The organism is Streptomyces sp. NPDC051051 (assembly GCF_040682975.1).
GTDB lineage: Bacteria > Actinomycetota > Actinomycetes > Streptomycetales > Streptomycetaceae > Streptomyces.
The window spans coordinates 1-54270 of record NZ_JBFBCB010000013.1 but is presented as its reverse complement, the minus strand read 5'-3'; the positions used below and the strand labels follow the sequence as shown (position 1 = coordinate 54270).

At 73.1% G+C, this 54270-nt stretch carries 57 protein-coding genes and 1 pseudogene (1 of these 58 only partly in view); 32 read left to right on the top strand and 26 right to left on the bottom strand.

The window, feature by feature from the left end; translation table 11 throughout:
• Positions 1–571 carry the beginning of a nucleobase:cation symporter-2 family protein gene (locus AB0N31_RS12890; protein ID WP_366058397.1) on the bottom strand. The gene continues 830 nt to the left of window position 1, outside the view, so 571 of the gene's 1401 nt are visible here — the first part of the coding sequence; the start codon lies at positions 569–571; its stop codon lies off the left edge, out of view.
• Positions 572–849: 278 nt separating this feature from the next.
• Complete coding sequence (locus AB0N31_RS12885; RefSeq protein ID WP_366058396.1) at positions 850–1491, bottom strand: DUF305 domain-containing protein; 642 nt, start codon at positions 1489–1491, stop codon at positions 850–852.
• Between the two features lie 199 nt (positions 1492–1690).
• Between AB0N31_RS12885 and AB0N31_RS12880 the strand changes: the two genes are divergently transcribed.
• On the top strand, positions 1691–3193 hold the full coding sequence (locus AB0N31_RS12880; protein WP_366058395.1) for a hypothetical protein: 1503 nt from the start codon (positions 1691–1693) through the stop codon (positions 3191–3193).
• Here the strand turns inward: AB0N31_RS12880 and AB0N31_RS12875 are convergent.
• A complete protein-coding gene (locus AB0N31_RS12875) occupies positions 3181–3927 on the bottom strand; it encodes a helix-turn-helix domain-containing protein (protein WP_366058394.1) in 747 nt (248 codons plus the stop codon). The two genes, AB0N31_RS12880 and AB0N31_RS12875, sit on opposite strands and share 13 nt — an antisense overlap.
• 311 nt (positions 3928–4238) lie before the next feature.
• On the opposite strand from AB0N31_RS12875, the gene AB0N31_RS12870 reads away from it, so the two are divergent.
• On the top strand, positions 4239–4499 hold the full coding sequence (locus AB0N31_RS12870) for a DUF2630 family protein (RefSeq protein WP_366058393.1): 261 nt from the start codon (positions 4239–4241) through the stop codon (positions 4497–4499).
• On the opposite strand, the pseudogene AB0N31_RS12865 reads toward AB0N31_RS12870, so the two are convergent.
• The 3 genes and pseudogenes from AB0N31_RS12865 to AB0N31_RS12855 all read right to left on the bottom strand — a co-directional run.
• Positions 4498–4710: pseudogene (locus AB0N31_RS12865) on the bottom strand (hydrolase); the annotation flags it as partial. The gene AB0N31_RS12870 and the pseudogene AB0N31_RS12865 sit on opposite strands and share 2 nt — an antisense overlap.
• A 143-nt stretch (positions 4711–4853) precedes the next feature.
• Positions 4854–5525, bottom strand: a complete 672-nt coding sequence (locus tag AB0N31_RS12860) for a phosphatase PAP2 family protein (protein ID WP_366058392.1) — start codon at positions 5523–5525, stop codon at positions 4854–4856.
• Positions 5526–5791: 266 nt separating this feature from the next.
• Positions 5792–6370, bottom strand: a complete 579-nt coding sequence (locus AB0N31_RS12855; RefSeq protein WP_366058391.1) for a DUF5134 domain-containing protein — start codon at positions 6368–6370, stop codon at positions 5792–5794.
• A 272-nt stretch (positions 6371–6642) separates the two neighbouring features.
• Between AB0N31_RS12855 and AB0N31_RS12850 the strand changes: the two genes are divergently transcribed.
• Positions 6643–8265, top strand: coding sequence for an FUSC family protein (locus AB0N31_RS12850; protein WP_366058390.1), 1623 nt, complete (start codon positions 6643–6645; stop codon positions 8263–8265).
• A gap of 311 nt (positions 8266–8576) precedes the next feature.
• Complete coding sequence (locus AB0N31_RS12845; RefSeq protein ID WP_366058389.1) at positions 8577–9059, top strand: MarR family transcriptional regulator; 483 nt, start codon at positions 8577–8579, stop codon at positions 9057–9059.
• 78 nt (positions 9060–9137) lie between these two features.
• On the opposite strand, the gene AB0N31_RS12840 is transcribed toward AB0N31_RS12845, so the two are convergent.
• Positions 9138–9902: a VOC family protein gene (locus AB0N31_RS12840; protein ID WP_366058388.1), complete on the bottom strand. Its 765-nt coding sequence runs from the start codon at positions 9900–9902 to the stop codon at positions 9138–9140.
• Positions 9903–9975: 73 nt separating this feature from the next.
• On the bottom strand, positions 9976–10368 hold the full coding sequence (locus tag AB0N31_RS12835) for a VOC family protein (protein WP_366058387.1): 393 nt from the start codon (positions 10366–10368) through the stop codon (positions 9976–9978).
• 69 nt (positions 10369–10437) lie between these two features.
• Here AB0N31_RS12835 and AB0N31_RS12830 point away from each other — a divergent pair, with 69 nt between their 5' ends.
• Entirely contained in the window at positions 10438–10977 is a 540-nt protein-coding gene (locus AB0N31_RS12830) for a GNAT family N-acetyltransferase (RefSeq protein ID WP_366058386.1), read from the top strand.
• 42 nt (positions 10978–11019) lie between these two features.
• On the opposite strand, the gene AB0N31_RS12825 is transcribed toward AB0N31_RS12830, so the two are convergent.
• Positions 11020–11757: a glycerophosphodiester phosphodiesterase family protein gene (locus AB0N31_RS12825; protein WP_366058385.1), complete on the bottom strand. Its 738-nt coding sequence runs from the start codon at positions 11755–11757 to the stop codon at positions 11020–11022.
• 220 nt (positions 11758–11977) lie between these two features.
• On the opposite strand from AB0N31_RS12825, the gene AB0N31_RS12820 reads away from it, so the two are divergent.
• From AB0N31_RS12820 to AB0N31_RS12805, 4 genes are all read left to right on the top strand, one after another.
• The gene (locus AB0N31_RS12820; protein ID WP_366058384.1) at positions 11978–13375 is read left to right on the top strand and encodes a DUF6421 family protein; all 1398 of its coding nucleotides are present in this window, start codon (positions 11978–11980) and stop codon (positions 13373–13375) included.
• Between the two features lie 41 nt (positions 13376–13416).
• Entirely contained in the window at positions 13417–14163 is a 747-nt protein-coding gene (locus AB0N31_RS12815; protein WP_366058458.1) for an SDR family NAD(P)-dependent oxidoreductase, read from the top strand.
• On the top strand, positions 14160–15230 hold the full coding sequence (locus AB0N31_RS12810; RefSeq protein ID WP_366058383.1) for a low specificity L-threonine aldolase: 1071 nt from the start codon (positions 14160–14162) through the stop codon (positions 15228–15230). The genes AB0N31_RS12815 and AB0N31_RS12810 overlap by 4 nt, the downstream gene beginning before the upstream one ends.
• A 96-nt stretch (positions 15231–15326) precedes the next feature.
• Positions 15327–15899 carry a transglutaminase domain-containing protein gene (locus tag AB0N31_RS12805; protein WP_366058382.1) on the top strand — a complete coding sequence of 191 codons (573 nt, stop codon included), beginning with the start codon at positions 15327–15329 and terminating at the stop codon, positions 15897–15899.
• A gap of 132 nt (positions 15900–16031) precedes the next feature.
• On the opposite strand, the gene AB0N31_RS12800 is transcribed toward AB0N31_RS12805, so the two are convergent.
• Entirely contained in the window at positions 16032–16760 is a 729-nt protein-coding gene (locus tag AB0N31_RS12800; RefSeq protein WP_366058381.1) for a lysophospholipid acyltransferase family protein, read from the bottom strand.
• Between the two features lie 191 nt (positions 16761–16951).
• Positions 16952–17368, bottom strand: a complete 417-nt coding sequence (locus AB0N31_RS12795; protein WP_366058379.1) for a DUF4395 domain-containing protein — start codon at positions 17366–17368, stop codon at positions 16952–16954.
• Positions 17369–17445: 77 nt separating this feature from the next.
• On the opposite strand from AB0N31_RS12795, the gene AB0N31_RS12790 reads away from it, so the two are divergent.
• The 4 genes from AB0N31_RS12790 to AB0N31_RS12775 all read left to right on the top strand — a co-directional run bounded on the left by AB0N31_RS12790 (position 17446) and on the right by AB0N31_RS12775 (position 20602).
• Positions 17446–17859: a thioredoxin family protein gene (locus tag AB0N31_RS12790; RefSeq protein WP_366058457.1), complete on the top strand. Its 414-nt coding sequence runs from the start codon at positions 17446–17448 to the stop codon at positions 17857–17859.
• A 213-nt stretch (positions 17860–18072) separates the two neighbouring features.
• The gene (locus AB0N31_RS12785; protein ID WP_366058378.1) at positions 18073–18582 is read left to right on the top strand and encodes a flavin reductase family protein; all 510 of its coding nucleotides are present in this window, start codon (positions 18073–18075) and stop codon (positions 18580–18582) included.
• Positions 18583–18800: 218 nt separating this feature from the next.
• Positions 18801–19589 (top strand): electron transfer flavoprotein subunit beta/FixA family protein, encoded by a 789-nt coding sequence (locus AB0N31_RS12780; protein WP_366058377.1) that lies wholly within the window; start codon positions 18801–18803, stop codon positions 19587–19589.
• 50 nt (positions 19590–19639) lie between these two features.
• Complete coding sequence (locus AB0N31_RS12775; RefSeq protein ID WP_366058376.1) at positions 19640–20602, top strand: electron transfer flavoprotein subunit alpha/FixB family protein; 963 nt, start codon at positions 19640–19642, stop codon at positions 20600–20602.
• Between the two features lie 57 nt (positions 20603–20659).
• Here AB0N31_RS12775 and AB0N31_RS12770 read toward each other — a convergent pair whose 3' ends face one another.
• A complete protein-coding gene (locus AB0N31_RS12770; RefSeq protein ID WP_366058375.1) occupies positions 20660–21589 on the bottom strand; it encodes an endonuclease/exonuclease/phosphatase family protein in 930 nt (309 codons plus the stop codon).
• A gap of 184 nt (positions 21590–21773) precedes the next feature.
• On the opposite strand from AB0N31_RS12770, the gene AB0N31_RS12765 reads away from it, so the two are divergent.
• Positions 21774–23078, top strand: a complete 1305-nt coding sequence (locus AB0N31_RS12765; RefSeq protein ID WP_366058374.1) for an aldolase/citrate lyase family protein — start codon at positions 21774–21776, stop codon at positions 23076–23078.
• 79 nt (positions 23079–23157) lie between these two features.
• On the opposite strand, the gene AB0N31_RS12760 is transcribed toward AB0N31_RS12765, so the two are convergent.
• Positions 23158–23565: a VOC family protein gene (locus tag AB0N31_RS12760; RefSeq protein ID WP_366058373.1), complete on the bottom strand. Its 408-nt coding sequence runs from the start codon at positions 23563–23565 to the stop codon at positions 23158–23160.
• Between the two features lie 360 nt (positions 23566–23925).
• Positions 23926–24975 (bottom strand): LacI family DNA-binding transcriptional regulator, encoded by a 1050-nt coding sequence (locus tag AB0N31_RS12755; RefSeq protein ID WP_366058372.1) that lies wholly within the window; start codon positions 24973–24975, stop codon positions 23926–23928.
• A gap of 201 nt (positions 24976–25176) precedes the next feature.
• Between AB0N31_RS12755 and AB0N31_RS12750 the strand changes: the two genes are divergently transcribed.
• From AB0N31_RS12750 to AB0N31_RS12740, 3 genes are all read left to right on the top strand, one after another.
• Entirely contained in the window at positions 25177–26130 is a 954-nt protein-coding gene (locus tag AB0N31_RS12750) for an ROK family protein (RefSeq protein ID WP_366058371.1), read from the top strand.
• A gap of 114 nt (positions 26131–26244) precedes the next feature.
• Positions 26245–26439: a hypothetical protein gene (locus AB0N31_RS12745; RefSeq protein WP_366058369.1), complete on the top strand. Its 195-nt coding sequence runs from the start codon at positions 26245–26247 to the stop codon at positions 26437–26439.
• Positions 26440–26580: 141 nt separating this feature from the next.
• Complete coding sequence (locus AB0N31_RS12740) at positions 26581–27624, top strand: NUDIX domain-containing protein (protein ID WP_366058368.1); 1044 nt, start codon at positions 26581–26583, stop codon at positions 27622–27624.
• 86 nt (positions 27625–27710) lie between these two features.
• Here the strand turns inward: AB0N31_RS12740 and AB0N31_RS12735 are convergent, their stop codons facing one another.
• The 3 genes from AB0N31_RS12735 to AB0N31_RS12725 all read right to left on the bottom strand — a co-directional run bounded on the left by AB0N31_RS12735 (position 27711) and on the right by AB0N31_RS12725 (position 30142).
• Positions 27711–27995: a hypothetical protein gene (locus AB0N31_RS12735; RefSeq protein ID WP_366058367.1), complete on the bottom strand. Its 285-nt coding sequence runs from the start codon at positions 27993–27995 to the stop codon at positions 27711–27713.
• Positions 27996–28006: 11 nt separating this feature from the next.
• Positions 28007–28696: an MBL fold metallo-hydrolase gene (locus tag AB0N31_RS12730; protein WP_366058456.1), complete on the bottom strand. Its 690-nt coding sequence runs from the start codon at positions 28694–28696 to the stop codon at positions 28007–28009.
• A gap of 90 nt (positions 28697–28786) precedes the next feature.
• Complete coding sequence (locus AB0N31_RS12725; RefSeq protein ID WP_366058366.1) at positions 28787–30142, bottom strand: dipeptidase; 1356 nt, start codon at positions 30140–30142, stop codon at positions 28787–28789.
• Between the two features lie 134 nt (positions 30143–30276).
• On the opposite strand from AB0N31_RS12725, the gene AB0N31_RS12720 reads away from it, so the two are divergent.
• Positions 30277–31536: a geranylgeranyl reductase family protein gene (locus AB0N31_RS12720; RefSeq protein ID WP_366058365.1), complete on the top strand. Its 1260-nt coding sequence runs from the start codon at positions 30277–30279 to the stop codon at positions 31534–31536.
• Between the two features lie 92 nt (positions 31537–31628).
• Here AB0N31_RS12720 and AB0N31_RS12715 read toward each other — a convergent pair whose 3' ends face one another.
• Complete coding sequence (locus tag AB0N31_RS12715; protein WP_366058364.1) at positions 31629–32087, bottom strand: nitroreductase family deazaflavin-dependent oxidoreductase; 459 nt, start codon at positions 32085–32087, stop codon at positions 31629–31631.
• Positions 32088–32259: 172 nt separating this feature from the next.
• On the opposite strand from AB0N31_RS12715, the gene AB0N31_RS12710 reads away from it, so the two are divergent.
• The 3 genes from AB0N31_RS12710 to AB0N31_RS12700 all read left to right on the top strand — a co-directional run bounded on the left by AB0N31_RS12710 (position 32260) and on the right by AB0N31_RS12700 (position 35049).
• Positions 32260–32949: a TetR/AcrR family transcriptional regulator gene (locus tag AB0N31_RS12710; RefSeq protein ID WP_366058363.1), complete on the top strand. Its 690-nt coding sequence runs from the start codon at positions 32260–32262 to the stop codon at positions 32947–32949.
• 171 nt (positions 32950–33120) lie between these two features.
• Complete coding sequence (locus tag AB0N31_RS12705) at positions 33121–34350, top strand: sensor histidine kinase (protein WP_366058362.1); 1230 nt, start codon at positions 33121–33123, stop codon at positions 34348–34350.
• A gap of 33 nt (positions 34351–34383) precedes the next feature.
• Positions 34384–35049 (top strand): response regulator transcription factor, encoded by a 666-nt coding sequence (locus AB0N31_RS12700; protein ID WP_366058361.1) that lies wholly within the window; start codon positions 34384–34386, stop codon positions 35047–35049.
• Here the strand turns inward: AB0N31_RS12700 and AB0N31_RS12695 are convergent.
• Positions 35010–35357 (bottom strand): DUF6332 family protein, encoded by a 348-nt coding sequence (locus tag AB0N31_RS12695; protein ID WP_366058360.1) that lies wholly within the window; start codon positions 35355–35357, stop codon positions 35010–35012. The two genes, AB0N31_RS12700 and AB0N31_RS12695, sit on opposite strands and share 40 nt — an antisense overlap.
• A 399-nt stretch (positions 35358–35756) precedes the next feature.
• On the bottom strand, positions 35757–37256 hold the full coding sequence (locus AB0N31_RS12690) for an MFS transporter (RefSeq protein WP_366058359.1): 1500 nt from the start codon (positions 37254–37256) through the stop codon (positions 35757–35759).
• Positions 37257–37341: 85 nt separating this feature from the next.
• Between AB0N31_RS12690 and AB0N31_RS12685 the strand changes: the two genes are divergently transcribed.
• Positions 37342–37731, top strand: a complete 390-nt coding sequence (locus tag AB0N31_RS12685; protein ID WP_366058358.1) for a MarR family transcriptional regulator — start codon at positions 37342–37344, stop codon at positions 37729–37731.
• A gap of 279 nt (positions 37732–38010) precedes the next feature.
• On the opposite strand, the gene AB0N31_RS12680 is transcribed toward AB0N31_RS12685, so the two are convergent.
• On the bottom strand, positions 38011–39483 hold the full coding sequence (locus AB0N31_RS12680; RefSeq protein WP_366058357.1) for an FAD-binding protein: 1473 nt from the start codon (positions 39481–39483) through the stop codon (positions 38011–38013).
• 155 nt (positions 39484–39638) lie between these two features.
• Complete coding sequence (locus AB0N31_RS12675; RefSeq protein ID WP_366058356.1) at positions 39639–40418, bottom strand: DeoR/GlpR family DNA-binding transcription regulator; 780 nt, start codon at positions 40416–40418, stop codon at positions 39639–39641.
• 81 nt (positions 40419–40499) lie between these two features.
• Here AB0N31_RS12675 and AB0N31_RS12670 point away from each other — a divergent pair, with 81 nt between their 5' ends.
• Together AB0N31_RS12670 and AB0N31_RS12665 are read left to right on the top strand one after the other, a co-directional pair.
• Entirely contained in the window at positions 40500–41381 is an 882-nt protein-coding gene (locus tag AB0N31_RS12670) for an SIS domain-containing protein (RefSeq protein ID WP_366058455.1), read from the top strand.
• Positions 41382–41402: 21 nt separating this feature from the next.
• The gene (locus tag AB0N31_RS12665) at positions 41403–42257 is read left to right on the top strand and encodes a class II fructose-bisphosphate aldolase (RefSeq protein WP_366058355.1); all 855 of its coding nucleotides are present in this window, start codon (positions 41403–41405) and stop codon (positions 42255–42257) included.
• Here the strand turns inward: AB0N31_RS12665 and AB0N31_RS12660 are convergent.
• A complete protein-coding gene (locus AB0N31_RS12660; protein ID WP_366058454.1) occupies positions 42244–43380 on the bottom strand; it encodes a methyltransferase in 1137 nt (378 codons plus the stop codon). The genes AB0N31_RS12665 and AB0N31_RS12660 overlap by 14 nt on opposite strands.
• Before the next feature lie 67 nt (positions 43381–43447).
• Here AB0N31_RS12660 and AB0N31_RS12655 point away from each other — a divergent pair, with 67 nt between their 5' ends.
• The 6 genes from AB0N31_RS12655 to AB0N31_RS12630 all read left to right on the top strand — a co-directional run bounded on the left by AB0N31_RS12655 (position 43448) and on the right by AB0N31_RS12630 (position 47833).
• Complete coding sequence (locus AB0N31_RS12655; protein WP_366058354.1) at positions 43448–44110, top strand: alpha-ketoglutarate-dependent dioxygenase AlkB; 663 nt, start codon at positions 43448–43450, stop codon at positions 44108–44110.
• Between the two features lie 62 nt (positions 44111–44172).
• On the top strand, positions 44173–45417 hold the full coding sequence (locus AB0N31_RS12650; RefSeq protein WP_366058353.1) for an ROK family protein: 1245 nt from the start codon (positions 44173–44175) through the stop codon (positions 45415–45417).
• A 116-nt stretch (positions 45418–45533) separates the two neighbouring features.
• Positions 45534–45662 (top strand): hypothetical protein, encoded by a 129-nt coding sequence (locus AB0N31_RS12645; RefSeq protein WP_366058352.1) that lies wholly within the window; start codon positions 45534–45536, stop codon positions 45660–45662.
• Between the two features lie 59 nt (positions 45663–45721).
• The gene (locus AB0N31_RS12640) at positions 45722–46612 is read left to right on the top strand and encodes an NAD(P)-dependent oxidoreductase (protein ID WP_366058351.1); all 891 of its coding nucleotides are present in this window, start codon (positions 45722–45724) and stop codon (positions 46610–46612) included.
• Between the two features lie 250 nt (positions 46613–46862).
• On the top strand, positions 46863–47285 hold the full coding sequence (locus AB0N31_RS12635) for a PPOX class F420-dependent oxidoreductase (protein ID WP_366058350.1): 423 nt from the start codon (positions 46863–46865) through the stop codon (positions 47283–47285).
• A gap of 272 nt (positions 47286–47557) precedes the next feature.
• On the top strand, positions 47558–47833 hold the full coding sequence (locus AB0N31_RS12630; protein ID WP_366058349.1) for an SHOCT domain-containing protein: 276 nt from the start codon (positions 47558–47560) through the stop codon (positions 47831–47833).
• A gap of 258 nt (positions 47834–48091) precedes the next feature.
• Here AB0N31_RS12630 and AB0N31_RS12625 read toward each other — a convergent pair whose 3' ends face one another.
• Positions 48092–48622 carry an ATP-binding protein gene (locus AB0N31_RS12625; RefSeq protein ID WP_366058348.1) on the bottom strand — a complete coding sequence of 177 codons (531 nt, stop codon included), beginning with the start codon at positions 48620–48622 and terminating at the stop codon, positions 48092–48094.
• Positions 48623–48855: 233 nt separating this feature from the next.
• Positions 48856–49179 carry a hypothetical protein gene (locus tag AB0N31_RS12620; protein ID WP_363090211.1) on the bottom strand — a complete coding sequence of 108 codons (324 nt, stop codon included), beginning with the start codon at positions 49177–49179 and terminating at the stop codon, positions 48856–48858.
• A gap of 340 nt (positions 49180–49519) precedes the next feature.
• On the opposite strand from AB0N31_RS12620, the gene AB0N31_RS12615 reads away from it, so the two are divergent.
• Positions 49520–50644, top strand: a complete 1125-nt coding sequence (locus tag AB0N31_RS12615; protein WP_366058347.1) for a PLP-dependent cysteine synthase family protein — start codon at positions 49520–49522, stop codon at positions 50642–50644.
• Between the two features lie 39 nt (positions 50645–50683).
• Here AB0N31_RS12615 and AB0N31_RS12610 read toward each other — a convergent pair whose 3' ends face one another.
• Complete coding sequence (locus tag AB0N31_RS12610) at positions 50684–51514, bottom strand: DeoR/GlpR family DNA-binding transcription regulator (RefSeq protein ID WP_366058346.1); 831 nt, start codon at positions 51512–51514, stop codon at positions 50684–50686.
• A 302-nt stretch (positions 51515–51816) separates the two neighbouring features.
• On the opposite strand from AB0N31_RS12610, the gene AB0N31_RS12605 reads away from it, so the two are divergent.
• A complete protein-coding gene (locus AB0N31_RS12605; RefSeq protein WP_366058345.1) occupies positions 51817–54144 on the top strand; it encodes a hypothetical protein in 2328 nt (775 codons plus the stop codon).
• The last annotated feature ends 126 nt before the right edge of the window (positions 54145–54270 follow it).

Below are 54270 nucleotides of genomic sequence, written 5' to 3'. Positions count from 1 at the left end.
CCGGCGCGAACCGCTGCACGCCCAGCACCACCGCCAGCACGAAAGCGGCGAGCGCGATGTTCTCCGGCTCCCCGAAGTCCGCCGAACCGGCCCCGCCCGCCGCCCAGTTGCCCGCGACCGGCAGCAGGGAGACGCCGATGACCAGGATGACCGTGCCGGTGACGAGCGGCGGGAAGAACCTCAGCAGCCTGCCGAACACGGGCGCCAGCAGTACGATCGCCAGCCCGGCCACGATCACCGAGCCGTAGATCGCGGGCAGCCCGCCACCCGTCGTTCCGATCAGCACCATCGGCGACACCGCCGCGAAGGTGCAGCCCTGCATGATCGGCAGCCGTACGCCGAAGCGCCAGATGCCCACGCACTGGACGAGCGTGGCCATGCCGCACACCAGCAGATCGGCGGTGATCAGATACGCCAGGTCGGCGGGTGACAACTTCATCGCGCCGCCCACGATCAGCGGCACGGCGACCGCGCCCGCGTACATCGCGAGCACGTGCTGGAGGCCGAAGGCGGCCAACTGCCGTGCGGGTGGCACCTCGTCGACGGGATGAACGGGCGTGGTCGTGGCCATGGGCACTCCAGGGCGGCGGGAGACGGGAGAGGGGTGGGTGCGGGGGAGTGGGGGCGACATCCGGACAGCACGAGACCGTACGAGGCTTGAACAGTTTGTTGATTTCACGGACGTTGCCGCTGTGTGTCCCCTGCACCGATCCATGCCGGCCCCGTCGCGCAGCGCAGCGCAGCGCGGCCCGGTCCGGGGGCTTCGCCGCGTCCCGCCCCGGTCAGGCGCCCCGTGCCGCCTCGGCCCGCCCGGAACGCCGTGCGGCCGGAGTTCCGGAGGAGTGGGCGTCAGAGCATCGCGCGCATCCGCGTGATCTCCGTCGTCTGCTCCGCGACGACGTCGTCGGCCATCTCCTCGATCCGTACGTTGTTCCCCTGCGCCTTGACGTCCGCGGCCATGGTGATGGCCCCCTCGTGGTGAGTGATCATCAAGGTCAGGAAGAGCTGGTCGAAGGCCTTGCCGCTCGCCGCCCGCAGCTTCTTCAACTGCGCCTCGGTCGCCATCCCGGGCATCGCGGCGTGCCCGTGTCCGCCGCCCGCGCCGCTGCCGTCCTTGTCGTAGGTCGCCAGCCAGCTCTCCATGGCCTCGATCTCCGGCCCCTGCGCGGCGGTGATCCGGGAGGCGAGCGCCTTGACCTTCGCCGACTCGCCCCGTTCCGCGGCGAGTCCGGTCATCTCCAGGGCCTGGCGGTGGTGCTCGATCATCGTCCGGGCGAAGTCGATGTCCGCACTGTTGGGGGTGTCGTCGTCGACGCGCTGCTCCGCCGCGTCCTGGGCGGAGAGTGTCCGGTTGGCCTCTCCCGGCTTCCCCGGCACGATCACCGACGGCCCGGCGGCCGCGCCCGACCCGGAGTCCGACCCGGAGTCGCAGCCCGTCAGGGCCAGGGCGAACAGCGCGGCGGCGGCAAGGGACGCACGGCGGACGGGCACAACGACCTCCAGGTGCTGGCGAGTTCAGAACCGGCCATGAGTGGGCGGACGATCCTGGACCGTCCTGGTACGAGTCTGCGCCTCACTGATCGAAAACATTCATGACAAGTGCGTTGCCGACTATTGATCTGTGCATGATGAAGACGATACTTCGGGGACCGTGAACCGTTCCCTGTGGACGGCGACTAGGGAGGACGCAGTGACCCTGTTGAAAGAATCCCGAACGCGGCACAGACGGCTGGGAATTGTCGCGGCCTGTGCCGGACTCCTGGCCACGCTGCTCTCGGCGGTGCCGGCCGCCGCGACCCCCGACCCGGGGGACGGCCCGGCCGTGGAGCGCGAGGTGTCCCAGAAGGCGCAGGCCGACGTGGCCGAGGCGATCGCCGACGGCGAGATACCGGGCCAGGACGAGATCGTCCACTCCGCCAACATCGAGCATCTCGCCAACATCCCCAAGGACCTGCTGCCCGGCACCAACACGGACCTGGCCTTCCAGGGCAAGTACGCCTTCTCCGGCAACTACGACGGCTTCCGCGTCTTCGACATCAGCGATCCGAAGGCCCCGAAGACGGTCTCCCAGGTGCTGTGCCCCGGCTCGCAGAACGACGTCTCCGTCTCCGGCGACCTGCTGTTCCTGTCCACCGACTCCTCGCGCAGCGACAGCAGTTGCAACAGCACCACGCAGCCCGCGACCGAGAAGTCCTCGTGGGAGGGCATGAAGGTCTTCGACATCAGCGACAAGGCGAACCCGAAGTACGTCGCCGCCGTCGAGACCGCCTGCGGTTCGCACACCCACACGCTGGTGCCCGAGCGCAAGAACGTCTACGTCTACGTCTCGTCGTACTCGCCCAACGCGGCCTACCCCGACTGCCAGCCCCCGCACGACGGCATCTCGATCATCAAGGTGCCGCGCAAGGCGCCGGAGAAGGCCGCGATCGTGAACTTCCCGGTGCTGTTCCCGGGGGAGGGGCCGGACGGCGGCGGCAACCCGGGCGGACCCACCAACCCCGGTGTCTCCAAGACGACCGGATGCCACGACATCACCGTGCTGCCGGAGAAGGACCTGGCGGCGGGCGCCTGCATGGGTGACGGCATCCTGTTCTCGATCAAGGACCCGGAGAACCCGAAGGTCATCGACCAGGTCCAGGACAACGTGAACTTCGCGTTCTGGCACTCGGCGACCTTCAACCAGAAGGCGAACAAGGTCGTCTTCACCGACGAGCTGGGCGGCGGCGGCGCGGCCACCTGCACCGCGGAGATCGGCCCGGACAAGGGTGCCGACGGCATCTACGACATCGTCGGCAAGGGCGACAGGCGCAAGCTCGTCTTCCGCAGCTACTTCAAGATCGACCGCCCCCAGGCCCCCACCGAGGTCTGCGTCGCGCACAACGGCTCGCTGATCCCGGTCAAGGGCAAGGACATCATGGTCCAGGCCTGGTACCAGGGCGGCGTCTCCGTGTGGGACTTCACCGACTCCGCCCACCCGAAGGAGATCGCCTACTTCGAGCGCGGCCCGGTCAACACCGAGCGGCTGACGACCGCCGGCCCCTGGTCGGCGTACTACTACAACGGCTACATCTACTCGAACGACATCGCCAAGGGCTTCGACGTGCTGAAGATCGACGACCGGCGCACGGACCCGGCGAAGCACGTGCGACTGCGTGAGCTGAACGTCCAGACGCAGCCGGACTACTTCGACTGATCGACGGCTTTCGGCCCGCCCGCGGGCCCCGTCCGGTCCGCAGGCCCCGTTCGATCAGCGGGCCCCGGATCGGACGCGGTCGGCCGGCCCGTCGCGAAGAAGCGTGAGAAATCGGTGTCGCACGTCCCGCCGGGCGCCTCGGTGTCCGGCGGGACCCCCTGGGCCCAGTCCAGCCGGTACCGCGTGAACAGTTCGGCCCGCAGCGGCGTCAGGGGCATGCCCACGTTCGGCAGCACCATCGCGTAGACGGCGCCCATGAGCAGGGAGCGCAGCATCGGGTAATCGGTGTCGACGTCCGGCGAGCCGTGCCGGGCCACCGTGTCCCGCAGCAGTTCGGCCAGCCGCCGCTGCTCGGGGCACTGCACGAACCCCTCCGCCTGGAGCAGTCCCGCCATGTGCTGGCGCATCAGTACCGTCCGGTCCCGGGCCAGCCCCAGGATCGCGTCGACGGCCCGCGCCATCCGCTCCCGGCCGTCCTCGACGCGCGGCTCGCGCTCCAGCGCCTCCTCCAGTGTGCGGTGCATCAGCCGGTGCACGGCCGACTGCACCAACTGACGCTTGCCCGGGAAGTAGTACGACACCAGACCGCGGGCCGATCCCGCCCGGTCCGCGATGGCGCCGAGCGTCGTCGCCTCGTACCCGCGCTCGCTGACCAGCTCGACGGCCGCCTGGAGGAGCCGTTCCCGGGAACGCCGACGCAATTCTTCATTGACCGAGGCGCTGCGCGGGGACATCCTGTAACTCCTGCGTTGACTGGCTGCCAGCCAACTATACTCAACGCAGACCGGTCGGCTCCGTTGCGGAGGCGTGCCGGGAGCCGCCTGCTCTGGGCGACGCGGGGGATCGTCCAGAGTGGGCGCACTTCTCGCCCGATGGTTTTCTGAGGCACCTTTTCGAGGCTCTCGCCCTTCGGTTCCCCCATCTCCCTCCACTTCGCTCCGCGGGTCTGTACTCTCCGCGCACCCCCTTGCTTCATCGGTCGCCTCAGGACCCGGCCGTCCCTACAGTGGGCAGCAGTGCCGAGCCGAGGAGAGGGCGCACCGCCATGGCAGCCGACAGCGGACAGGACCGGGAGATCCTCACCCGGATCACGACGATGGTCGAGGACGAGCGCAGGCTGCGGGAGGACCTGGCGGCCGGCCGGATCGACGACTCCACCGGACACCAGCGGCTCGGCGAACTGGAACGCGCCCTCGACCAGTGCTGGGACCTGCTGCGCCAGCGGCGCGCCAAGGCCGAGTTCGGGGAGAACCCGGACGAGGCGCGGGTGCGGTCCTCGTCGCAGGTGGAGGGCTACCGGGGCTGACCCGCCACAGGCCCGCCGGCTCCTCGGGCATCCGCACCGGAAAGGCTCCGCCGGGCAGCGCACCGGCCGCCTCCAGCGCCCGAGCCGTTTCCGGCAGCTCGCCCTCCGGCAGCATGGCACCGGCCGCGTCGAGCACGGCCCGCAGCCACGACTCGGCGGACTCGATGCCGAAGAGGGTGCCGGAGAAGTCGAACGGCACGGTGGAAGTCATGGAGCCGCTCCCGGAAAGCGGCAGGTCCGGGTGGCGCGCCCCGGAAGGATCCGCGTCGGGGAACACGCGGACGAACACGCCGCCGCGGGCCACGGGACGCGCGCAGGGCCGTCACCGCACGGGGGCCGCGGTCGTCCGGCGGGTCACGGCCGCCACCTCACGTGCGCCGCGATCGCCAGGCACACCAGCATCGCGCCCAGGAGCCAGCCGCCGAGGACGTCCGTGGGCCAGTGGACCCCCAGCCAGACGCGGGTCAGTCCGACGCCCGCCACCGAGACGACGGCCACCGCCACCGCCGTACGCCACAGGACGGGACCCGCGCCGTGGCGGTGCAGGAGCCACAGAAGGAGGCCCAGGACCACGGTGGCCGTGAGGGCGTGGCCGGAGGGGTAGGCCGCGTAGTGGGCGGAGTCGACGGGGTCGGTCCAGACCGGGCGCTCGCGGTCGACCGCGGCCTTGAGCCCCTGCTGCAGAGCGGTGCCGACCGCCGACACCGTGATCAGCCACACCGCCGTCCACCACGCCGAGCGGCGCCACACCAGCCACACGGCCACCGCCGCGCACAGCAGTCGCATCGTCAACGGGTCCCAGACCCAGTCCGTCAGGATGCGGCCGGCGTGGGTGACGTCGGGATCGGCGACCGCCCAGCGGTGGGTCGTGCGCGAGATGTCTCCGTCGGCGGAGACCAGGGGATGCCACTGGGCGGCCACCAGGATCAGCAGCACGAGCGAGCACAGGCCCAGGGCGATCGCCGTGCGGACGGCGGTGCGGTACGGCGACGGGGCGGGCGGGGAGTCGACGGAGTGGTGGTGCATGAAGTGATCCTTGCCGAACTGCGGGGTGCCAAGCCAACCACCCGTCGGCCGGGCCGTCTCGGCCGAGTGCCCGCAGCGCCGGCCCCGGCGTCACCAGCACCGGAAGCACCGGGGCCGGCGAGGCCGCGGACGTCAGTCGCAGCCGACGGGCCGCGGCGAGCCGGCCCCGGGGCCGTCGGCAGCCGGTGCACCCGCTGCGGGACGTGGGCCTGCGGGCCGGGTGCGGGGCCGGACACGCCCCTGCCCTCCCCCACGGGGCCGGCGCCTCAGAAGGCCGGCAGCATGGCCAGCATCCCGATCCCCATCGACAGCCGGCAGGCACGCGCCAGCTCGGGCCGGTCGCCCCACGCCACGGCACGCCCCGCCGTCGCGCCCCCCGCGACCGCACCGGCGCTGCCCGGCACCCCGGCCACCGGCAGCAGCCGTGCTCCGGAGACGAGGACGTACGCCGCGAAGTAGACCAGCAGGCCGCCCGTGAGCGCGGGCACCCCGGAGCCGCCGTGCCCGTGACCTGCCGCGGGGGACGCCGCCATCGCGGCCGCCATGTAGACCATGGCCGCGGCGCCCACCAGGTGGTGCAGGTGGTGCGAGCCCGTCCGGGCCGCCCACAGGGCCCGCAGCGCGACCCCGCCGAAGACCGTCGCGTACACCGGCCAGACCCAAGCCGGCGGGGTGAACGCGGTGCCCGGCACGGCCATCACGGCCATTCCGAAACCCATCAGCGCCTCGTCGCCCGCGGCCCGGCGCTGCGTCTCGTCGCTGCTCCGCATCCGCAGCAGGCAGTAGGCGCCGGTGGCCGCACACACGGCGACCAACAGCCAGCCGGGCGATGCCGGTCCGTGCACGCGTACCTCCCCGCTCGACGGACGGTCCAGGGAGGCGATGCCCGCGGCACGCGGTGCGCACGCGAGCGCAAGGATGTACACGGGGGGCATTCGAGGGAGCACAGCGGGTGAGAGGGACGTCCCGGCGATGCCGCGGCATATCATTTACAGGTAAAACACCTGCTAAATTGATGAGAGTGAGTTCGAGCAGCGCGACCCCCCAGCGACCCGGCGACCACCCCCGTCCCGCCCCCCGTCCCCGCCACCGGGCCGGCTCCCGTGTCCGTCTCCCGTTGGCCGGGGTACTGAGGCTCGGGCGCCCTTCCGACATCTGGTTCAAGCCCGCGGTCAGCGTCGTCGCCGCCGTCGCCCCGCCCAATCTGATCCTGCTGGCCCTCGGCCGCCTCGACCTGGCGATGTACACCATGGCCGGATCCCTGTGCGCGCTGTACGCCCACAACCGCCCCTACGCCGCCCGCGCCCGCGTCCTGGCCCTGGTGGTGCTGGGCATGACGGGCGGGCTCGCCGTCGCGCTGCTCGCGGCGGCCCTCACCACCGACGCCGTCGTCCTCGTCACCGTCGGCGCCCTCCTCGCGGCCGCGCAGAAGACCCTCTGCGACGCCACCCGGATCGGACCGCCCGGCAACGTCATCCTCACCTTCATCAGCTCCGCCGCGCTGTTCGCGCCGCAGACCCTCGGTCAGATCCCCGGCCACCTGGGTCTCGCACTCGTCGCGGGCGCGTGGTCCTGGACCGTCGGCATGGCGCCGGGCCTGCTGCGTCCGCACGGCCCGGAGCGCCGTGCCACCGCGCAGGCGCTGAACGCCGCCGCCGCGTACGCCGCCACGCGCGGCACCGGCGAGGGGCACGCCCGTACCCGCGCCGCCGCGGCCGCCGCCGTGCACACCGCGTGGCAGACACTGCTGTCGGCCCGCGGCGGGGACACCGGACGCGCGCTGGAGCGGCTCGTGGTCCGCGCCGAGGTGGCCCTCGCCGCGCCCGCCGACACCGACCCGGCACGACTGCGCGACTGGGCCCGCGCACTGCGCGGCACGGGGGCCGTCCCGCGCCCCGACGACCTGGTGGACGACGACGAGCTCCTCGGGGTGGACAGCCAACCGGCCGCGCCGCGAACGCCGTTGTGGCGGCGTCTCGGTCCCCTCTCCCCGCTCGCCGTCCGCACCGCCCTCGGCTGCGCCCTGGCCGGCTACGCCTCCCTCGCACTCGGTGTCGGTCGGCCCTACTGGGCCCTGGTCACCGCCGCCTCCCTCTACCAGGCCAACGTCATCCTCACCTGGAGCCGCGGCGTCCAGCGCGTCGTCGGCAACCTCGTCGGCGTCCTCGCCTTCGCCGCGATCGTCCCGCTCGCCCACCTCCACCAGGCCGCCCTGGTCCTCACCTGCCTCGCCCTGAACTTCGGCGCGGAGGCGCTGATCAGCCGCAACTACTGGCTCGGCAGCGTCTGCGTGACCCCGATGGCACTGCTCATCACCGAGTTCGCCCGGTACGAGGACGCGGGCACGCTGATCGCCGAACGGGTCGTGGACACCCTCGTCGGCGCGCTGGTCGGCTTCGTCGCCGCCGTCGCCGTCACCAACCGCCGCTCCGGCGACCGCCTCGAACACGCCCTGACGGCCGCCGAGCGTGCCCGCGACACCGCCGCCCGCCTCCTCGCCCGGCCGGACCCGGCCCCGACGGCACTGGAGTTCGCCCGCCGAGGCCTCGCCGCCGCACTGGTCGATCTGCGCGCCACCGCCGATGCCGCGAGCGGCGAGTGGTGGCAGCGCGCCCTGCCGCAGGAGCGGGTCGTCACGGCCGAACAGAACGGACACCGTACGCTCGCCGCGACGGTCCGGCGCCAGGGACTCCACCTGACCGGGCACAACGAGGCGAGACCGGAGGACGTACGGCCATGACGGCGACGCAGGGACAGCCTGTGGACGGGGACGACGCGGGTGGGCCGACCGGCGGGAACGACGAGACGCCGGGGCGGGAGGCCGGCGGGGTTCGTGCCGGTGCGACCCGGCGGCGTCCCGCCGGTCCCGCCGGGGCCGGTGCCGCCCGGGGGGAACCGGCCGGTGAAGGCGGCGACGTGCGGGAGCCGCCGGCTCGGGCAGCCGCGCGGCGGCCCTCTGCCGGTCCGGGGACCGGGACGCGGCGGCAGCCCGACGCCGGGGACGACGCCGTCCCCCGCGGGGCCGCGGCCCGTGGTGACACCGTCGCCTCCGTGGTGCGGCAGTGGCAGGCCGTGCGGCCCGAGCTGGACACCGGACCCATGGAGATCATCGGGCGGGTCAACCGCTGTGCCGCGCTCCTCCAGCAGGCCGAGGACGCCCCGCTGCGGCGTGCCGGGCTCACCCGTGCGGAGTTCGATCTGCTCGGTGCGCTGCGCCGTACCGACCACGAACTGACCCCCGGTGAACTCGTCCGGGAGACGTTCTCCTCCGGAGCCGCCGTCACCAAACGCGTCAAGCACCTGACCGAACGCGGTCTGGTCGAGCGCCGCGGGGACGCCCGGGACCGCCGCGTCGCCCACCTCCGCCTCACCGAGGCCGGCCGCGCGCTGGTCGACGGCATCATGCCCGAGCAACTCGCCTACGAGAGCGCCGTACTGTCCGCCCTGGACGTCGACCGGCAGGGCGAACTCGCGGTACTGCTGGGGGAGTTGCTCAGCCGACTGGAGGGGCACATGCAGGCGCTGCGCATCTGATCCAAGCCGAGACCGAGACCGAGACCGAGGCCGAGGCCGACGCCCAGACCGAGGCCGCCCCGCTGCGGCGTGCCGGGCTCATCGCTCGTCGCCCGCCCGGTACACGCCGAACAACGCTCCCCGCGGGTCCCGCAGCACCGCGATCCGCGGGCCGTCCGGCACCGAGGTCGGCTCCATCAGCGCCGTGCCGTCCGCCCGCCCGGCCGTCGCGGCCGCGGCGTCCACGTCGGCCACCGCGAAGTACGGCAGCCAGTGCGGCGGCACCTCGGGCGGGAACTTGTCGTCCATCGCGATCATGCCGCCGAAGTCGACGCCGCCGACACCCCACCGCGTGTAGTACTCGGAGGTGGCCACGGTCCACCCGAACACGGTGGTGTAGAACGCCTCCGCCCGCGCGGTGTCGCGGGTCAGCAGTTCCACCCAGCCCAGCGAGCCGGGCGCGTTGAACAGGCCGGCCCCCGGGAAGGCATGCGCCTGCCACAGCTGGAAGGCGGCGCCGCCGGGGTCGAGGGCGACGACGAAACGGCCCATGTCGAACACGTCCATCGGGCCGACCAGCACCTTGCCCCCGGCCTCCTCGATCATCCGCGCGGTGACGTCGGCGTCCGAGACCCCGAAGGACACGTTCCAGGCCACCGGCTGGCTCTTCTGGTACAGAGGGCTGAGCGCGGCGACGTCGGCGTCCCCGAGGTGCGCGACGGTGTAGCCGCCCGCCTCCTCCCTCGGATCGGTCTCGCACCGCCAGCCGAACAATTCCGTGTAGAACCGCTGGGCGGCCGCCAGGTCGTCGGTGCCCAGCTCGGCCCAGCAGGGCCCACCGGGCACGGGCACGTCGAGCTTCATGGCGTTCCTTCCGGCAGAGGGAGCACCCCCTCAGCACGCTAGACCCGGGCCCGCTCCCCGGCATCCGCTGAGGTCAGGTACCCGGCCGGTACCGCAGCGGATGGTCGTCCGGCACCTCCACCAGCACGATCGGTGTCCCGTCCGGGTCGGCGATCCACATCTCGACCAGACCCCACGGCTCCTTCACCGGCGGCCGGACGATCTCCACCCCCGCGTCCGTCAGCTCCTCGTGGGCCGCCGCCGCGTCGGGGACCTGCATCCACAGCCGTACGGCGGGGTCCGGCGGGGTCTGAGCCCGCCCCGAGACCTCCAGGAACCCGCCGCCGAGGAAGTAGACGGTGCCCCGTTCCGGGCCCGTACCGAACTCGCGGTACACGGCGAGGCCCAGCTGTTCCCCGTAGAAGGCGCGGGAGCGCTCGGGATCGGTGGGGCGGAGCAGGATTCGACTGCTGAGTACATGCACCATGCATCCGGAGCGTAGGCGACGGTTAGGCTCGGCGGTGCCCAGCCGCGCCACAGATCCGGAGAACCCCGCATGGACACCACCGCCACCGATGTCAGCTTCCGTGAAGCCGCCGACGCCGACGTGGACGCACTGGTCGCGCTCGTCGAGTCGGCCTACCGCGGGGACTCCAGCCGGGCCGGCTGGACCACGGAGGCGGACATCCTGCAAGGGCCGCGCACCGACCCCGAGGCTGTCCGGGAGATCATCGAGTCGCCCGACGCCCGGGTGCTCACGGTGGAGCGGGACGGCCGGATCATCGCCTGCTGCCAGCTCGAACACCGCGGCGAGTACGCCTACTTCGGCATGTTCGCGGTCAGTCCCACCGTCCAGGGCGGCGGTCTCGGCCGGACGGTGCTGGAGGAGGCCGAGCGCCGGGCCCGCGCCGAATGGGGCGTCACCGAGATGCACATGACGGTGATCTCGGTGCGCGACGACCTCATCGCCTGGTACGAGCGGCGCGGCTACCGCCGTACCGGCCGGATGACGCCGTTCCCCTACGGCGACGAGCGCTTCGGCATCCCGCAGCGCGACGACCTCCGGTTCGAACTGCTGGTGAAGCCCCTCGGATGAGCCCCGTGCCGTGAGACGGCGGGGCGCCCGACGGTGCCGGAGCTACGGCCGGCCGGCGTCCCCGCTCCCGGGCCGGCCGGCGTCCGCGATCTCCGGCCGGTCCGTGGTCACGCCGTCCAGTCCGAAGGCCCGGGCCAGGCGCAGCTGGTCCGGGGTGTTGACCACCCAGCCGATGATCCGCAGGTCGTGCCCGCGGACCTCCTCGACGATCTCCAGGGTCAGCCGCCGCAGCTTCAGGCACACGGTCGCGGCGCCGGCGGCCACCGCGCGTTCCGCGATGCCGGGGCCGTGGGGGGTCCGCCCGCCCGGGTCGGCCCGGACGGGGTGGAGGCTGTCGATGAGCGCCGTGCGCGCGCCGGGAACCAGCCGGGCGATCTCGGCGACGGCCTCGTCGTGGAACGAGGACACCTCCACCCGCTCCACCAGGTCCCGCTCCCGCATCACCTCGGCGAGCGCCCGCGCCGCCTGCACATCCTTGATCTCGGCCTGGAGCGGCAGCGACACCGCCGCCAGGACCTCCTCGAAGACCGGCACCCGTTCGCCGAGCCCGGCGTCCAGGGCGCGCAGCTCCGCGAGGGTGTGGTCGGCGACCGGCCCGCTGCCGTCCGTGGTGCGGTCCACGTCGGCGTCGTGCATCACCACGAGCGCGCCGTCCTTGCTCAGGTGCAGATCCAGCTCGACCGCGTCGAGACCGGCCCGCTCGGCGGCGACGAACGACCTGAGGGTGTTCTCGGGCTCGACGCCCATGACTCCGCGGTGGCCGATGGTGGGGACGTTCACGTCACGACTCGCTTCCCTGGACGGACGGGTGCGGTCGGCGCGCACCGCGGGAACCCCTACCCGGTGGCTCGCGCCGAAAGCCTCCGACCATCCGGTGACGTGCAGGAAAAAACGCGGTGACCATGGGGGTGGGCAGGATAATTTCCCGAAGGTCATCTTGCTGGAAGAACCTCTTATGCATACGGTGTCCATACGCGAGGTTCTTTGTGGAGGATGGGACATGACGGAAATTCTTGTGCAGGTGGGTACGGAGGGGCGGGTTCCTCCCGTGGCCAGGGTGGTGGAGCACCCGGCCTGGCCCGTGCTCAAGGATGCCGTGGAGCGGATCCGGCCCTGGCAGGCGAAGGACGGATCGATCGACTTCGCGGCCGAGGGTGCCCCCGGGCGCGCCGACGCCGAGCAGGCCGTGCGGCGCGTGGTCGCCGCGGTCGAGGAGCTGTCGCCGCTGCTCCCGCACGACGCCGACTACCACCGCGCCCTGGTGGAGGACCTGCGCCGGTGGGCCGAGGGCGGCTTCGAGGTGCCGGACTTCCTGGACTCGCTGCTGGCCTTCCAGCCCGCCGCCAACCGTGCGGACGGCCTCCAGCACCTGGTCGTCTTCCCGATGTACACGCAGAACGGCAACCCGGACCGCAACCTCGAGGCGGTCGTGCTGCGCATGGTGTGGCCGGACTGGCTGGCCGAGCTGGAGCGCACCCGTTACGACAACCCGCTGTTCTGCGGCATCACCTTCGAGGACTTCACGGCCGGCTACGACACCAACTCGGCCGTGCTCTTCCCGGAGACCATCGCCGTCCGTGAAGCGCCGGAACGTTTCTCCTGGGGTGGCATCTTCTGCGACCGCGAGGCCGCCCGCTTCCGTCGTGTCACCGACGCCGCGGTCGGCGTCCTGGGCCTGGAACTGCCCGAGGACATCGCCGCCATGGTCCACGACCAGAAGCGCTGCGAGGAGGCCTTCGTGCTGTGGGACATGGTCCACGACCGCACCCACAGCCACGGCGACCTGCCCTTCGACCCCTTCATGATCAAGCAGCGCCAGCCGTTCTGGATGTACGGCCTGGAGGAGCTGCGCTGCGACCTCACCGCCTTCAAGGAGGCCGTGAAGCTGGAGGCCGACGGCGTCCCGCAGGCCCGTGACGTGCAGTACGCGGTCCTCTTCGACCGCATGTTCCGCTTCCCGGTCACCGGCGAGCGGGTGCGCAACTACGACGGCCTCGGCGGCCAGCTCCTCTTCGCCTACCTGCACAAGCACGACGTCGTCCGCTGGACCGACAACAAGCTGCACATCGACTGGCAGCGCGCCCCGCAGGTCACCAACGAGCTGTGCGCCGAGATCGAGAAGCTCTACCGCGACGGCATCGACCGCCCCAAGCTCGTCCACTGGTTCGCCGGCTACGAGCTGGTCTCCACCTACCTCGCCCCGCACCCCGGCTCCAAGTGGGCCAAGGGTCCGGACGCCCTGGACCTGACCCAGCCGCCCCGCAAGCTCGTCGACGACGTGCTTCCGGACGAGTTTCCGCTGAGCATGTTCTATGAGGCGCTGTCCAAGAAGCTGAAGAACGTGATCGCCTCCACCCGGGGCATCACGGCGGACGCCGCCGAGCGGATCGCCGCGTGAGCGACCTGCGTATCGAGAACACTGCTCAGGAGGCGAAGACCATGGGGAACGGGGCTCTCAGCGGTGCGGTGATCGCGGTGGCCGGCGCGGGCGGACCCGCCGGCCGGGCGGCGCTGATCAGGCTCGCCGAGGCGGGCGCGACCGTGGTGGGCGCGGACAACGACCCGGAGCGGCTCGCGGAGGCCGTCGACGCGGCGAGCTACGCGTCCGGCGGCGCGACCGTCATGGGCGAACCGATCGACCTGCTCGACCTGAAGTCCACCCAGGACTGGGCCGCCCGGATAGAGAAGGACCTCGGCCGGGTGGACGGTCTCGTGCACCTCGTCGGCGGCTGGCGCGGCAGCGAGACCTTCACCAAGACCAGCCTCGACGACTGGGACTTCCTGGAACTGCTGCTGATCCGCACCGTGCAGCACACCTCGCTCGCCTTCCACGAGGCGCTCCAGCGCAGCGACCGCGGCCGGTACGTCCTGATCAGCGCCGCGGGAGCCAGCAACCCCACCGCGGGCAACGCCGCGTACGCCGCCGGCAAGGCCGCCGCCGAGGCGTGGACGCTCTCGATGGCCGACTACTTCCGCAAGGCGGGGGGGCCCGACGGGCCGACCTCCGCGGCTGCGATCCTGGTGGTCAAGGCGCTGGTGCACGACGCGATGCGCGCCGAGCGGCCCAACGCGAAGTTCGCGGGCTTCACCGACGTCAAGGACCTGGCCGAGGCCATCGCCGACGTCTGGGAGAAGCCCGCCGCCGAAGTGAACGGACACCGTCTGTGGCTCACCGAGAAGCCGTGAACCCACCCAGGACCGACGCGCGTCGTCATCACGACCCGGAGGTCCGCGGTTTCGCCAGCGACAACTACGCCGGGGCCCACCCGGAGGTGATGGCCGCCCTGGCCCTGGCCAACGGCGGCCATCAGGTCGCCTACGGCGAGGACGACTACACCGAGAACCTCCAGCGGATCGTCCGCAGCCACTTCGGGCCGACGGCGGAGGCGTTCCCGGTCTTCAACGGCACCGGCGCCAACGTCGTCGCGCTCCAGGCGGTCACCGACCGCTGGGGTGCGGTGATCTGTGCCGAGAGCGCCCACATCAACGTGGACGAGGGCGGCGCACCGGAGCGCATGGGCGGCCTGAAGCTGCTCACCGTCGCGACACCGGACGGCAAGCTCACCCCCGAGCTGATCGACCGGCAGGCGTTCGGCTGGGAGGACGAGCACCGGGCGATGCCGCAGGTCGTCTCGATCACCCAGAGCACGGAGCTGGGAACCCTGTACACGCCCGCCGAGATCCGCGCGATCTGCGAGCACGCTCACGCGCACGGCATGAAGGTGCACCTGGACGGCTCCCGCATCGCCAACGCGGCCGCCTCCCTGGACGTGCCGATGCGCACGTTCACCAACGCGGTCGGCGTCGACATCCTCTCGCTCGGCGGGACGAAGAACGGCGCGCTGTTCGGCGAGGCGGTCGTGGTACTCAACCAGGACGCCGTCTCCCACATGAAGCACCTGCGCAAGCTGTCCATGCAGCTCGCCTCCAAGATGCGGTTCGTGTCGGTGCAGTTGGAGGCCCTGCTGGCCAGGGACCTCTGGCTGCGCAACGCGCGGCACGCCAACGAGATGGCGCAGCGGCTGGCCGAGGGCGTGCGCGCGGTCCACGGGGTGGAGATCCTTTATCCCGTCCAGGCCAACGGCGTCTTCGCCAGGCTGCCGCACGACGTGAGCGAGCGCCTCCAGAAGCGGTTCCGCTTCTATTTCTGGGACGAGCCGGCCGGCGTGGTGCGCTGGATGTGCTCCTTCGACACGACGGAGGAGGACGTCGACGCGTTCCTGGCGGCACTCAAGGAGGAGATGGCTCGCTAGGCCCGAGCGCGGCAGGGATCACACATCATGCATAGGTATGCGGTCACCTGAAAAATCATTGACGTTCAGGTGGCCGCGTTCCTATGCTCTCCAGGTATGCAGCTGATCCAGGAGAATCCCGACCTGTCCGCCTACTTGGCCGCCGATGAGGTCATCGACCACCACCACCCCCTGGTGCGGGGCACCGCCGCGCGGCTGGCCAAGGATGCGGACGACTCGTATACCTATGCGCGGCTGGCCTTCGAATTCGTGCGGGACACCATCCCCCACTCCCAGGACTCCGGTGATCTCCGGGTCACCTGGCGCGCCTCCGACGTGCTGGAGCTGCGCACGGGCATCTGCTACGCCAAGGCCCACGCGCTGGCCGCGCTGCTGCGCGCCGAGGACATCCCGACCGCCCTGTGCTACCAGACGTTCGACGTGGTCCACGGGCTGGTCGCCGTCCGCTTCAACGGCGCCTGGCACCGCCAGGACCCCCGCGGCAACAAACCCGGAGTGGACGCCCGGTTCTCCCTGGACGGCGAACGACTGGCCTTCCGCCCCGACACCGCCGCCGGTGAACGCGACCACCCCGTCCTGTACGCCGCCCCGCCCCCGCCCGTCCTGTGCGTGCTCCAGGCGGCCCCCGACCGCCCTCACCTCTGGAAGACGCTCCCCACCTCGCTGTGACACCCCGCCGCACATCCGGACGGTCGCGGTCGCCGACCTCCCCGGCGCGCGCGACGGGGAGGGGCGGGCGATGACGTCGGGCGGCCGACGGCCCCCGCCGCCGTCGCCCCCGACGGGGCACGGGGGCGGGAGTCAGCGGGTCTCGGCCGCGCGGACCTGCTCCGGGGTCGGCGCCGTACCGCCCAGATGGGCCGGCATCCACCAGGTGTCGCTCGCGTCCTTGGGGCGGACCGGGTAGGCGCGCTGGGCGGCCTCCAGCAGCTCCTGGACCCGCCCGCGCAGCTGCCGGGTGAGGGCGCCCGCGTACTTGTCGCGGGACGCCTCCAGGGCCTCGCCGACCCGCATGGTGATCGGGGTGTGGCTGCGCTTGAAGTTCCGCGGGTGGCCCTTGGTCCACAGCCGCTGCGTCCCCCACACGGCCATCGGCACCAGGGGCACGCCCGCCTCCTGGGCCAGCCGCGCGGCGCCCGACTTGAAGGTCTTGAGCGTGAACGACTCCGAGATGGTGGCCTCGGGGAAGACGCCGACGATCTCGCCGGAGCGCAGCGAGTCCAGGGCGTGCGCGTAGGCCGCCTCGCCCTGCTCGCGGTCCACCGGGATGTGCTTCATGCCGCGCATCAGCGGGCCGGAGACCTTGTGGCGGAAGACGGACTCCTTCGCCATGAAACGAACGAGCCGCTTCTGCGGAAGCGCCGCGAGACCGTTGAAGATGAAGTCGAGGTAGCTGATGTGGTTGCTCACCAGCACGGCTCCACCCGAGCGCGGGATGTTCTCCGACCCCTTGCAGTCGATCTTGAGATCCCAGACCTTGAACAGTGTCTGGGCGAGGCCGACGACGGGACGGTAGACAAGCTCTGCCATGGGCGGCGCGAACCCTTCCTGATCTCTGCCCGGGAGCGGCTCCCCGGCGGCAAAGTTACGCAGCCGTAGGTTTACGGCATCTCGCAGATCGTGCCCGAAGAACGGCCGGGTAGCCAGTCCTGGTGCCCGTCGGCCGCGAGATTCTCGTCACGTCCGCCTCCCGTGATCCACCTCGGGCTTTGAGATCTTCTTTACTCCGCCCGTACCGTGACCCGCCTCACGATCAGGTACATCTCGCAGCCCAGGCAGTACCCGAAAGCGGCATTGAGGAACGCCGCCGCGAGCGCCGCCCCCGTCGCGGCCGGTCCGAGCCACTCCGGACCGAGCGCGAAACCGATCAGACCCAGGCCCGCGAAGACCAGCCCCACGGCCTGCGCGAACCGCGGCGGCTGCGGCGCCTCGAAGGCGGTGGGCGGCCCCAGCTTGGGCCGGACGGCCACCCGGAAGGCCCAGCCGTACGGCGAACGCCCCACCCCGCCGGCCGCGCCGAGCGCGAACGCCAGCGTCTGCCAGGCCAGCAGCCAGGGGCTCCGGGTGATCAGTACGACCGCCAGCACGACGGTCGTGACGGCCGCCCCGAACCGCGGCCCTCTCGCATCGATGTCCATGAATCAAGCATTCCGCAACGATGAGGGGAGGGGGGGAGGCGGGAATCTTTGCAGTCTGATGAATGCTTGTGCGGATGATGACCGGACTCATGGTGTGTGTGGCGGTGCTCGCGGCGGCGAGCGCCTACGGAGTGCTGCACCGGCGGCGGAGCGGGAGGGTGCGCGTGCGCGGGCGCGACGAAGGACAGCGGCTCGGGGCGGACCGGCTGGGCGGCGAACTCGGTGAGCGGGCCACGCTCGTGCAGTTCTCCAGCGCCTTCTGCGCCCCCTGTCGGGCGACCCGCCGGATCCTGGGCGAGGTGGCGGACCTGGTCCCCGGGGTGACCCACATCGAGATCGACGCCGAGGCGCATCTCGACCTCGTCCGGGAACTCGCCGTGCTCAAGACCCCGACCGTGCTGGTGCTGGACGCCGACGGGCACGTCGTGCGCCGTGCCAGCGGACAGCCCCGCAAGGCCGACGTCATCGCGGCCCTGGGCGAGGCGGTGTGAGTGCGTGCGGCCGGCGGTGAGCCCGCTCCCGGATGCCGGGACGTACTTGACTGCACGCGCCACCTATCGTCAGCCTGACCGTATGCCTGAGGAACTCCTTCTCCACGGACGGGCGCACGTCGACCTCGTCCGCACCGCGAGCGCGCGCTGTCCGGGCCGTTGAGCAGCCACGCATCCGCACGTCACATCCGGCAGAAGGACCAGGAAGACTCCATGACGGCCACACCCGATCTCCGCACCACCCAGCTCGCCTCCCCCGACCTGCTGCGCTCCGTCTTCCGCCGCCACGCGGCCGGCGTGGCCGTGATCACGGCGCCCGGCGAGAGCGGACCGGTCGGTTTCACCGCCACCTCGCTCACCTCCGTCTCCGCCGAGCCGCCGATGCTGTCCTTCGGCGTCGGCACCGGAGCCTCCAGCTGGCCGGCGATCTCGGAAGCCCGCCATGTCGGCGTGCACATACTCGGCGAGCACCAGCGCGAACTGGCCGCCACCTTCGCGCGCAGCGGCGCGGACCGGTTCGGCGCGCCGACCTCCTGGTGCGAGGGTCCCGAGGGCGTTCCCGTCCTCGACGGCGTGCTGGCCTGGCTGGTGTGCCGGGTCGTCGCGCGCGTGCCCGCCGGCGATCACCGGATCGTCCTCGCCGAGGTCGTCCTGGGGGATCCCGCGGGCACGGGCCGCCCGTTGCTCTACCACCAGGGACGCTTCACCGCTCTGCGGAATTGATCACCTTCGGGCGCTCCTGCGGAGCCGTCCGGTTCCGATTACGCTGCGTTGCGGAGGTCACAGTTCAAAGCGCTTGCTTAGCGGGCAGGAACTGGGTGTACTGGTGAGTAATATTTCGTTCGGGGGCGCAGGCCGCCCCGATCGGGATCGGCCGCTTGTGGCGCCTATGCTGCCTGAAAGAAGGCAGCCAGAACTGACGATGCAGTAGGAGAGCCGGCGTGAGCTTGAGGATCGTTGTCACTGTGAAGTACGTGCCCGACGCCACTGGCGACCGGCACTTCGCCGATGACCTGACCGTCGACCGGGACGACGTGGACGGTCTGCTCTCCGAGCTCGACGAGTACGCCGTCGAGCAGGCGCTGCAGATCTCCGAGAACTCCGACGACGACGTCGAGGTCACCGTCCTGACGGTGGGCCCCGAGGACGCCAAGGACGCGCTCCGCAAGGCTCTGTCCATGGGTGCCGACAAGGCGATCCACGTCGAGGACGACGACCTGCACGGCACCGACGCCATCGGCACCTCCCTGGTGCTGGCCAAGGCGATCGAGAAGGCCGGCTACGACCTGGTCGTCTCCGGCATGGCCTCCACCGACGGCACCATGGGCGTCGTCCCGGCCCTGGTGGCCGAGCGCCTCGGCGTCCCGCAGGTCACCCTGCTGTCCGAGATCTCCGTCGAGGACGGCACCGTCAAGGGCCGCCGCGACGGCGACACCGCCTCGGAGCAGCTCGAGGCCTCCCTGCCGGCCGTCGTGTCGGTCACCGACCAGTCCGGCGAGGCCCGTTACCCGTCCTTCAAGGGCATCATGGCCGCCAAGAAGAAGCCGGTTCAGTCCTGGGACCTGTCCGACCTCGACATCGAGGCCGAGGAGGTCGGCCTGGAGGGCGCCTGGACCAAGGTCGAGTCCGCGACCGCGCGTCCGGCCCGCACCGCCGGCACGATCGTCAAGGACGAGGGCGAGGGCGGCAAGCAGCTCGCCGAGTTCCTCGCGGGCCAGAAGTTCATCTGAGCCCCGCTCGCCGACCGCCCCTCAACTTCGTTTCGCAGGAGAGCAATCCCATGGCTGAAGTCCTCGTCTACGTCGACCACGTGGACGGTGCCGTCCGCAAGCCCACCCTGGAGCTGCTGACCCTGGCCCGCCGTATCGGCGAGCCGGTCGCCGTGGCCCTGGGCAGCGGCGCCGCCGACACCGCCGCCGTCCTCGCCGAGCACGGCGCGGTCAAGGTCCTGACCCACGACGCGTCCGAGTACGCCGATTACCTGGTCGTGCCGAAGGTGGACGCGCTCCAGGCCGCCGTCGAGGCGGTGTCCCCGGCCGCGGTGCTGCTGTCGTCCTCCGCGGAGGGCAAGGAGATCGCCGCCCGTCTGGCGCTGCGCACCGGTTCCGGCATCATCACCGACGCCGTCGACCTGGAGGCCGGCGAGGAGGGCCCGGTGGCCACCCAGTCGGTGTTCGCCGCGTCCTTCACGTCCAAGTCCCGCGTCGTCAAGGGCACCCCGGTCATCACCGTGAAGCCGAACAGCGCGGCCGTCGAGGCCGCTCCGGCCGCCGGTGCCGTCGAGGCCCTCGCGGTGACCTTCTCCGCCCAGGCGACCGGCACCAAGGTCACCGGCCGCACCCCCCGCGAGTCGACGGGCCGCCCGGAGCTGACCGAGGCCGCGATCGTCGTCTCCGGCGGCCGCGGCGTCAACGGCGCGGAGAACTTCGCGATCATCGAGGCCCTCGCCGACTCCCTCGGCGCGGCCGTCGGCGCCTCGCGCGCCGCGGTCGACGCCGGCTGGTACCCGCACACCAACCAGGTCGGCCAGACCGGCAAGTCCGTGTCGCCGCAGCTGTACATCGCCAACGGCATCTCCGGCGCCATCCAGCACCGTGCCGGCATGCAGACCTCGAAGACCATCGTGGCCGTCAACAAGGACGCCGAGGCCCCGATCTTCGATCTGGTCGACTACGGCGTCGTCGGCGACCTGTTCGACGTCGTCCCGCAGCTCACCGAGGAGATCAAGACCCGCAAGGGCTGATCCCCCGCCGCCGCTGTGCGAGGCCCCCGTGACCGGTCCGGTCACGGGGGCCTCGGCTCATCCCAGGGACACCGAGGCGCACACCGGCAGGTGATCGCTCGGGTACCGGCCGTCGAGCGAGAAGGTGTCCACCCACGTCCGGTGGACCGAGACGTCCGGCGTCGCCAGGATCCAGTCGATGCGGTCCCCGCCCGGCTGCGGACCCCGGTACGCGTGGAACGTCCCGTACGCCGCACCGCGCCACCTCGCCGTGTCCCAGGTGTCGACCAGACCGGCGGCCAGCAGCGTGTCGTGGACCGCGCTGCGCCGGGCGGCGGCGTTGAAGTCGCCGGTGACCAGCACGGGCAGGCCGGGACCGAACGCGGCGAGGCGTTCGGCGATCATCGCGGCGGCACGTTCACGGGCGTACCGACCGGCGTTGTCGAGGTGGGTGTTGACGAGGCGGAACTGGCGCCCGGACGCCTTCAGATCACGGAAACGGACCCAGGTGACCATCCGGGGATGGGCTCCGCCCCAGGTGTTGGAGCCGCGCACCGCCGGGGTGTCGGAGAGCCAGAAGTGGGCGTGCTCGACCGGGGCGAGCCGCCGGGTGTCGTAGAAGACGGCCATCGACTCCTCGTCGCCGCCGCCTCGGCCGGTGCCGATCCAGTCGTAGTGGGGTCCCAGGTCGGCCCCGATGTCGCGCAGTTGGGGCGGTTCGCCCTCCTGGGTGCCGATGACGTGGGGCGCCGCCGCGTGCAGCAGGGCGCGCATCGCCGGACGGCGGGCCGCCCAGCTGTGGGGTTCCTCGATGCTGGGGAACCGGAGATTGAAGGTCATGACCTCCAGACGCGGGACGTCGGCGGCCCTCCTGAGCGACGTCGTGCCGGCCGAGGGGGTCCGGCCGGCCGAGGAGGCCCGGAGCGCCCCGATCAGGGGAACGCCGACGGCGGCGGCCAGCACGGTCCGCAGCCCCGTGCGCCGCGTGAGTCCCTTGTGGTCCGCCAAGTGGCCCCCTTTCCGCTCTCACGCCAGGGTGAGGGCACGGACGGGCGGACGGAAGAGGGCCTCGTGGCGGAAGTGGGCCCGGATGCCAGGGCGCGGACGAGGTGTTGACCCCGGAGAAGCCCCACGGTTAGCTTCCTTCAACGGATTGTTGATTCCGTACAGCGGAAAACAGGAGGATGTGGGAATGGGTCAGGGCCAGCAGGAGACCGTGGCGACGAGCCTCGCGGGTGCCGTCAGCGAGGAGATCAGTGCCTCCCTCGCCCCGGTCGACGCCGAACTCGAACGCCGCTACCCCGGAGACCCCGGCACCCGCCAGCCCGTCCACACCGTCTACGTCCCCGGCGACGCCTTCGCCGCCGACACCGTCAGCTCCTGGGGCGACCGCGCCCTCGCCGCCCTCGACGAGCACGCCCCCGACGCCGCGTCCCTCGCCGCCGTCCTCGGCCTCCCCGACGAACTCGCCGAGCCCGTCCACGCGCGCGTGCGCGCCAAGCTGGAGCGTGAGCCGATCGAGGACCTGCGCGTCGACTTCGAGGACGGGTACGGCCCCCGCCCCGACGCCGAGGAGGACGAGGCGGCCGCCCGTGCCGCCCGGCTGATCGCCGAGACGTACGCCAAGGGCACGGCCGCCCCCTGGACGGGCATCCGCATGAAGTGCATGGAGGCCGCCGTCCGGGACCGGGGCATCCGCACCCTGGACATCTTCCTCACCGGCCTCATGGACGCGGGCGGCCTGCCCGACGGGCTGGTGCTGACCCTGCCGAAGGTGACCTACGCCGAGCAGGTCACCGCGATGGTCAGGCTCCTGGAGGCCTTCGAGAGGGCGCGCGGTCTCACCCCCGGTCGGCTCGGCTTCGAGATCCAGATCGAGACCAGCCAGGCCATCCTCGCCGCCGACGGCACCGCCACGGTCGCCCGGATGATCCAGGCCGCCGAAGGCCGCGCCACCGGACTGCACTACGGCACCTTCGACTACAGCGCCTGCCTCGGCGTGTCCGCCGCCCACCAGGCCGCCGACCATCCCGCCGCCGACCACGCCAAGGCCGTCATGCAGGTCGCCGCCGCCGGCACCGGCGTACGCGTCTGCGACGGCTCCACCAACGTCCTGCCGGTGGGTTCCACCGCCCAGGTCCACGACGCCTGGCGCCTGCACTACGGCCTCACCCGCCGCGCGCTGGCCCGCGCCTACTACCAGGGCTGGGACATGCACCCCGGCCACCTCCCGACCCGCTACGCGGCCGTCTTCGCCTTCTACCGCGAGGGCTTCGCGCAGGCCGCCGAGCGCCTCTCCCGGTACGCCGACCGGGCCGGCGGCGACGTGATGGACGAGCCGGCGACCGCCAAGGCCCTCAGCGGCCACCTCCTGCGCGGCCTGGACTGCGGTGCCCTTGACACGGCCGAGGTCACCGCCGCCACCGGGCTGACACGGACCGTCCTGGAGGGCTTCGCGGCACCGCGGCGGGGCGGTCCGACGGCATCCGGGCAGTAGCCGCGGCGAGCGGACAAGCGGTACGGCCGGCCGGGGCGGGGTGCCCCGGCCGGCCGTGGGCCTTCAGGTCCTGCTCGTGTTACTGCTGCCGCTTCCGCTGCTGCTCGGGGAAGGTGTAGGGCGTGGTGATGATCTCCATGCCGTGTCCGGCGGGGTCCATGAAGTACAGGCCCCGCCCGCCGTGGTGGTGGTTGATCTCACCCGGCCGCTTTCCGTGCGGGTCGGCGAAGTACGTGATCCCGGCTTCCCTGATCCGCCCGAACACGGCGTCGAACTCCTCCTCGGGGACGAGGAACGCGTAGTGCTGCACGGCGATGGACTCCGCCGGGACGGTGGCGAAGTCCAGGGTGACCCCGTTGCTGGTGTCGACCGGGACGAACGGGCCCCACTCGGTGCCGACTTCGAGTCCCAGAACGTGGGCGAGGAACTCGGCGGACTCCCGGTTGTCGCGGGAGTGGACGATCGTGTGGTTCAGCTGTACCGACATGTGTGGAATGCCTCCGTAAGGCAAACTCACGGGCACCTCCATGCCTCACCCGGCCGGTGACCGACACGCGATGCCGTGTGATGATTTTAACCGGCACGCGGGTTGCCGGGCCCGCCGTTCCGGCCTGATCCGAACGACAGGCCCTGCCGACGGTGGCGGGACTGGAGGAACGCCGGGAACGCCTCGGGAGCTCCGCCGATGCCCGGCGGACCGGAAGCGACCGGTGGCCTCGCGGCCGTGCTCGGATCCACGACGGCGTGGGCGTCCCGGCACTCCTGGGTGCGTCCGGCGGGCCGCGCCGCTTCGGCCGGGTCCGGGGCCTTCCGGGCGCGGTGCCCCACGCGTCGGTCCGCCCCGCGCTCAGCCCGCCGGCGGCAGTTCGCCCGAGCCGCGGGCGATGAGCCGGGTGGGCAGGGTGATGCGCTCCGGGGCGATCAGGGTGCCGTCCAACTGCCGGAACAGCCGGTCGGCGGCGGTACGGCCCAGGGCGGCGGCGTCCTGCGCGACCACCGTGACGCCCGGCTCGAGCAGGTCGGCCAGTTCCAGGTCGTCGAAGGCAACGAGCGCGACGGGACGGCTCTGCTCGGCGAGCACCCGGATCACGGTGACGGTCACCCGGTTGTTGCCCGAGAAGACCGCGGTGACCGGGGCGGGCCCGGAGAGCATCTCCCGGGCCGCCCGGCGCACCCGTGCGGGATCGGTGACGCCCAGGGACATCCAGGCGTCCTCCACGGCTATCCCCGCGTCCTCCATCGCCGCCCGGTAGCCGCGCAGCCGCTCGGCCGCGGTGTGGATGCGCGGCATGTCCCCGATGAAGCCGATCCTGCGGTGCCCGTGCGCGACGAGGTGGGCCACGCCCTCCCGGGCCCCGCCGAAGTTGTCGGACAGGACGCAGTCGGCGTCGATGCCCCCCGCGGGCCGGTCGACGAACACCGTCGCCACGCCGGCCTTGATCTCCGGTTCCAGATAGCGGTGGTCGTCGCCGGCCGGGATGACCACCAGCCCGTCGACCCGGCGCGCGCACAGCGCCAGCGCCAACTCCTGTTCCCGGTCCGGGTCCTCGGCGCTGGAGCCGTTGATGAGCAGCGCGCCGTGGGCCCGTGCCACCTCCTCCACGGCTCGGCTGAGGGGGCCGTAGAAGGGGTCGGCGAGGTCCTCGAGGATCAGGCCGATGCTGGCGGTACGACCCTTGCGCAGGACCCGCGCGCTGTCGTTGCGGCGGAAGCCGAGCGCCTCGATGGCCTCCTGGACGCGCCGCTCCGTCTCCGGCGTGACCCCCGGTTCGCCGTTCACCACGCGGGAGACGGTCTTCAGTCCCACCCCCGCGCGTGCCGCCACGTCCTTCATGGTGGGACGATTGCCGTAGCGGTTCGCGGAGATGCCGGCTGCGCGGCGGGGCGTCTCGGGCACGGGGCGGGTCCTGTCCTGTTGTCCACGGTGACGCGTGCGGTGCGGGCGTCCCGGGAGGCGGTTGAGGATGTGCCGACGAGCATAGGGCCTGGACAACGTTGTCAGGTGCGGGAGAGACTGTCCACCGCAATCCCGGCCCACGTCCCCACCGCTGGACCGGCCAGCCCTTTTTCCGATGGTTGACGGGGAGAACCGAGACTGATGCACACCGACCTCGTGGCCGCGCTGGACATCGGCGGCACCAAGATCGCCGGCGCGCTGGTGGACGGCGGCGGCACGATCCTGGCCCGCGCCCAGCGGCCCACCCCGGCCCAGCAGGACGGCGACACCGTGATGCGGGCCGTCGAGGAGGTGCTCGGGGACCTCACGGCCTCGCCGCTGTGGGAGCGGGCCCGTGCCCTCGGCATCGGCAGCGCCGGTCCGGTGGACGCCTCCACCGGCACGGTCAGTCCGGTCAACGTGCCCGGTTGGCGCGACTACCCGCTGGTCGAGCGGGTCCGGGCCGCCACCGGGAGCCTTCCCGTCGAGCTGATCGGCGACGGCGTGGCGATCACCGCCGCCGAGCACTGGCAGGGCGCCGCCCGCGGCCACGACAACGCCCTGTGCATGGTGGTCTCGACCGGCGTCGGCGGCGGTCTCGTCCTGGGCGGCCGTCTCCATCCCGGACCCACCGGCAACGCCGGTCACATCGGTCACATCAGCGTCGATCTCGACGGCGACCCGTGTCCCTGCGGCGCGCGCGGCTGCGTGGAGCGCATCGCCAGCGGACCCAACATCGCCCGGCGGGCCCTGGAGAACGGCTGGCGGCCCGGCCCGGACGGCGACGCCTCCGCCGCCGCCGTGGCCGCCGCCGCCCGCGCGGGCGACCCGGTCGCCGTGGCCTCGTTCGAGCGGGCCGCCCAGGCGCTGGCCGCCGGTATCGCCGCCACCGCGACCCTCGTCGAGATCGACATCGCGGTGATCGGCGGCGGTGTCGGCAAGGCGGGTGACGTCCTCCTCACGCCCCTGCGGCGGTCCCTCGCCGACTACGCCACGCTGTCCTTCGTGCGGCGGCTGACCGTGGTGCCCGCCCAGATGGGCACCGACGCCGGGCTGGTGGGAGCGGCCGCCGCGGCGCTGACGGGCGGATCGGAGCGGACGGCGGCAGGGGTCTGAGGGGTCTGGGACGGACGGTCCGGAGGAACGTTCCCTCTCACGTGTCCGCCCTCCGCTCACGAAGGGGTCGCGGTCGGCGCGTGACCTCATGCGGACTGCGTAGTTGATCAGGGCATGAAGAAGCGCAGCATGCTCGCCATCGCCTCCCTCGCCACCGGTTTCGTCGTCGCGGCGATCACTCCCTCGCACGGTGCCGGCGGTGAGGAACTCGACGGACTGAACGTGGGGGACACCCTCAGCAGCCTCGACCACACGATCGCCGACGACAGCCTGGCCGTCGACGAGAACGCCCTGGGCGGGACCGGCTGACGGTCTCCGCACGCGGCCGCGGCGCCGGTCCCCACCGCCCGGGGACCGGCGTCGCGCCGTTCGGGCGCCCTCAACGGGAGGTGGTTTCCGTGGCAGGGTGGAGCGGGCAAGCCACAGGGGGCCGACAGCAGAGGGGGAGACGTGACCGTCGTCTGGATCAACGGCGCGTTCGGCGCGGGAAAGACGACCGCCGCACGGGAACTGATCGACCTGATCCCGAACAGCACGCTTTTCGACCCCGAGGACGTGGGGGCGGCGCTCACCCACCTGCTGCCGCCCAAACGCCTCGCCGAGGTCGGTGACTTCCAGGACCTGCCGATCTGGCGCCGGCTCGTGATCGACACCGCGGCCGCGCTCCTCGGCGAACTGGGCGGTACCCTCGTCGTCCCCATGACCCTGCTGCGCCAGGAGTACCGCGACGAGATCTTCGGCGGTCTCGCCGCCCGCCGGATCGGTGTCCGGCATGTGCTGCTGAGCCCGGCGGAAACGATCCTGCGCGAGCGAATAGCCGGGCGGGACGTCCCGCCCGACCTCCCCGACGGCGAGATACGGGTACGGCAGTGGTCGTACGACCACATCGAGCCGTACCGCGCCGCCCTCGCCGGCTGGCTCACCGCGGACGCCCACCCCGTCGACTCCAGCGACCTCACCCCGTACGAGACCGCCCTGCGCATCGCGGAGGCGGTCGGCAGCGGGGCGGTGGCCGCCTGCGACATCGTGCAGACCCCCGAACCGACCGCCGAGACGCTGGCCGCCGGGGTGCTCCTCTTCGACGAGCGGGACCGGGTGCTGCTCGTCGACCCCACCTACAAGCCCGGCTGGGAGTTCCCCGGCGGTGTCGTGGAGCCCGGCGAGGCGCCCGCGCGCGCGGGCATGCGCGAGGTCGAGGAGGAGACCGGCGTCCGGCTGGCCGACGTACCGCGGCTGCTCGTCGTCGACTGGGAGCGGCCGACGCCTCCCGGATACGGCGGGCTGCGCCTGCTCTTCGACGGCGGCCGGCTCGACTCCGCGGCGGCCGAGGGGCTGCTGCTGCCCGGCCCCGAACTGCGGGGCTGGCGCTTCGTCACCGAGGAGGAGGCCGCCGGCCTGCTGCCCCCGGTCCGCTACGAACGGCTGCACTGGGCCCTGCGGGCCCGGGAACGGGGCGCCGCGCTCTACCTGGAGGCCGGCGTCCCCCTCGGGTGACCGTCATGCCGCCGCGCCGCGCCGCGCCTCCGCCGGGTACGGGGCCGACCGGCTCTCCTCCCGCAGCCGCCGTTCGAAGGCGGTCATCACATCGGCCACCCGCGCGTGGCGGACCAGGAGAGCGGCGGCCGCGTCCGGGATCCCCGTGGGGCGCAGACCCTCGGCGCGGGCGCGCACGAAAGCCGCGCGTTCCTCCGGACGCGTTTCACGAAGACCGGCCGGCCCGTCACCTCGACGCGCAGCACCTCTCCGCCCACCCCGGTGCCGAGCGGCACGCCGGTCGCCACGAGTTCCGCCAGTTCGCGGTCGCCCAGCCGGCCGAGGGCGGTGGCGAGGGCGTGGTGGGCGGTGAGACGCGGGGACGGGGGCATGCCCCCCATCCTCAGCGTGCGGGGCGGTGCCTGTCCGCCGCTTCGCGCAGGACGGCCGAGGCCTTCTCGGTCACCGGTGTGCCGTGGCCGAAGCAGGCGACGTCCGCGTCGAGCGCGGCGAGCCGATGGAGGGCGGCGACGGTCCGGGACCGGTCCAGGTTGAACACGCCCGGCATCACGGATCCGTCGACGGGCGAGGCGGCGACCGTGTCCCCCGTGAACAGCACACCGTGGCCCGGGGGATGGAGGGCGATGCTGCCGTCGGTGTGACCGGGGACATGCACCACGCGCGCTCCGCCGCCGAAGGGGAGCACGTCACCGTCGGCCAACTCCGTGATCGCCGAAGGAGGTTCGACGTCCCGCACGGGCAGGTGCCGGAGAGCGGCGGCGTGCAGGGGCCGCTCCCACTCCTCCAGCACCGGTTCCGGGGCCGGGACGTCCCGGCGCAGCACCGCCGCGTCCGCGGCGTGCGCCAGTACCTCCGCCCCCGTCAGGGCGGCCAGTTCGGCCGCGCCGCCCGCGTGGTCCTCGTGGAAGTGGGTGAGCACCACACGCCGTACGGCGGCCGGGCCGTGGCCCAGGGCGGTGACCGCGTCGGCGATCGCGCGGCCGGAGCCGGGCGGTCCGGCGTCGACGAGCGTCAACCCGTCGACGTCGTCCCAGAGACAGGCCTGGCCGACCGGGAAGCGCAGCAGGTGCAGACGGGGGAGGAGCGCGACGACGTCCGTGGGACGACCGTAGAGGGCCCCGCCCGGCGGGCGAGGCCCTCTGCCGAGAGCAGAGCGCGCGGCTCAGCTCGCCGCGTACGTGCGCAGGAACAGGGCCTCCGCCACCGACAGACGCTCCAGCTCCTCCGGCGAGACGCTCTCGTTGACCGCGTGGATCTGGGCCTCCGGCTCGCTCAGGCCGATGAGGAGGATCTCCGCGCCCGGGTACAGCGCCGCGAGGGTGTTGCACAGCGGGATGGAGCCGCCCTGGCCGGCGTAACTCATCTCCTGGCCGGGGTAGGCCACGGCCATCGCCTCGGCCATCGCCGCGTACGCCGGGCTCGTGGTGTCGGCGCTGAACGGCTGGCCCTGGCCGATCTGCTCGATCCGCACCCGCGCGCCCCACGGCGTGTGCGCCTCCAGGTGGGCCTGGAGCAGCTTCGTCGCCTCGGCCGCGTCGACGCCCGGCGGTACCCGCAGGCTGATCAGCGCCCGGGCGCTCGACTGCACCGACGGGGTGGCGCCGACGACCGGCGGGCAGTCGATGCCGAGGACGGTGACCGCGGGGCGGGCCCAGATGCGGTCGGCGACCGTGCCGGAACCGATCAGTGCGACGCCGTCGAGGACCTTGGCGTCCTTGCGGAACTGCTCCTCGTCGTACTGGAGTCCCTCCCACGCCGGGCCGTCGGGCAGGCCGTCGACGGTCGTCGAGCCGTCCTCGGCGCGCAGCGAGTCCAGTACGCGGATCAGCGCGCCCAGCGCGTCGGGGGCGGCGCCGCCGAACTGGCCGGAGTGCAGGTTGCCCGCGAGGGTGTCGACGCTCACCCGCATCATCGTCATGCCGCGCAGCGTGGAGGTGACGGTGGGCAGACCGACCCGGAAGTTGCCCGCGTCGCCGATCACGACGGTGTCGGCCGCGAGCAGCTCGGGGTGCTCCTCGGCATACCGCTCCAGGCCACCCGTGCCCTGCTCCTCCGAGCCCTCGACGATCACCTTCACATGGACGGGCACCCCGCCGTTCGCCTTGAGGGCGCGCAGGGCCAGCAGGTGCATGATGAAGCCGCCCTTGCAGTCGGCGGTGCCCCGCCCGTACCAGCGGCCGTCGCGCTCGGTCAGCTCGAAGGGCGGGGTGGCCCAGCCGGCCTCGTCCAGCGGCGGCTGCACGTCGTAGTGCGCGTACAGCAGAACCGTTTTCGCGCCCTCCGGGCCCGGCAGGAGGCCGTACACCGACTGCGTGCCGTCGGGGGTGTCGAGGAGGGCCACGTCCTGGAAGCCCTCGGCGCGCAGGGCGGCGACGATCCAGTTCGCCGCGGCCTCGCTCTCGGTGCGCGGGAACTGGTCGAAGTCCGCCACCGACTTGAAGGCCACCAGTTCGGTGAGCTCCGCCTTCGCCCTGGGCATCAGCGAGGCGACGGTCTCGGCGACCGGATTCGACGACATGGGCACGCTCCTTGTGGGTGCGACGTTGTATCGATGAGTGTTGCCGATCCTCCCACAGCCGACCGCGGCGATCTCGGTCGTAGGATGCGGGGGACAGGTGCGGCAGGCGGCTTGATCGGGAGCAGTAGACCATCGTGAGCAGCGAGAACTCTTCGGCGGACGACGTGCAGCAGGTGTGGGACGTCGTCGTGGTGGGCGCGGGACCCGCGGGGGCTTCGGCCGCCTATGCGGCGGCGGTCGCGGGGCGGCGCGTGCTGTTGCTGGAGAAGGCGGAGCTGCCCCGCTACAAGACGTGCGGCGGCGGCATCATCGGTCCCTCCCGTGACGCCCTCCCACCGGGCTTCGAGCTGCCCTTCCAGGACCGGGTGCACGCGGTGACGTTCTCGAACAACGGACGCTTCACCCGCACCCGCCGTTCCCGGCAGATGCTGTTCGGGCTGATCAACCGGCCCGAGTTCGACCAGCAGCTCGTCGAGCACGCGCAGAAGGCCGGCGCCGAACTGCGCACCGGCGTCACGGTCACGCGCGTCGAACAGCACGGCTCGGCCGTGCCCGACCGGCGTACGGTCGCGGTCGTCCTGCAGGGCGGAGAGGCGGTGCTGGCCCGGGCGGTCGTCGGCGCCGACGGCAGCGCGAGCCGCATAGGGGCACACGTCGGCGTGAAGCTCGACCAGGTGGACCTCGGCCTGGAGGCGGAGATCCCGGTGCCCGAGACGGTCGCCGAGGACTGGAAGGGCCGGGTCCTCATCGACTGGGGCCCGATGCCCGGCAGTTACGGCTGGGTGTTCCCCAAGGGGGACACGCTGACGGTCGGGGTGATCTCCGCGCGCGGCGAGGGCGCCGCCACCAAGCGGTACCTGGAGGACTTCATCGGGCGGCTCGGCCTCGCCGGCTTCGAACCGAGCATCTCCTCCGGCCATCTGACCCGCTGCCGCGCCGACGACTCGCCGCTCTCGCGCGGCCGGGTGCTGGTGTGCGGCGACGCGGCGGGGCTGCTGGAGCCGTGGACGCGCGAGGGGATCTCCTTCGCGCTGCGCTCGGGCCGGATCGCCGGCGAGTGGGCGGTGCGCATCGCGGAGGCGCACGACGCGGTGGACGCCCGTCGCCAGGCTCTCAACTACGCCTTCGCGATCAAGGCGGGGCTCGGCGTGGAGATGAGCGTGGGCAAGCGGATGCTGGCCCTCTTCGAGCGGCGTCCGGGGCTCTTCCACGCGGCCCTGACCGGTGTGCGTCCGGCCTGGCGGGCGTTCACGGACATCACCCGCGGCCGAACGACCCTCGGCGAGCTCGTGCGCTCGCACCCGCTCGCCCAGCGTGCCCTGAACGCGATGGACCGGCGGCAGGCGGCCGCGGGCGCGGGTGGTGCGGGCGCAACCGAAGACGCCGGTTCCTGAGGCGGCGTCCGTCGGAGCGGTCCGGAGTGCCCGTTCCGTGAGTGTCCGTTCCGTGAGTGTCCGGTCCCGGGGTCGGGGCCGGACGGGGCGGGTCACCGGCTTCCGGTGACCGTGATCCGGAACACCGGGTGGTCGGGGGCGATGCGGCGCAGGTCGGCGTCGGGGGAGTCGGGCCCGACGCCGTCGAAGAAGACGCCGACCTCCGCCTTCCAGCGCTTGAGGTAGGCGCGCAGCAGCGGCACCTTCTCGTCGTCGCCGACCTCGGCCGCGGTGAACTCGTCCACCTTTCTGCCCAGGCGCAGTTCACCGCCGCCGGCCGCGCGCATGTTGTGCGTCCACCGGACGTGACCGCGCGGGGCGACGAGGTACTGGCGCCCGTCCACCGTCAGCAGGTTCACCGGCGTGGTCCGCCACTGACCGCTCTTGCGGCCGCGCACCGCCAGGACCCTGGACCCCCACACGCTCAGCCCGCGTCGGGTCAGCCAGGCGACGGTCCGGTTGAGGACGTTGACGGTGAACCAGCCGGGCTTCTTGACGTGGGCGGCGGACATGGATGCCTCCTGGACGGTGAGTGTGAGCACTGCTCTCGATCTGTGGGGGAAGTCTGCCCCGGACCGGTTCGCTTTGACAAGAGCGCCGCTCTCTTTATGGTTCGGTGTTCTTTTTTCGGTTCACCGCTCTTGATTGTGTGCACTGCTCCCGACTCGTGGAACACTGGTGTTCATGAGCAGCACCACCCGAGGGGCCCGCGCCCGCGCCCGGATCGAGATCACCGCCGCCATCAAGGAGGAGGCCCGTCGCCGGCTCGCCGCCGAAGGAGCCGCCAAGCTGTCCCTGCGGGCCGTCGCCCGCGAACTGGGCATGGTCTCCTCCGCGTTGTACCGCTACTTCCCCAGCCGCGACGACCTGCTCACCGCGCTCATCATCGACGCCTACGACTCCCTCGGCGAGAGCGCGGAGACCGCGCACTCGGCCGTCGCCGACGCCGACCCCGTCCGGCGTTGGGTCGCGGTCTGCGAGGGGGTGCGAGCCTGGGCGCTGGCGCATCCGCACGAGTACGCGCTGATCTACGGCTCGCCGGTGCCCGGCTACAGCGCGCCGCAGACGACGGTGCCCGCCGCCGCCCGCGTCGGGCTCCTGCTGATCGGCATCGCCCGGGACGCGGGCCTGGCCGCTCCGCCCGCCGCGCCGCCCCTCCCGGCCGAGTTGCGCGCCGAGGCGGAGCGGCTGACGGCCGACGTCGCGCCCGACCTCTCCCCGGAGACGGCCACGGCACTGGTGGCGGCCTGGGCCCAGCTGTACGGGCTGGTCGGCTTCGAGGTGTTCGGCCAGTTCAACCGCATCGTCGAGGACCGGGAGCCGTTCTTCCGCCATGCCGTGACGCGGCTGGCCAGGGGAGTGGGACTGGGGTAGCGCCCGTGGGAGACGGGTGAACGACCGGCGACGGCATGGGGCCGGTGGTGCCGGAAACGGTGGTCCGCGGGTTCGGCCGCACTTCCGCACTTCCGTACTTCGCGGGGAGTACGCGCCGTCACCTCGTCCGGCTGACGTCCGTCCCGTCCGGGGGCGTCTAGCGTGGCGGACATGGACGAGCGACGGGTGCGCGGGCACGGCGGACCGGTGCGGTGGCGGCGGCACGGGCCGCCGTGGCCGGGACGCCGGGCGGACGGGGAACCGGGCAGCCGGTGGCCCTGGCGGTCGACGGTACTGCTCACCGCGTTCGTGCTCATCGGTTCCAGCTTCGCCGCCCACGGGCAACAGGGCGGACGCGTGGCGCTCGACCCGTTCGCACGCGTCCTGCTGGTCGTGGCCGCGGGCCTGCTGCTGTGGCGGCACCGCCGTCCCGTGCCCGTCGTGTTCGGCACGGCCGCCGTCACCGCGGTCTACCTGGGCGCCGGCCACCCGTACGGGCCGGTCCTCCTGACCGTCGCCGTGGCCTGCTTCGCCGCCGTCGTCGCGGGACACCGCCGGGCCGCCTGGGCAGCCCTGGGCGTGCTGTGGGCCGTGCATCTGCTGGTCGCACACTGGCTGTACCGGTGGCTGCCGCCGTCCGGGGACCGGCCCGCCTCCTTCGCCCAGGAGACCGTCGTCGCCACCTGGGTCGTGGTCGTCGTCGCCGTCTCGGAGCTGGCGCGGGTCCGGCGCGAACAGTGGGCCCGGGAACGGGCCGAGCGCGCCCGGGCCGCCCGGAGGCGAGCCGACGAGGAGCGGCTGCGCATCGCCCGCGAGTTGCACGACGTCCTCGCCCACAGCCTCTCCGTCATCAACGTGCAGGCGGGCGTGGGCCTCGCCCTCCTCGACTCCGACCCGGAGCAGGCGCGCACCGCGCTCACCACGATCAAGTCCGCCAGCAAAGAGGCGCTCGGCGAGGTGCGGCAGGTGCTCGACACCCTGCGCACCCCCGGCGACGCCCCGCGCGCCCCCGCGCCCGGCCTGGACGGCCTGCCCGAGCTGGTGGAGCAGGCGGCGCGGGCGGGCCTGACCGTCGAGGTGACGGGACGACCGCCCCGGCTGCCGCCCGGCACCGACCTCGCCGCGTTCCGCATCGTCCAGGAGGCCCTCACCAACGTCGTACGGCACTCGGGTTCCCGGCACGCGCGCGTGCACCTCGAGCAGGCCGGCGGGGTGCTGCGGTTGAGGATCGACGACGACGGACCGGCGGTCGGCACGGATGCCGGCGGCAGCGGCAACGGCCTGGCGGGCATGCGGGAGCGGGCCGCGGCGCTGGGTGGCACGATCGAGGCGGGCCCGAAGGGCGACGGCGGCTTCCGGGTGCTCGCCGTCCTGCCGTCGACGCCCGGGCCCGAGCGGTGAGCCGCCCGCTGCCGTCCGCACCGAGGAGGTCCGGTGATCCGGGTACTGCTGGCCGACGACCAGTCACTGGTGAGGGCGGGGTTCAGGGCGCTGCTCGACGCCCAGCCGGACATCGAGGTGACGGGGGAGGCCGGCGACGGCGAGGAGGCGGTGCGGCTCGTGCGCGAACTGCGGCCGGACGTCGTCCTGATGGACATCCGGATGCCGCGGCTCGACGGACTGGCCGCGACCCGCCGCGTCACCGGCGATCCGGCCCTTGACGACGTCAAGGTGGTCATGCTCACCACCTTCGAACTCGACGAGTACGTCTTCGAAGCGATCCGCTCCGGCGCCTCAGGCTTCCTCGTCAAGGACACCGAGCCGGCCGAACTCCTGCGTGCCGTGCGGGCGGTGGTGGCGGGGGACGCCCTGCTGTCGCCCGGGGTGACGCGGCGGCTCATCGCGGAGTTCGCCGCCCGCTCCAAGGAGCCCGCGGCCGCCTCCGAGCTGGCACGGCTCACCGAGCGGGAACGGGAGGTGATGGCGCTCGTCGGGATCGGTCTGACCAACGAGGAGATCGCCCGCCGCCTGGTGGTCAGCCCGCTCACCGCGAAGACCCACGTCAGCCGCACCATGGTGAAACTGGGAGCCCGCGACCGGGCCCAACTGGTGGTGCTGGCCTACGAGTCGGGGCTGGTCAGACCGGGCTGGCTGGGCTGACCGCCACGGCGTTCGATCTCGCCGTCGCCGTCGCCGGACGCTGCGTCGGTGCGGGCGGCCGTGGCTTCCGAGCGGAACCGGATGAGCACGCTCACCACCCGGACCAGGAACACCACGGGGGCCACCGCGAGTCCCGCCCGGAGGAGCACCTTCTCCAAGGGGTCCGGGAGTTCGAACAGCAGCGCCGGCCCGGCGACCGCCCCGAACAGTACGGCCGCCGCGAAGGCCGCGCTGAACAGCGCGTACCCGATCTCGACGGTGATCGCGTCCCGTTCCGCCTGCGTGCGGTGTCCCCCGTGGCCGGTCATACCGGCAGTCTCACAGGCGTGCGCCCGGCGGGGCAACCGGCCCGCCGGGCGCACGCGGAGGCGTCCCCCCCCCGTGCCCTCTCGTCTCATCGCCGCGCGCCCCGTGGGCGTCGACGGGAAGGCGACGACAGGACCTGGTGCCTCCCGTTCGGATCGGGCCGGGCTCGCGGGCCCCGGCACCGGAGCCCGCTCCCCCGTCCGCCCCGATCCGGACGAAGGAGCCCGGGCCGCGTTTCGAAAGTCCCGTCTGCCCGGCGACGCCTGGCACGCACTCCCCCAGAGGGGGTACCCCCAGCCGCTTTGTCGGGATCGCCCCTGTGCGACCAGTGTCGGGGCGACCCTCCGCCTCGCGATCGCACGCACCGGACGCCACCGGGCCTGCCCTTCGGGCAGACGACGCTACCTTCGAAACACGCCCTGGTCGCGGACCGGAACCCGCTCCGGGACCGCCTCCTCCACGGTGGACCTGGCGATCACGACCGACCCGCGGGAACGGCGGGTGCGCAGGCCGGGCAGGGTGATCAGGAGGCCGAGGGCGGCGACGCCCGTCACCACCATCAGGCCGGGGCGGTAACTGTCCAGCACGGCCTGCGGGGTGGGATCCGCCCGGGCGCCCGCGGTCACCACGGCCGTGACCACGGCGAGGAAGATCGCGCCGCCCACCTGCACCGACGTGTTCAGCAGGCCGGAGACCATGCCCTGCTCGTGGTCCGCCACGCCGTTCGTCGCCTGGATGTTGAGCGAGGGGAAGACCAGCGCGCAGGCCGCGCCGATCAGCAGCATGCTGGGCAGGACGACGGCGGCGTAGACCGGGGCGAGGTCGACGCGCAGGAACAGGGCGTAACCGACGACCATCAGGGCGAAGCCCGTCACGATCAGCCGCGGGGTGCCGAACCGGTCCACGACCGAGCCGACCTTCGTCGAGGACAGCGCCACCAGCGCACCGGCCGGCAGGAAGGCCAGCGCGGTGTGCAGCGCCGACCAGCCCAGCAGGGTCTGCATGTACAGCGTCGCCAGGAACTGGAAGCCCACGTAGGAGCCGAAGAAGGCCATCGCCCCGAGCTGGGCGCGGACCTGGCTGCCCGAGCGCAGCACGCCGAGCCGGATCAGCGGGCCGGGCGAGCGCCGTTCGACCAGGACGAAGACGGTCAGCAGCACGGCGGCGGCCAGGAAGGAGAGCAGGGTGCGGACGGAGGTCCAGCCCACCTCGGGTGCCTGGACGACGGTGAAGACCAGCAGCAGCATCGACGCGGTGCCGAGGACGGCGCCGGGGACGTCGTAGCCGTTGTGCCCCTGTTCGCGCGCGCTGCGCGGCAGCAGCTTCACGCCGATGACCAGGGCGACCAGGGCGATCGGTGCGGGCAGCAGCATGGTGAGGCGCCAACTGGCCTCGGTGAGCAGGCCGGAGAGGACCAGGCCCATGGAGAAGCCGGTGGCGGCGCAGGTGGTGTAGATGGAGAGCGCGCGGTTGCGCAGTGGGCCCTCCGGGAACGTCGTGGTGATGATCGACAGGCCCGCCGGGGCGGTGAAGGCGGCGCTCAGGCCCTTGACGAACCGGCTGGCGATCAGCAGCGGACCCGAGTCGACGAGGCCGCCGAGCAGGGAGGCGAGCGCGAAGACGCCGAGGGCGACGAGGAAGACCTGGCGGCGGCCGAGCAGGTCCGCCGTGCGGCCGCCGAGGAGGAGCAGGCCGCCGTAACCCAGGATGTAGCCGCTGACGATCCACTGCAGGGTCGAGGTGGTCAGTCCCAGGTCGGAACCGATGGACGGCAGGGCGACGCCGACCATCGACACGTCCAGCGCGTCCAGGAACATCGCGGCGCAGAGCACCAGCAGGGTGCCCCACAGTCGTGGGGTCCAGCGTCCCTCGGACACCGGGGAGGGGAGCGGAGAGGTCATGCCCCAGACATTACATGCGCATGCATCGAATGCAAACGCATTTAATTCCGATGCAATGAATTCGGTTCTCTGCTACGGTGCCGCCATGGCGGCGGACAAGGTCGAACAGGCGCTCGTGGAACGGTGGCGGGAGATGCTCGCGCTGCACGCCCGCACGCAGTGCGAACTCGACCGCGCACTGCACGGACACGGCCTGTGCGGCAGCGACTTCGAGGTGCTCGACGTGCTCGCGGGAACCGCTCCGGCCGGCGCCTGCAGCTTCCGCGTCCAGGAGATCGCCGAGCGGGTCCATCTGAGCCAGAGCGCGCTGTCGCGGCTGATCGCCCGGCTGGAGAGGGACGGTCTCGTCGAGCGCGCCATGTGTTCCGAGGACCGCCGGGGCGTCCAGGTGGCACTCACCGAGAAGGGACGCTCGTTGCACGGTGAGGTGCTTCCCGTGCAGCGCTCGGTGCTCACCCGCATGCTGACGGACTGACGGCCGTCGGCTCCGGGTCACGGCCGACCTCTCCCGCCGCGAGGGCGAGGGAGCGGTCCTTCTGGTCGAGGACGCGGATGAACTCGACGGTCTCCACGCGGGTGACCGTGCCCGAGGAAGTGCGGTCGGGGGGCGCGGCGGGGCGGCAATCCGTGGGCCCGGCCGAGGGGCCGGCGGAGGCGGCGAACGTGCTGACCGCCTCAGCCCCTCCGGCGGCGGCATCGACGGGTGCGACGCCGAACCGGCCCGCCCGGCCCACCGGTTCGGTGCGGCGGCGCCTCAGAAGACGCCCTGGCCCGGGACCAGGATCCGCCGCGGGTCGTACCTCCGCTTCGCCGCCTCGAGCGCCGGCCAGGCCGGCCCGAAGTGGGTCCGCCAGTCCGCTCGGGTGAAGGGGATGCTGCCGACGGGGTACTGAGTGCCGCCGGCCGCGAGCGCGGCTTCGTAGGCGGAACGATTCGCCGCCAGCCGGCGGTCGACGGCGGCGGTGTCGTCGGGCGGGGTCGCGCTCAGGATGTCGAAGAGGTACGACACCGGCTCGTCCGAGCTGCGCAGCAGCGGGGTGGTGAGCCGCTCGCGCAGCAGGGGGTAGAACAGCACGACGCCGGGGCCCAGGTCGGCCGGGGTGAGCGCGTCCAGCAGCGGCGCGCTGACGGCGGCGGCGGACGTGCCGGGCACCATGAGGTTCAGCCACGGGTGCGCGTACGTCCAGAGGCCGGCCTCCTTCAGCATGGCGACGAGGGGTGCCAGCCGGTCGAGGAAGTCGTAGTAGGAGCGGTCCTCGTACCGAACGCCGGAGGGCGTGTGGCGCAGACCGCGCAGCAGCGTTGCGTCGTCCGGGGCGGGGCCGACCGGCGGGCCGTAGGCCACCGCCTCCAGGGTGTAGGCCCGGAAGGCGCCGCCGGCGTCCGCGGTGACCTGGCCCTCGACGTAGTCGAAGCGGCCCTCCTGGACGAGCAGGCGCTGATCGTCCAGGAAGGTCTCCAGGTCGTCGTAGGCGAGGTGGTAGTGGCGCACGGTCGCGGGCGCGGGCACCAGGCGGAGCGTGGCCTCGACGATGATCCCGCACTGGCCGAGGCCGGCCAGGACGGCGTGGAAGAGGTCGGGGCGGCGGGTCGGGGAGCAGCGGACCGGCTCGCCCGCGCCGGTGACGACCCGCAGTCCGGTGACGTTGTCGACCTGGGCGCCGTGCCGGTGGGCCTGGCCGCCGAGGCCGCCCACGGACAGGGTGCCGCCGACGGAGAGCTCGATGTAGTCGGTGAAGACGGGCGGAGTGAGCCCGTGCGCGAGGGTGGCCCCGGCCACCTCGCTCCAGCGGGCGCCCGCACCCACCGTCACGGTGGTGCTGTCCGGCCCCACGGGGCCGATGTCCGCGAGCGTCGCGGTCTCGACGACCAGGCCGCCCGGCACCTGTGCCTGCCCGAACGGCGCGTGCCCCTGGCCGCGCGGCGCGACCGGCACGCGGTGCTCGTTGCAGAACCGGACCATGGCGACGACGTCGCGGACCGAGCCCGGCCGCAGGACGGCCGCCGGGAGGTGGTGCACGATGTGCCCGTAGTCGTCCGACGCGGCGTCGAGCGAGGCGTCGTCCCTGGTCAGCGTCCCGTCCAGGCGGGGGATCCCGGCAAGTCGCCCATCGGTTCCCGAGGCGTCCGCGGCCCAGCCGCGGGCGGCGGGATCGAAGCCGGCCACCGCCGCTCCGGTGACGGTGAGTCCGCGCAGAACGGTGCGTCTGGAAGGTGTGCGGGGCATGCGCACTTTCACCTCTCCCTCTCTACGAAATCTTCGAATCCCGAAATCCTCGACAGGGTAGGGCAGTTCGATCCGTCACGTAGGGTGTTTCGCCGGTGATCCACTGTCGCGGTGGCCCGCTGTGATCCGCCGTGCCGCACGCGGGCCCGCAGCCGTCACACCGCGAGGACCCGGATCCCCGCCTCCTCGAACCGCCGTACCGTCGGCGCGTCGGCCGCCGCGTCCGTGACCAGCGTGTCCACCGCGTCGGCCGCACAGATCCGGGCGAACGCGCGCCGGCCCAACTTGCCGGAATCGGCCGCGACGACGACCCGCACGGCCCGCTCGCACAGCATCCGGTTGACCGCCGCCTCCGCCTCGTCGTGCGCGGCGGCGCCGTGGGTCACGTCGAAGGCGGCCACCCCCAGCACCGCCACGTCCAGCGTGATCTGCCCCAGCACCCCGTCCGCGAGCGGCCCCACCAGCTCGTACGACTGCGCCCGCGCCACTCCGCCCGTCACCACGATCTTGAACTGGGGCCGCACCGCCAACTCGCCCGCGATGTTCAGCGCGTTCGTGACCACGGTGAGGGCCGGCGAACCGGCGGCCAGATCGCCGCGCACGGCCAGGGCGCGGGCCACCTCCGTGGTCGTCGTGCCCCCGGTCAGCCCCAGCGCCTCGCCGGGGGCGACGAGTTCCGCCACCGCCCGCGCGATGCGCTGCTTCTCCGGAGCCCGCCGCGCCGTCTTGTACCGCAACGGCAGTTCGTACGACACCCCGTGCACGACCGCGCCGCCGCGCGTGCGCACCAGCATCTGCTGCTCGGCGAGCTGGTCGAGATCCCGGCGGACCGTGGCCGCCGACACCCCCAGCTCGGTCGCCGTCTCCTCGACGTCCAGCCGCCCGCGCTCCACGAGGAGGTCCAGCAGCGTCTTCCACCGGGCGTCGCGGGACATGGTGACTCCGTTCGCGTGCTTGAAGTTGTACGAAAGGTGGCTCTATCTTGCATGAACCATCACCGACGCGAGGGGTGGGACATGACCCACGTCGAGGACGAGCTGACCGACCAGCCCGCCTGCTGGACCCGCGCCGCCACCGAAGTCACCCGATTCCGCCGGGAGTTGCCGGTCCGGGGCGAGCGCGTCGCGTTCGTCGGGTGCGGCACCTCCTTCTTCATGGCCCGGTCCGCCGCCGCCCTGCGCGAGGGCGCGGGGCACGGCGAGACCGACGCCCACGCTGCCTCCGAGTTCCCCTACCACCGGACCTACGACCGGGTCGTCGTCCTCACCCGCTCCGGCACCACCACCGAGGTCGTCGACCTGCTCGCCCGGCTGCGCGGCCGTACGCCCACCACCGCCGTCACCGCCGACCCCGGGACACCCGCCGGCACCGCGGCCGACCACACCGTCGCCCTCGACTACGCCGACGAACGCTCCGTCGTGCAGACCCGTTTCGCCACCACCGCCCTCACCCTGCTCCGCGCCCACCTCGGCCTGCACACCGACGCCGTCGTCGCCGACGCCCGTACCGCGCTGGCCGACCCGCTGCCCGAAGGCCTCCCGGGGTGCGGCCGGTTCACCTTCCTGGGCCGCGGATGGACCGTCGGGCTGGCCGACGAGGCCGCCCTGAAGATGCGCGAGGCGGCCCTCGCCTGGAGCGAGGCGTACCCCGCGATGGAGTACCGCCACGGCCCCGTCAGCGTCAGCGACGAGTCCACCGCGACCTGGATGTTCGGCGAGGCGCCCGACGGTCTGGCCGAACAGGTCCGCGGCACCGGCGCGTCGTGGGTCCAGGGCACGCTGGACCCCCTCGCCGAACTCGTGCGCGCCCAACGCCTCGCCGTGGCCGTCGCCGCGGCCCGCGGCCTCGACCCGGACCGGCCGCGCCACCTCACCCGGTCGGTGATCCTCGCCCCCTGAAGCCCGCTGACGAGGAGACCCGTGCCCCTCACCACCACCGCTGAGCTGGTCACCCGGGCCCGTGCGGCCCGCACCGCCGTCGCCGCCTTCAACATCATCACCCTCGAACACATCGAGGCCGTCATCACCGGGGCCGAGCGGTCCGGCACACCGGTCGTCCTCCAAGTCAGCGAGAACGCCGTGAGGTTCCGCCACGGACGCCTCCTCCCACTCGCCCGCGCGGCCGTCGCCGCCGCCGAACGGGCGCCCGTGCCGGTCGCGTTGCACCTCGACCACATCAGGACCGAAGCCCTGCTCCGCGAGGCGGCGGACGCCGGATTCAGCTCCGTGATGTACGACGCCTCGCAGCTCCCGTACGACGACAACCTCGCCGCCACCCGCGCCGCGGCCGACCTGGCGCACGCCCGAGGTCTGTGGATCGAGGCGGAGTTGGGGGAGATCGGCGGCAAGGACGGCAGGGCCGCGCGCGACGCCCACGCGCCCGGCGCCCGCACCGACCCGGCCGAGGCCCGCGCCTTCGTGGCCGACGCGCAGGTCGACGCCCTGGCCGTCGCCGTCGGCAGCGTCCACGCGATGACCACCCGCACCGCCACCCTCGACCACCGGCTGCTCGCACGACTCAGGGCCGGCGTGGACGTGCCGCTCGTCCTGCACGGCTCCTCCGGGGTAGCCGACGACGAGCTGAGAGCGGCCGTCGCGGGCGGCATCACCAAGGTCAACATCGGCACGGCCCTCAACCAGGCGATGACCGGCGCCGTCCGCGATCACCTGGCCGCGCATCCGGAGGCGGTCGACCCGCGCGGCTACCTCGCCGTCGGACGGGAGGCGATGGCGTACGCGGTCGAGCGGATCAGCGGTGTCCTCACCCCTGCTTGACGGCCTTCAGCACCACGAACTTCGGGTCGCCGGCCACCAGTCGGCTGTTGCCGAACAGCCGCCGCAGCTTCACGTGGTACCCGAGGTGCCGGTTGCCCACCACCCACAGTTCGCCGCCCGGCCGCAGCACGCGCCGCGCCCCGGTGAACATCCGCCAGGCCGTGGCGTCCGTCGTGGCCTGGTGGGAGTGGAAGGGCGGGTTGTTCAGCACGAGGTCCACGCTGTCGTCCGGCACCCCCGTGAGCCCGTCCCCGACCCGGAACTCCCCCTGGCCCGGCACCCCGTTGGCCCGGTACGTCGCCTCCGCCGAGGCCACCGCCTGGAACGACTCGTCCGTGAACAGCACCTCGGCCTGCGGGTTGGCCAGTGCCACCGCCGTCCCCACGACACCGTTGCCGCACCCCAGGTCGACCACTCGGCGGGCCCCCCGCGTCGGCGGCAGGTGCTGCAGGAGGAACCGGGTGCCGATGTCGAGCCGGTCGGCGCAGAACACGCCCGCGTGGTTGACGACCGGACGCCCGGACAGCGACCCGAGGCCGGCGGGGAGGTCGTAGCGGTACGGCCACGGGTTGGCGGGACGTGCCGGCATCGGGTCGGGAGTGCACAGGATCAGCCGGGCCTTCTGCTCGGCGAGGGAGGTGCGGGTGGGACCGAGGATCCGCTCGAACAGTCGCAGGGTGGAGGTGTGGATCTCCTTGACCATGCCGGTGCCGACCACCACGGTCCCCGCGTGCACCGAGGGAGCCAGCCGCAGCAACTGGTCCTCCAGGAGCGCGAGACTCTTCGGCACCCGCACCAGCAGCACGTCGACGCGCTCGGGCGGCGGGTCCTGGGTGGTCAGCAGCCGGACGGAGCCGGGCTCGACGCCGTTGCGGGCCAGGTTCCGCCGGGTCGCCTCCTGGCCCAGCCAGGAGTCGGTGATCTGCGTCGGCCGGTGCGCGGCCAGTGCCGTCACCAGCGCGCCCCAGCGGTCACCGAGCACCACCACCGTGCCGGACAGCGGGACCCCCCGCTCGACGAGGTGGCGGAGCAGATACGCGTCGGAGGCGTCCCAGGCGCGCAGCCTGTCACGCGGGTCCTCGGGGTGGCGGGCCAGCGCGACCTCGCCCCACGGCGTCGTCATACGGTCGTTCATCGTGGGTCAAGGCTAGCCCAGCCGCAGCTCAGAACCGGTGGGGCAGGATGGTGCCATGGACACCGAGCTGTTTCCCCGGGAACGCGCGGAGGTCGCGCCGGGCGCCGTGCACCTGCCGGACTGGCTGGACGCGGCCGCTCAGCACGAGCTGCTGGCGGCGTGCCGGGACTGGGCCCGCCCGCCCGCGGGGCTGCGTACCGTCCGCACGCCGGGCGGCGGCACCATGACCGCCCGCCAGGTCTGCCTCGGCCGGCACTGGTATCCGTACGGCTACGCCCGCACGGTCGTCGACGGCGACGGCACCCCGGTCAAGCCCTTCCCGGCCTGGCTGGGCGAGCTGGGCCGCCGGGCGGTGACCGACGCACTCGGCCCCGAGGCGGCCCGGAGGGCGGCGTACGACATCGCGCTGATCAACCATTACGACGGCGACGCCCGCATGGGCATGCACCGCGACGCCGACGAGAGGTCGGACGCTCCCGTGGTGTCCCTCAGCCTCGGCGACACCTGCGTGTTCCGCTTCGGCAACACCGAGACCCGTACCCACCCCTACACCGACGTCGAGCTGGTCAGCGGCGACCTGTTCGTGTTCGGCGGGCCCTCCCGGCTCGCCTACCACGGCGTGCCCCGGGTGCGTCCCGGAACGGCTCCGGCCGGGCTGGGGCTGACCGGCCGACTGAACCTGACCCTGCGGGTCGGCGGCTTCCCGGACGGCACCTGACGCCCCCGGCTCCGGGCCGGGCCGGGGGAAACACCCTCGCGGATCATGGGAGACTCGCCCTCATGAGCGGCAAGGCGGACCCCCGGCCGGCGGGGGAAGGGACCACCTCGAGAGCGCGGCTGGACCGGGGGCGCGGTGCGCTCGGGCCCGCGTTGGAGCTCGTGCACACCGGGCGGGCGCCCACCCGTGCGGTGCTCACCGCCGAACTCGGCGTCACCCGCGCCACGGCCGGCGCGGTTGCCGCGGAACTGGAGGCGCTGGGGCTGATCCGCGTCGACGCGCGGCCCGGCGCCGCCGCCGGTTCCCAGGGCCGGCCCTCCCACCGGCTCGAAGTCGACGAGGACGGCCCCGTCGTCCTGGCCGCCCAGGTGCACGCCGACGGCTTCCGGGCCGCCCTGGTCGGCCTCGGCGGGCGGATCGTCGCCACCACCCCCAGCTGCGAGGCCGTCGACGCCGACCCGGCCAAGGTGCTCGGCGCCGCCGTGGACGCCGGAGCCGACCTGCTGGGCCGTACCGGCCGGCGCTGTGTGGGCGCCGGCCTCGCCGTGCCGTCCGCGGTGACCGCACCCGAAGGGCTGGCGCTCAACCCGCTGCATCTCGCCTGGCCGGCGGGGGCGCCGGTGCGGGAGATCTTCGCCGAGCGGGTCCGCGCGGCCGGCGTCGACGGCCCGGCGTTCGCCGTCAACGACGTCAACGCCGCCGCCCTCGCCGAACACCGGCACGGCGCCGGACGCGGTGCCCGCGATCTGCTGTGCGTGGCCACCGGGCACCGCGGCGTCGGCGGCGCGCTGGTCCTCGACGGGCGCCTGCACACGGGCAGTTCGGGCCTCGCCCTCGAGGTCGGGCACCTCACCGTCAACCCCGAGGGCCGCCCCTGCCACTGCGGCAGCCGCGGCTGTCTCGACGTGGAGGCCGACCCACTGGCCCTGCTCACCACCGCCGGCCGCGCGCCCGGCCCCGAGGGCTCCCTGCTCCAGCAGGCCAACGAACTGATCCGCGAGGAGTACGCCGACCCGGTCGTCCGTACGGCCACCGAGGTCCTGATCGACCGCCTCGGCCTGGGCCTGGCCGGCCTGGTGAACATCCTCAACCCCGATCGCATCATCCTCGGAGGCCTGCACCGCACCCTCCTGGACACCGACCCCGACCGGCTCCGCGCGGTCGTCGCCGACCGCAGCCTGTGGGGCCGCAGCGGTGGCGTCCCCATCCTCGCCTGCTCCCTCGACCACAACAGCCTGGTCGGAGCGGCGGAGCTGGCCTGGCAGCCCGTACTGGACGACCCGCTGGGGGCGTTGGGCGTCAGGTGACCGGATCAGGGGCCCCGCCACGGGCGGACGGCCGGCCTCGGTCACCAGGACCCCGCCGCCACCCGCGGCCGGTCGCGCCGCACGCCTGGCCGGTGGAGGACCTGCCCGGTGGCCGCGTGCGCGTCCCGACCCAGGAGACCCGGGCCGGCGCGCCCGCCGCCGCCCCGGCGGGGCAGCGGCCCGATCCGGTGCCGAACGGTCATCAGACCTGGTTGGAGGGGCTGGTGCGCGCCGCGTCGAAGTGACCGCGTCCGGTCCCGTACCGTCCGCAGTGACCCCGCTGGAGGATCAGGAAGTTGACGTCATGACCGACAAGCTGACCGTGGGTGTGCTGGGCACCGGCATCATGGGTGCCGCGATGGCCCGCAACCTCGCCCGCGCCGGACACACCGTCCGCGCCTGGAACCGCACCCGCGCCAAGGCCGAGCCGCTGGCCGCCGACGGCGTCTCCCTCGCCGACACCCCTGCCGACGCCGTCCGCGGCGCCGACGTCGTCCTGACCATGCTCCACGACGGCCCCGCCGCCCTGGAGACCATGCGCGCGGCGGCCCCTGGACTGCGCGCCGGTGCCGCCTGGGTGCAGTCGACCACCGTCGGTGTCGACGCCGTCGAGGACCTTGCGGCCTTCGCCCGCGGGCACGACCTCGTGTTCTTCGACGCGCCCGTGCTGGGTACCCGCCAGCCCGCCGAGGCCGGTCAGCTGACCGTGCTGGCGGCCGGACCGGACGCCCACCGCGCCGCCGTCCGTCCCGTTCTGGACGCCGTGGGCGTCCGCACGGTGTGGACCGGCGAGGACGGTGCGGCCGGCAGCGCCACCCGCCTGAAGCTGGTCGCCAACAGCTGGGTGATCGCGGCCACCGCCGCGGCCGGCGAGGTCCTGGCCCTGTCCAAGGCCCTCGACGTCGACCCGGACGACTTCTTCGAGCTGATCGCCGGCGGCCCGCTGGACATGGGCTACCTCCGCACCAAGACCGCGCTGGTCATCGAGGACCGGCTCACGCCGCCGCAGTTCGGCGTGGCGACCGCCGCCAAGGACGCCCGTCTGATCGTCGAGGCCGGAGCCAAGCGCGGCGTCCGTCTGGACGTGGCCTCCGCGAGCGCCGACCGCCTGGAGCGCGCCGTCACCCAGGGCCACGCCGACGAGGACATGGCCGCCGCCTACTTCGCCAGCTTCGAGGACCAGCCGCCCGCCTGACCGGCACATCGGCCCCGGCCCCGGGCACAGGCACAGGCATGGGCATGGGCTCGGAGCCGGGCCACGCCTCCGACCCGGGGCGCGCCGCCGTACGCACCCGCGCGTGACGACGCCCGCCTCCGGGGTACGCCGCACGACGTGACCACGCCTGCTCCCGGGGGACGCCGCAGGCACCCGTGGCCACACCGACGCCCCGAGTGCGCCGGGTGCACGCGCGCCACCACCCGCCCGACTCACCGAGGAGAAGCCGATGTCCAAGCCGCCGCTGCCGCCCGAGGCCGTCGAACTGCTGAGCCGCCCCAACCCCTGCGTGATGGCGACCCTGCGCTCCGACGGCACCCCCGTGTCCACCCCCACCTGGTACGTGTGGGACGACAGCCGGGTCCTCATCAGCCTCGACGAGAGCCGGGTGCGACTCAAGCACCTGCGCCGCGACCCCCGCGTCACCCTGACCGTCCTGGACGGCGAGAACTGGTACACCCACGTCACCCTCATCGGCCGGGTCACCGGCTTCCACGACGACGAGGGCCTGGCCGACATCGACCGCATCTCCTCGCACTACACGGGCAACCCCTACCCGGACCGGGTCCGGCCCCGTGTCAGCGCCTGGATCGAGGTCGAGCGCTGGCACGGCTGGGGCGCGATGAAGGACAGCGACCAGCCGTCCACGTGACGCGGGCCGGGCCGTACTCTCACGCCGGTACGGCGCGGCCCGGCCACCACCCGCCCTCGGCACGCCCGCCGTGCGCGGCAGCCGGTCCGCGGGTCGCAGACCGGCACGATCGGGCCACGCCCGAACGCCGGAACGCGCGAGGAGCAGCCCGCACGCACGCGCGTACTCCCGGGGAGGTAGGCGCAGTGCCGCTGCACGTACGACGACTCCGCCCCCCTCCCGGCGGGAGTCTCGACACATCACCGCAAGACCTACCTGGGAGATGACCCGCGATGCAGACCCTGGCGAACTGGGACGGCGGCCCCGGCCCGTGGATCCTGTTCCTCCCGCTCATCTGGGCCGTCGTCGTGATCGGCGTCGTGACCCTGCTGCGCCGCACCGTGCGGCCCGGCCACCGCGGTCCCTGGGCCGCCGCCTCCCGCCCCGCCGGCGACTCGCCGCTCGCGGTCCTCGGCCGCCGCTTCGCCTCCGGCGAGATCGACGAGGACGAGTACTGGCGTCGGCTGTCCGTCCTGGACGAGCAGTTCGGCGGCAACGCCGGCCGGTGACGGCCACGGCCACCATCCCGCGCAACGCCGCGCCCGGGCCACCGACGCCGTGCGGGCGCGGTCCGGGGGCCCCGACGGCGGTGCGCCCGACGCGAACCCGCCGTACGCGGACCGCCGTCACGCGACACCGCCGTACGCGGACCCGCCCCACGCGACCGCGCCGTACGCCGCGGATCGCCGGCGCACAACCCCGCCGTACGGCGGATTCACCCCATGGTGGAGGTGAGTCCGCCGTACGGCGAAGGGATCACCGCCCGGTCAGCCGACGACGGCCGGCCGGGCGGGAGCGTGTGCGGGGCCGAGGTCGTCGACCGTCACGACCTCGGGGAACAGCCGGTCCGCGACCAGCCGGCGCGGCGGCCGCGCGGACCGCTCCGGTGCCGCGACCGGCGCCGGAAGGGTGAACCAGACGACCTTCCCGGACTCGCCGTCCGGCCGGGCGCCCCAGTCCTCGCTGACCGCTGCCACCATGGCGAGCCCGCGCCCGCACGTGGCGAACGAGTCGACCACCTCGAGGTCGTCGACCACCGGAAGCCGGGGGTCGCGGTCGCGCACGGAGACCGTGAGCCGGTCGAGCAGCAGCTCCATCTCCACGGTGCACGTCTTGTCGGGCTGGGCGTGCAGGTGGACGTTGGTCAACAGCTCGGTCACACCGAGCGCCGCCCGGTCTATGAGGGGATCGAGACGCCAGTAGCGCAGTTGCGCCGATACGATTCTGCGGACCTGGCCTATCCGCGACGGCAGGGCTTGGAGCTCTACCGTGCAGTGCCTGCTTGGGTTGCTGATCACGGCTGCGACTCCCCGACGTGAGGTCCGGAAGAACACGGAGTTCGGATCGATCGGAGCAGTGCGTCTGCGCTAGGGCGGCCGCCTGCTTTCGTGGCCGGCGGGCTGGTTCGCAGCGTTATCGCCGGTAAACCCAGAGTGACGTGAGACCAGCGTGGCGCAAGGGGCGGAAGAGCGCAACTCGCGGTGTCCGTCCGGCCACTGCGGGTCGACCGCGCCGCTCCGCACCCGGCCCTTCAGTTCCCGCCTCCCGCAGCCCTGCGCACGGCCTCGATGAACCGGCGTGCCGCGGGCGGCCCCGGCTCGCCGGGTGCCGGGTCGTGGTCGCCCAGGGTCAGCAGGTACCGGTTGCCGTTCAGATCGGCCAGCGCCCGGTCCTCCGGGGCGAACCAGGGCCGGGAGGCGCGGACCGCCTGCACCGGCGCGCTGTCGATCTCGCTGCCGTAGCTGGTGAGCAACTCCAGCCTGCCGTCGTTGATCCGGACCTGTCCGGCCCGGGTGAGCGAGCGCAGTCGCTTCCCGATCCGCACGCCCGTCGCCGTGAACTCCGGCTCAGCCATCCCCGCCCCCTTGCGCGTGGGTGTGCCGGCCCGTGCTCCTGGGCGGGCCGGAAACCAGCTCGTGTCGTGATCCAGTGTGCGTCCCCCGTGCGGAACCTCGGCCCCGTCGGGTGCAGTCTGCCCGCGCGGGCCGTCGAGCACCAGTGCGCGCGGCACGCGGTCCGCAGCCACCCGGAGCACTCGCGGAATGCGCCCCCCGTCGGTGAACCCGCCGTCCCCAGGGCCTCCTTTGGGACGCTCAAAGATGCGTTTATGCAGGTGAGGAGCGTGTGGAAGGTGTCTATGATCGAGGCGTCGGCCGCGTGCGGCGCTGCCGGCGCCCCGCACGAAGGAGCCCGCCGTGACCACCCCCGAGCACCTGCGGACCGGCGCGACCCTCGACGTCGACCGCAGCGACACCGCCTTCCGCGGCTGGCTGAAAGAAGCCGTCCGCAAGGTCCAGGCCGACGCCAACCGCTCCGCCGACACCCACCTGCTGCGCTTCCCGCTGCCGGAGCGGTGGGGCATCGACCTCTATCTGAAGGACGAGTCGACCCACCCCACCGGCAGCCTCAAGCACCGGCTCGCCCGCTCCCTCTTCCTCTACGCCCTGTGCAATGGCTGGATCAGGCCGGACCGCCCGGTGATCGAGGCGTCCAGCGGCTCGACAGCCGTCTCCGAGGCCTACTTCGCCAAGCTGATCGGTGTGCCCTTCATCGCCGTCATGCCCCGCACGACGAGCGCCGAGAAGATCCGCCTGATCCAGTTCCACGGCGGACAGTGCCACTTCGTGGACGACTCGCGGAAGATGTACGAGGAGTCCGCCCGCCTCGCGGCCGACACCGGCGGCCACTACATGGACCAGTTCACCTACGCCGAGCGGGCCACGGACTGGCGCGGCAACAACAACATCGCCGAATCCATCTTCCGCCAGCTGGAGTTGGAGCGGTTCCCGGAGCCCGCCTGGATCGTCGCCACGGCCGGCACCGGCGGCACCTCCGCGACCCTCGCCCGCTACGTCCACTACACCCAGCACGACACCCGCATCTGCGTCGCCGACCCCGAGAACTCCTGCTTCTTCGAGGGCTGGACCACCGGCGATCCGGACGTCACCTGCGACTGCGGCTCACGCATCGAGGGCATCGGGCGGCCCCGCATGGAGCCGAGCTTCGTGCCCGGCGCCGTCGACCGCATGATGAAGGTCCCGGACGCCGCCAGCGTCGCCGCCGTCCGCGCCCTGGAACGCGTCATCGGCCGCAAGGCGGGCGGCTCGACGGGCACCGGCCTGTGGAGCGCGCTGAAGATCGTCGCCGAGATGGTGGCCGAGGGCCGACAGGGCAGTGTGGTCACCCTGTTGTGCGACCCGGGTGACCGCTATCTCGACAAGTACTACTCCGACGCCTGGCTCGCCGAACAGGGCCTGGACATCGGCCCGTACAGCGCGGCGATCGACTCCCTGCTGGCGACGGGGGTGTGGCCGGACTGAGGCGCACGGGGCCCGTCCGCCGCCCCGACCGGCGTCCCGTCAGACGTCCGCTTCCGCGACGGCCTCACCGGCGACCACCAGCCGCCGCAGATGCTCGGAGATCTCCGCGCGGACCGCGCCCGGCAACCCGGCGTCCGTCACCAGCGTGTCCACCTGCTCCAGCGCCGCGAAGGAGCTCAGGCCCACCACACCCCACTTGGTGTGGTCGGCGACCACCACGACCCGGCGCGCCGACTGCACCAGGCGTCGGTTGGTCTCGGCCTCCGCCAGGTTCGGCGTGGACAGACCGGCCTCGGCCGATATCCCGTGCACACCGAGGAACAGCACGTCGAAGTGGAGCGCCGCGATGGCCTGATCGGCGACCGGCCCCACCAGCGAGTCGGACGGCGTGCGCACGCCGCCGGTCAGCACGACCGTCGCCGCGCCCTGCCGGGGACCCGAGGTGCGCTGCGCCATGTGGAAGACGTCCGCCACGCGCACCGAGTTGGTCACCACCGTCAGATCCGGCACGTCCACCAGATGGTGGGCCAGCGCGTACGTCGTCGTCCCGCCCGACAGCGCGATCGCGCTGCCCGGCGCGACCAGCTCGGCCGCGGCCCGCGCGATGTCCTCCTTGGCGCTCAGCTCCAGACCCGACTTGGCCTCGAAACCGGGCTCGTGGGTGCTCGCCTCCACGATCGGCACCGCACCGCCGTGCACCTTCTCCAGGACGCCCTGACGGGACAGCGCGTCGAGGTCGCGGCGCACCGTCATGTCCGACACGCCGAGCTTGCGGGTCAACTCGTTGACCCGGACACCACCCCGGCGCCGGACCTCGTCGAGGATCAGGGCGCGCCGCTGCTCCGCGAGGAGGTTCTGATTCTCACTCACGTACGCTCCGGTCCTCTCGACTCAAGCCGACCCACTCCGTCCGGCACGCCCGCGCACCTGCCCCGACAAGGACATTCTGCCGGTCGGCGGCCGTGCGGGCGTCCCATCCTCGCACGGGCCACCACCGGCCGTGCCACCCCCCGCCCGTCGCGGGCATGTCACAACCACGACACCCGTCGGTCCCGATCCCCACACGGAACGGGGATATTCGGTGACAACGCGTGCGCACGCGCCGCGCAGCGGCGATCCTTGTGCCGCACGCACACGGAACGACAGCGCGTCACGGGGGAAGTGCGAGAACAGTGGAACGTGCGCAGGAACGAGCCTCGACCGGCCCGGCGGCCTCGGCCGCCCTGGAACTCCTGGTCCACGGCGTGGGCGGAGCCACGCCCGAGAAGATGCTGAACGATCCGCGCACCGTGCGGATCACCGGCGACGACACGGCCGCCGTGTACCGGCGCGAGGGCGACGTGGACGCCGAGAACGCGACGACCGGCGGACCGGGGGACCGGCCGGTCCCCGAGGCCTACGTCTGGTCCAACCTCACCTCCGGCAACGGCACCCGCGCCCTGTGGCTCCTGCTGCTGCCGTTCATGGTCGTCAACCTCGCCCACTGGATGCGCCCCGCCGCCCGGCAACGCACCCGCGCGGTCCGCCTGTACGGACTGCTGGTGCGGCTCACCGGCCTGACCCTGACGATCCTGCTCGTCGCCGCCGCCTGCGAGGTCGCCCTGGACCTGACGGCCTGGCAGTGCGCGGGCACCCGCGCGTGCGCCGAACGGCACACCTGGCTGGGCTTCCTGTCCCCGACCGTGTCCGGCGGCGGCTGGTGGAGCCTGCCCGGCCGCCGCCTCGCCCTCGCGGCCCTCGTCCCGACCGCCCTCACCGTCCTGCTCTGGTACCTGTCCCACCGCACCTGGCGGGCGTACGAGTCCCAGGAGCCGCCGAACGCCCGGACCGAACCCGAGGACGCGCTCGGCGACACCGCCCTCGGCCGCCCCGGCTTCTGGTACGGGCGCCGTCTGGTCGCCCGGCTGCGCGCGGCCCACACCGCGGCCGGCCTGCTCACGGTGGCCGCCGCCGTCGGCACCGCCGCCGCCCGCCAGGACCGCGCGCCCGGCGGTCCCGCGCTGCTCGACGCCCTCGGCCGGCTCCTGGAGGCCGCCCTGGCCGCCGGCGCGCTCGCCACCGTCTGGGTGGTGTGCCGCCGGGGCCGCAGCGAGCACCGCCTGGACCGCCGCCTCGACGCCCACCTCGTACGGCGGCTGCCGCTGGCCGCCCTCGCCCTGCTCGCCCTCACCTTCGTGTACGCCGGGTGGGAACGACCCGCGTGGCGGTCCGCAGGCCGTCTGCCGGGGGACGTCACCTTCGGCGGCATCGCCCTCGTCCAGGGCGCGCTGGTGATCGCCCTCGCGGTCGTCGCCTCGGTCCTGTACCGCGGGGCCGGGAGCGACCCGCAAGGCCGTGCCGCCCTGAAAGGCCTGGGCGGCCCCGCCGTCGCGATGCTCGCCTGCGCCCTCGGCAGCGTGATGTCCGGCGGAGTGTCCCAGCGCGTCTCGGACTGGCTGGACGGCACCGGCACCTTCCTCGCCGGACCGCCGGTGCTGCTGACCTGGCAGGCGTCCGTGATCCCGGCACTGCTCATCGTGCTGCTCGCCCTGTGCGGCCTGCTCGCCCGGGGGGCCGTGCGGCTGTCCCGCGCCGAGCGGGACGCGGTGGCCCGCGAGTACGGCGTCCACCCCGGCGACCCGGCCCGCACCCAGCGCATCGCCCGCGCCCGTGCCATGGCCACGCTCACCGACCGGGCCCCGCTCCTCGTCGCCGTCACCTCCACCGCGACCCTGCTGCTCGGCGCCGGCGCCCTCGTCGGCGCCCTCGCCACCGGCCGGACCCCCGACCGGGCCGCCGAGCACGCGCACCCCCTCGTCCACGGCGCGGCCCAGACCGGTCAGGCACTCGGTTCCTGGCTGATAGGGCTCGGCTTCCTACTCTTCGTCACCTGGGGCCGGCGTGCCTACAAGGACGCCTCCGCGCGCCGCACCATCGGCATCCTCTGGGACGTCGGCACCTTCTGGCCGCGCGCCGCGCACCCCTTCTCCCCTCCCTGTTACGCCGAGCGGGCGGTTCCCGACCTGACCTGGCGCATGGCCACCTGGACCCGCGCCACCGGCGGACGCCTGGTGATCTCCGGCCACTCCCAGGGCAGCGTCCTCGCCGCCGCCGCGGCCTGGCAACTGAGCCCCGCCGACCGCGGCCGCGTCGCCCTCCTGACCTACGGCTCCCCGATCGAGCGCCTCTACGGGCGCTGGTTCCCGGCCCACTTCGGCCCCGCCGCGCTGAACGCCCTGCACGAGGACATCGACTGCTGGCGCAACCTCCACCGCCCCACCGACCCGATCGGCGGCCCGGTCCGGTTGTCCGGCGACGACTGCGGCCCCGAGGTCGACCGCGCCGCCCTCGCCGACCCCCTGGCCTACGGCCGCACCGACGCCCACCCCCTGCCCTCACCGATCCTGGGCCACTCCGACTACCAGGCGGACCCGGCCTTCGCCGAGGAACGCGAACGCCTGCTGTCCCGCCTGCGCCCGGACCTCCCGGCCCAGCGCGCACAGGCGTCGGCGGACGGCTAGGGCCTCTCGTCGGGATCATGCCGGGCTCGCGGGCCGCCCTCTGCTACCAGACCGCGCGGCTCCTCGACGCCGACCCGTTCGTCCTGCTCCTGCTGCGCGGCCGGGGCGAACGCGAACTGCTCGACA

What these genes read in the sequence shown, in the direction of transcription:
- AB0N31_RS12820 (WP_366058384.1), top strand. Translation starts at nt 11,978, where the DNA reads ATGACGGAAATTCTTGTGCAGGTGGGTACGGAGGGGCGGGTTCCTCCC.
- AB0N31_RS12760 (WP_366058373.1), bottom strand. Translation starts at nt 23,565, where the DNA reads ATGTCGGTACAGCTGAACCACACGATCGTCCACTCCCGCGACAACCGG.
- AB0N31_RS12650 (WP_366058353.1), top strand. Translation starts at nt 44,173, where the DNA reads ATGAGCGGCAAGGCGGACCCCCGGCCGGCGGGGGAAGGGACCACCTCG.
- AB0N31_RS12775 (WP_366058376.1), top strand. Translation starts at nt 19,640, where the DNA reads ATGGCTGAAGTCCTCGTCTACGTCGACCACGTGGACGGTGCCGTCCGC.
- AB0N31_RS12670 (WP_366058455.1), top strand. Translation starts at nt 40,500, where the DNA reads ATGACCCACGTCGAGGACGAGCTGACCGACCAGCCCGCCTGCTGGACC.
- AB0N31_RS12640 (WP_366058351.1), top strand. Translation starts at nt 45,722, where the DNA reads ATGACCGACAAGCTGACCGTGGGTGTGCTGGGCACCGGCATCATGGGT.
- AB0N31_RS12765 (WP_366058374.1), top strand. Translation starts at nt 21,774, where the DNA reads ATGGGTCAGGGCCAGCAGGAGACCGTGGCGACGAGCCTCGCGGGTGCC.
- AB0N31_RS12830 (WP_366058386.1), top strand. Translation starts at nt 10,438, where the DNA reads ATGGACACCACCGCCACCGATGTCAGCTTCCGTGAAGCCGCCGACGCC.
- AB0N31_RS12870 (WP_366058393.1), top strand. Translation starts at nt 4,239, where the DNA reads ATGGCAGCCGACAGCGGACAGGACCGGGAGATCCTCACCCGGATCACG.
- AB0N31_RS12725 (WP_366058366.1), bottom strand. Translation starts at nt 30,142, where the DNA reads ATGTCGTCGAATCCGGTCGCCGAGACCGTCGCCTCGCTGATGCCCAGG.
- AB0N31_RS12705 (WP_366058362.1), top strand. Translation starts at nt 33,121, where the DNA reads ATGGACGAGCGACGGGTGCGCGGGCACGGCGGACCGGTGCGGTGGCGG.
- AB0N31_RS12635 (WP_366058350.1), top strand. Translation starts at nt 46,863, where the DNA reads ATGTCCAAGCCGCCGCTGCCGCCCGAGGCCGTCGAACTGCTGAGCCGC.
- AB0N31_RS12685 (WP_366058358.1), top strand. Translation starts at nt 37,342, where the DNA reads ATGGCGGCGGACAAGGTCGAACAGGCGCTCGTGGAACGGTGGCGGGAG.
- AB0N31_RS12860 (WP_366058392.1), bottom strand. Translation starts at nt 5,525, where the DNA reads ATGCACCACCACTCCGTCGACTCCCCGCCCGCCCCGTCGCCGTACCGC.
- AB0N31_RS12750 (WP_366058371.1), top strand. Translation starts at nt 25,177, where the DNA reads ATGCACACCGACCTCGTGGCCGCGCTGGACATCGGCGGCACCAAGATC.
- AB0N31_RS12815 (WP_366058458.1), top strand. Translation starts at nt 13,417, where the DNA reads ATGGGGAACGGGGCTCTCAGCGGTGCGGTGATCGCGGTGGCCGGCGCG.
- AB0N31_RS12630 (WP_366058349.1), top strand. Translation starts at nt 47,558, where the DNA reads ATGCAGACCCTGGCGAACTGGGACGGCGGCCCCGGCCCGTGGATCCTG.
- AB0N31_RS12875 (WP_366058394.1), bottom strand. Translation starts at nt 3,927, where the DNA reads ATGTCCCCGCGCAGCGCCTCGGTCAATGAAGAATTGCGTCGGCGTTCC.
- AB0N31_RS12695 (WP_366058360.1), bottom strand. Translation starts at nt 35,357, where the DNA reads ATGACCGGCCACGGGGGACACCGCACGCAGGCGGAACGGGACGCGATC.
- AB0N31_RS12690 (WP_366058359.1), bottom strand. Translation starts at nt 37,256, where the DNA reads ATGACCTCTCCGCTCCCCTCCCCGGTGTCCGAGGGACGCTGGACCCCA.
- AB0N31_RS12785 (WP_366058378.1), top strand. Translation starts at nt 18,073, where the DNA reads ATGACGGCCACACCCGATCTCCGCACCACCCAGCTCGCCTCCCCCGAC.
- AB0N31_RS12735 (WP_366058367.1), bottom strand. Translation starts at nt 27,995, where the DNA reads ATGCCCCCGTCCCCGCGTCTCACCGCCCACCACGCCCTCGCCACCGCC.
- AB0N31_RS12745 (WP_366058369.1), top strand. Translation starts at nt 26,245, where the DNA reads ATGAAGAAGCGCAGCATGCTCGCCATCGCCTCCCTCGCCACCGGTTTC.
- AB0N31_RS12790 (WP_366058457.1), top strand. Translation starts at nt 17,446, where the DNA reads ATGACCGGACTCATGGTGTGTGTGGCGGTGCTCGCGGCGGCGAGCGCC.
- AB0N31_RS12710 (WP_366058363.1), top strand. Translation starts at nt 32,260, where the DNA reads ATGAGCAGCACCACCCGAGGGGCCCGCGCCCGCGCCCGGATCGAGATC.
- AB0N31_RS12675 (WP_366058356.1), bottom strand. Translation starts at nt 40,418, where the DNA reads ATGTCCCGCGACGCCCGGTGGAAGACGCTGCTGGACCTCCTCGTGGAG.
- AB0N31_RS12835 (WP_366058387.1), bottom strand. Translation starts at nt 10,368, where the DNA reads ATGGTGCATGTACTCAGCAGTCGAATCCTGCTCCGCCCCACCGATCCC.
- AB0N31_RS12680 (WP_366058357.1), bottom strand. Translation starts at nt 39,483, where the DNA reads ATGCCCCGCACACCTTCCAGACGCACCGTTCTGCGCGGACTCACCGTC.
- AB0N31_RS12715 (WP_366058364.1), bottom strand. Translation starts at nt 32,087, where the DNA reads ATGTCCGCCGCCCACGTCAAGAAGCCCGGCTGGTTCACCGTCAACGTC.
- AB0N31_RS12620 (WP_363090211.1), bottom strand. Translation starts at nt 49,179, where the DNA reads ATGGCTGAGCCGGAGTTCACGGCGACGGGCGTGCGGATCGGGAAGCGA.
- AB0N31_RS12660 (WP_366058454.1), bottom strand. Translation starts at nt 43,380, where the DNA reads ATGACGACGCCGTGGGGCGAGGTCGCGCTGGCCCGCCACCCCGAGGAC.
- AB0N31_RS12655 (WP_366058354.1), top strand. Translation starts at nt 43,448, where the DNA reads ATGGACACCGAGCTGTTTCCCCGGGAACGCGCGGAGGTCGCGCCGGGC.
- AB0N31_RS12800 (WP_366058381.1), bottom strand. Translation starts at nt 16,760, where the DNA reads ATGGCAGAGCTTGTCTACCGTCCCGTCGTCGGCCTCGCCCAGACACTG.
- AB0N31_RS12795 (WP_366058379.1), bottom strand. Translation starts at nt 17,368, where the DNA reads ATGGACATCGATGCGAGAGGGCCGCGGTTCGGGGCGGCCGTCACGACC.
- AB0N31_RS12840 (WP_366058388.1), bottom strand. Translation starts at nt 9,902, where the DNA reads ATGAAGCTCGACGTGCCCGTGCCCGGTGGGCCCTGCTGGGCCGAGCTG.
- AB0N31_RS12805 (WP_366058382.1), top strand. Translation starts at nt 15,327, where the DNA reads ATGCAGCTGATCCAGGAGAATCCCGACCTGTCCGCCTACTTGGCCGCC.